Annotated in this window: 52 protein-coding genes (2 of these 52 only partly in view); 29 read left to right on the top strand and 23 right to left on the bottom strand. The window is 62.9% G+C overall.

Features of this window, described 5'->3' with window-relative positions:
• Together SO140_RS02825 and tyrS are read right to left on the bottom strand one after the other, a co-directional pair.
• A protein-coding gene (locus SO140_RS02825; RefSeq protein ID WP_498541809.1) for an MFS transporter crosses the window boundary here: on the bottom strand, positions 1-202 show its 5' portion. Its footprint begins 1,058 nt before the window's first position; the window shows 202 of its 1,260 coding nt (coding positions 1-202); it begins with the start codon at positions 200-202; its stop codon lies off the left edge, out of view.
• Between the two features lie 57 nt (positions 203-259).
• Positions 260-1,513, bottom strand: a complete 1,254-nt coding sequence (gene tyrS / locus SO140_RS02830; RefSeq protein ID WP_449380790.1) for a tyrosine--tRNA ligase — start codon at positions 1,511-1,513, stop codon at positions 260-262.
• 159 nt (positions 1,514-1,672) lie between these two features.
• Here tyrS and SO140_RS02835 point away from each other — a divergent pair, with 159 nt between their 5' ends.
• The gene (locus SO140_RS02835; RefSeq protein ID WP_449380791.1) at positions 1,673-2,776 is read left to right on the top strand and encodes an anhydro-N-acetylmuramic acid kinase; all 1,104 of its coding nucleotides are present in this window, start codon (positions 1,673-1,675) and stop codon (positions 2,774-2,776) included.
• 93 nt (positions 2,777-2,869) lie between these two features.
• Positions 2,870-3,547 (top strand): glutathione S-transferase family protein, encoded by a 678-nt coding sequence (locus SO140_RS02840; RefSeq protein ID WP_449380792.1) that lies wholly within the window; start codon positions 2,870-2,872, stop codon positions 3,545-3,547.
• Between the two features lie 15 nt (positions 3,548-3,562).
• Here SO140_RS02840 and SO140_RS02845 read toward each other — a convergent pair whose 3' ends face one another.
• From SO140_RS02845 to SO140_RS02855, 3 genes are all read right to left on the bottom strand, one after another.
• Positions 3,563-4,075, bottom strand: a complete 513-nt coding sequence (locus tag SO140_RS02845) for a DUF1697 domain-containing protein (RefSeq protein WP_449380793.1) — start codon at positions 4,073-4,075, stop codon at positions 3,563-3,565.
• A 12-nt stretch (positions 4,076-4,087) separates the two neighbouring features.
• Positions 4,088-4,735 (bottom strand): alpha/beta hydrolase, encoded by a 648-nt coding sequence (locus tag SO140_RS02850; protein ID WP_027524593.1) that lies wholly within the window; start codon positions 4,733-4,735, stop codon positions 4,088-4,090.
• A gap of 379 nt (positions 4,736-5,114) precedes the next feature.
• Positions 5,115-6,062, bottom strand: a complete 948-nt coding sequence (locus tag SO140_RS02855) for a LytTR family DNA-binding domain-containing protein (protein ID WP_498542301.1) — start codon at positions 6,060-6,062, stop codon at positions 5,115-5,117.
• Between the two features lie 44 nt (positions 6,063-6,106).
• On the opposite strand from SO140_RS02855, the gene SO140_RS02860 reads away from it, so the two are divergent.
• The 9 genes from SO140_RS02860 to SO140_RS02900 all read left to right on the top strand — a co-directional run bounded on the left by SO140_RS02860 (position 6,107) and on the right by SO140_RS02900 (position 15,019).
• Positions 6,107-7,300, top strand: a complete 1,194-nt coding sequence (locus SO140_RS02860) for an acyltransferase family protein (RefSeq protein WP_498542302.1) — start codon at positions 6,107-6,109, stop codon at positions 7,298-7,300.
• Between the two features lie 50 nt (positions 7,301-7,350).
• Positions 7,351-8,490, top strand: a complete 1,140-nt coding sequence (locus tag SO140_RS02865) for a cysteine desulfurase family protein (RefSeq protein ID WP_498542303.1) — start codon at positions 7,351-7,353, stop codon at positions 8,488-8,490.
• Positions 8,491-8,603: 113 nt separating this feature from the next.
• Positions 8,604-10,100, top strand: a complete 1,497-nt coding sequence (sufB, locus tag SO140_RS02870; RefSeq protein ID WP_449380797.1) for a Fe-S cluster assembly protein SufB — start codon at positions 8,604-8,606, stop codon at positions 10,098-10,100.
• 130 nt (positions 10,101-10,230) lie between these two features.
• Positions 10,231-10,983: a Fe-S cluster assembly ATPase SufC gene (gene sufC, locus SO140_RS02875; protein WP_449380798.1), complete on the top strand. Its 753-nt coding sequence runs from the start codon at positions 10,231-10,233 to the stop codon at positions 10,981-10,983.
• Between the two features lie 11 nt (positions 10,984-10,994).
• Positions 10,995-12,302 (top strand): Fe-S cluster assembly protein SufD, encoded by a 1,308-nt coding sequence (gene sufD / locus SO140_RS02880; RefSeq protein ID WP_449380799.1) that lies wholly within the window; start codon positions 10,995-10,997, stop codon positions 12,300-12,302.
• Complete coding sequence (locus tag SO140_RS02885; protein ID WP_449380800.1) at positions 12,299-13,546, top strand: cysteine desulfurase; 1,248 nt, start codon at positions 12,299-12,301, stop codon at positions 13,544-13,546. Before sufD ends, SO140_RS02885 begins: the two co-directional genes overlap by 4 nt.
• Positions 13,543-13,914 (top strand): SUF system Fe-S cluster assembly protein, encoded by a 372-nt coding sequence (locus SO140_RS02890; RefSeq protein ID WP_449380801.1) that lies wholly within the window; start codon positions 13,543-13,545, stop codon positions 13,912-13,914. The genes SO140_RS02885 and SO140_RS02890 overlap by 4 nt, the downstream gene beginning before the upstream one ends.
• A 62-nt stretch (positions 13,915-13,976) precedes the next feature.
• The gene (locus SO140_RS02895) at positions 13,977-14,375 is read left to right on the top strand and encodes a HesB/IscA family protein (RefSeq protein ID WP_449380802.1); all 399 of its coding nucleotides are present in this window, start codon (positions 13,977-13,979) and stop codon (positions 14,373-14,375) included.
• A 182-nt stretch (positions 14,376-14,557) separates the two neighbouring features.
• Positions 14,558-15,019, top strand: coding sequence for a TfoX/Sxy family protein (locus SO140_RS02900; RefSeq protein ID WP_449380803.1), 462 nt, complete (start codon positions 14,558-14,560; stop codon positions 15,017-15,019).
• Positions 15,020-15,223: 204 nt separating this feature from the next.
• On the opposite strand, the gene SO140_RS02905 is transcribed toward SO140_RS02900, so the two are convergent.
• From SO140_RS02905 to SO140_RS02915, 3 genes are all read right to left on the bottom strand, one after another.
• Complete coding sequence (locus tag SO140_RS02905; protein ID WP_498542304.1) at positions 15,224-16,291, bottom strand: GGDEF domain-containing protein; 1,068 nt, start codon at positions 16,289-16,291, stop codon at positions 15,224-15,226.
• Between the two features lie 233 nt (positions 16,292-16,524).
• Positions 16,525-18,051, bottom strand: coding sequence for a DEAD/DEAH box helicase (locus SO140_RS02910; protein WP_449380805.1), 1,527 nt, complete (start codon positions 18,049-18,051; stop codon positions 16,525-16,527).
• Between the two features lie 319 nt (positions 18,052-18,370).
• Positions 18,371-19,333, bottom strand: a complete 963-nt coding sequence (locus SO140_RS02915; RefSeq protein WP_449380806.1) for an AraC family transcriptional regulator — start codon at positions 19,331-19,333, stop codon at positions 18,371-18,373.
• A 299-nt stretch (positions 19,334-19,632) separates the two neighbouring features.
• On the opposite strand from SO140_RS02915, the gene SO140_RS02920 reads away from it, so the two are divergent.
• On the top strand, positions 19,633-21,150 hold the full coding sequence (locus SO140_RS02920) for a caspase family protein (RefSeq protein ID WP_449380807.1): 1,518 nt from the start codon (positions 19,633-19,635) through the stop codon (positions 21,148-21,150).
• A gap of 75 nt (positions 21,151-21,225) precedes the next feature.
• On the opposite strand, the gene SO140_RS02925 is transcribed toward SO140_RS02920, so the two are convergent.
• The 3 genes from SO140_RS02925 to SO140_RS02935 form a co-directional block, all read right to left on the bottom strand.
• On the bottom strand, positions 21,226-22,113 hold the full coding sequence (locus SO140_RS02925; protein ID WP_474797336.1) for a carbon-nitrogen hydrolase family protein: 888 nt from the start codon (positions 22,111-22,113) through the stop codon (positions 21,226-21,228).
• 70 nt (positions 22,114-22,183) lie between these two features.
• Positions 22,184-23,725, bottom strand: a complete 1,542-nt coding sequence (locus SO140_RS02930; protein WP_498542305.1) for a M81 family metallopeptidase — start codon at positions 23,723-23,725, stop codon at positions 22,184-22,186.
• Positions 23,726-23,734: 9 nt separating this feature from the next.
• Positions 23,735-25,075: an MFS transporter gene (locus SO140_RS02935; protein ID WP_449380810.1), complete on the bottom strand. Its 1,341-nt coding sequence runs from the start codon at positions 25,073-25,075 to the stop codon at positions 23,735-23,737.
• 102 nt (positions 25,076-25,177) lie between these two features.
• Here SO140_RS02935 and SO140_RS02940 point away from each other — a divergent pair, with 102 nt between their 5' ends.
• From SO140_RS02940 to SO140_RS02955, 4 genes are all read left to right on the top strand, one after another.
• Entirely contained in the window at positions 25,178-26,089 is a 912-nt protein-coding gene (locus tag SO140_RS02940; RefSeq protein ID WP_449380811.1) for a LysR family transcriptional regulator, read from the top strand.
• A 38-nt stretch (positions 26,090-26,127) separates the two neighbouring features.
• Positions 26,128-27,387 (top strand): FAD-dependent oxidoreductase, encoded by a 1,260-nt coding sequence (locus SO140_RS02945; RefSeq protein WP_449380812.1) that lies wholly within the window; start codon positions 26,128-26,130, stop codon positions 27,385-27,387.
• Between the two features lie 192 nt (positions 27,388-27,579).
• Positions 27,580-28,356, top strand: a complete 777-nt coding sequence (locus tag SO140_RS02950) for an outer membrane protein (protein ID WP_449380813.1) — start codon at positions 27,580-27,582, stop codon at positions 28,354-28,356.
• A 565-nt stretch (positions 28,357-28,921) separates the two neighbouring features.
• Entirely contained in the window at positions 28,922-29,527 is a 606-nt protein-coding gene (locus SO140_RS02955; protein ID WP_498542371.1) for an outer membrane protein, read from the top strand.
• A 70-nt stretch (positions 29,528-29,597) separates the two neighbouring features.
• Here the strand turns inward: SO140_RS02955 and SO140_RS02960 are convergent, their stop codons facing one another.
• The 5 genes from SO140_RS02960 to parE all read right to left on the bottom strand — a co-directional run bounded on the left by SO140_RS02960 (position 29,598) and on the right by parE (position 35,256).
• A complete protein-coding gene (locus SO140_RS02960) occupies positions 29,598-30,368 on the bottom strand; it encodes an SDR family NAD(P)-dependent oxidoreductase (RefSeq protein ID WP_449380815.1) in 771 nt (256 codons plus the stop codon).
• Between the two features lie 28 nt (positions 30,369-30,396).
• Entirely contained in the window at positions 30,397-30,582 is a 186-nt protein-coding gene (locus SO140_RS02965) for a hypothetical protein (protein WP_449380816.1), read from the bottom strand.
• Positions 30,583-30,911: 329 nt separating this feature from the next.
• Complete coding sequence (locus tag SO140_RS02970; RefSeq protein ID WP_449380817.1) at positions 30,912-31,712, bottom strand: outer membrane protein; 801 nt, start codon at positions 31,710-31,712, stop codon at positions 30,912-30,914.
• A 243-nt stretch (positions 31,713-31,955) separates the two neighbouring features.
• Positions 31,956-32,729, bottom strand: a complete 774-nt coding sequence (locus SO140_RS02975) for an outer membrane protein (RefSeq protein WP_449380818.1) — start codon at positions 32,727-32,729, stop codon at positions 31,956-31,958.
• 481 nt (positions 32,730-33,210) lie between these two features.
• Positions 33,211-35,256 carry a DNA topoisomerase IV subunit B gene (gene parE, locus SO140_RS02980; RefSeq protein WP_498542306.1) on the bottom strand — a complete coding sequence of 682 codons (2,046 nt, stop codon included), beginning with the start codon at positions 35,254-35,256 and terminating at the stop codon, positions 33,211-33,213.
• Positions 35,257-35,531: 275 nt separating this feature from the next.
• Here parE and SO140_RS02985 point away from each other — a divergent pair, with 275 nt between their 5' ends.
• The 4 genes from SO140_RS02985 (at position 35,532) to argC (ending at position 40,829) form a co-directional block, all read left to right on the top strand.
• Entirely contained in the window at positions 35,532-36,062 is a 531-nt protein-coding gene (locus SO140_RS02985) for a DedA family protein (RefSeq protein WP_449380842.1), read from the top strand.
• A gap of 280 nt (positions 36,063-36,342) precedes the next feature.
• A complete protein-coding gene (locus SO140_RS02990) occupies positions 36,343-38,868 on the top strand; it encodes a DUF3857 domain-containing protein (RefSeq protein ID WP_498542307.1) in 2,526 nt (841 codons plus the stop codon).
• Positions 38,869-39,168: 300 nt separating this feature from the next.
• Positions 39,169-39,849 (top strand): FMN-binding negative transcriptional regulator, encoded by a 681-nt coding sequence (locus SO140_RS02995; protein WP_449380821.1) that lies wholly within the window; start codon positions 39,169-39,171, stop codon positions 39,847-39,849.
• Positions 39,846-40,829 carry an N-acetyl-gamma-glutamyl-phosphate reductase gene (gene argC / locus SO140_RS03000; RefSeq protein ID WP_449380822.1) on the top strand — a complete coding sequence of 328 codons (984 nt, stop codon included), beginning with the start codon at positions 39,846-39,848 and terminating at the stop codon, positions 40,827-40,829. The genes SO140_RS02995 and argC overlap by 4 nt, the downstream gene beginning before the upstream one ends.
• 104 nt (positions 40,830-40,933) lie before the next feature.
• Here the strand turns inward: argC and SO140_RS03005 are convergent, their stop codons facing one another.
• Positions 40,934-41,332: an MAPEG family protein gene (locus SO140_RS03005; RefSeq protein WP_449380823.1), complete on the bottom strand. Its 399-nt coding sequence runs from the start codon at positions 41,330-41,332 to the stop codon at positions 40,934-40,936.
• Between the two features lie 65 nt (positions 41,333-41,397).
• Positions 41,398-43,206: a PHA/PHB synthase family protein gene (locus SO140_RS03010; protein ID WP_449380824.1), complete on the bottom strand. Its 1,809-nt coding sequence runs from the start codon at positions 43,204-43,206 to the stop codon at positions 41,398-41,400.
• A gap of 249 nt (positions 43,207-43,455) precedes the next feature.
• On the opposite strand from SO140_RS03010, the gene SO140_RS03015 reads away from it, so the two are divergent.
• The 9 genes from SO140_RS03015 to SO140_RS03055 all read left to right on the top strand — a co-directional run bounded on the left by SO140_RS03015 (position 43,456) and on the right by SO140_RS03055 (position 50,637).
• Positions 43,456-43,740 (top strand): hypothetical protein, encoded by a 285-nt coding sequence (locus SO140_RS03015; protein ID WP_449380825.1) that lies wholly within the window; start codon positions 43,456-43,458, stop codon positions 43,738-43,740.
• A 247-nt stretch (positions 43,741-43,987) separates the two neighbouring features.
• Positions 43,988-45,208: an LL-diaminopimelate aminotransferase gene (locus SO140_RS03020; RefSeq protein WP_449380826.1), complete on the top strand. Its 1,221-nt coding sequence runs from the start codon at positions 43,988-43,990 to the stop codon at positions 45,206-45,208.
• Between the two features lie 27 nt (positions 45,209-45,235).
• The gene (locus SO140_RS03025; protein WP_449380827.1) at positions 45,236-46,552 is read left to right on the top strand and encodes a homoserine dehydrogenase; all 1,317 of its coding nucleotides are present in this window, start codon (positions 45,236-45,238) and stop codon (positions 46,550-46,552) included.
• A gap of 157 nt (positions 46,553-46,709) precedes the next feature.
• Positions 46,710-47,711, top strand: a complete 1,002-nt coding sequence (gene glpX, locus SO140_RS03030) for a class II fructose-bisphosphatase (protein ID WP_449380828.1) — start codon at positions 46,710-46,712, stop codon at positions 47,709-47,711.
• Positions 47,712-47,790: 79 nt separating this feature from the next.
• Positions 47,791-48,510, top strand: a complete 720-nt coding sequence (locus SO140_RS03035; RefSeq protein WP_449380829.1) for a haloacid dehalogenase type II — start codon at positions 47,791-47,793, stop codon at positions 48,508-48,510.
• Positions 48,511-48,804: 294 nt separating this feature from the next.
• Entirely contained in the window at positions 48,805-49,221 is a 417-nt protein-coding gene (locus SO140_RS03040) for an ASCH domain-containing protein (RefSeq protein WP_449380830.1), read from the top strand.
• Positions 49,222-49,388: 167 nt separating this feature from the next.
• Positions 49,389-49,559, top strand: a complete 171-nt coding sequence (locus SO140_RS03045; RefSeq protein WP_449380831.1) for a hypothetical protein — start codon at positions 49,389-49,391, stop codon at positions 49,557-49,559.
• A 198-nt stretch (positions 49,560-49,757) separates the two neighbouring features.
• Positions 49,758-50,135: a response regulator gene (locus SO140_RS03050; protein WP_498542308.1), complete on the top strand. Its 378-nt coding sequence runs from the start codon at positions 49,758-49,760 to the stop codon at positions 50,133-50,135.
• Positions 50,136-50,202: 67 nt separating this feature from the next.
• Positions 50,203-50,637 (top strand): response regulator, encoded by a 435-nt coding sequence (locus SO140_RS03055; protein ID WP_498542309.1) that lies wholly within the window; start codon positions 50,203-50,205, stop codon positions 50,635-50,637.
• Between the two features lie 122 nt (positions 50,638-50,759).
• On the opposite strand, the gene SO140_RS03060 is transcribed toward SO140_RS03055, so the two are convergent.
• The 5 genes from SO140_RS03060 to SO140_RS03080 form a co-directional block, all read right to left on the bottom strand.
• A complete protein-coding gene (locus SO140_RS03060; RefSeq protein WP_449380834.1) occupies positions 50,760-52,010 on the bottom strand; it encodes a hypothetical protein in 1,251 nt (416 codons plus the stop codon).
• Positions 52,011-52,031: 21 nt separating this feature from the next.
• Entirely contained in the window at positions 52,032-53,648 is a 1,617-nt protein-coding gene (locus SO140_RS03065; protein ID WP_449380835.1) for a CHAT domain-containing protein, read from the bottom strand.
• On the bottom strand, positions 53,645-56,557 hold the full coding sequence (locus SO140_RS03070) for a PAS domain S-box protein (RefSeq protein WP_449380836.1): 2,913 nt from the start codon (positions 56,555-56,557) through the stop codon (positions 53,645-53,647). The genes SO140_RS03065 and SO140_RS03070 overlap by 4 nt, the downstream gene beginning before the upstream one ends.
• A gap of 422 nt (positions 56,558-56,979) precedes the next feature.
• Entirely contained in the window at positions 56,980-57,165 is a 186-nt protein-coding gene (locus SO140_RS03075; RefSeq protein WP_449380837.1) for a hypothetical protein, read from the bottom strand.
• A gap of 122 nt (positions 57,166-57,287) precedes the next feature.
• On the bottom strand, positions 57,288-57,466 hold the end of the coding sequence (locus SO140_RS03080; RefSeq protein ID WP_449380838.1) for a hypothetical protein. Its footprint extends 181 nt past the window's final position; the window shows 179 of its 360 coding nt (coding positions 182-360); its start codon lies off the right edge, out of view; its stop codon occupies positions 57,288-57,290.

Here is a 57,466-nt window from a genome sequence, read left to right on the forward strand (position 1 = left end):
AGACCGAGACGATCTGAGCGCGATCCCAGCCAAAGCTCTCCGAGATCGGCTTCAGGAACACCGTGAAGCTGTCGCCGAGCCCGCGTCCGAGCACAGACAGTGTGAAGCATAGCGCGAGCACGACGAGGGCAGTGCGCACATGCGCACCCGACTGTGCTGCGGCATTTCCTCTGCCGTCCGCCTTGGGCGTGTTCTGATCCATTGCCCGTCAGGGAGCGCGTTTCCACGCGCCCTGGCAAGCAGTGAAAAGCTCATACGCCTATGCGGGCTTGACGAGGACGTGCTTCTTCTTGCCGAGCGAGAGCTTGATCACGCCCTCCGGCGTGAAATGGGCCGGCGTCAGCGTCATCTTCTCGTCGGTGACGGATTCGTCGTTCACCCTGAGACCGCCACCCTTGATCTGACGCCGCGCTTCGCCGTTGGAGACGACGAGGCCCGCCTTGACGAAGGCGTTGAGCACGCCGAGTCCGGCCTCCAGCTCGCCACGCGGAATTTCGACAGTGGGGAGCGTCTGCGCCAGCGCGCCTTCCTCGAACGTTCGTCGCGCGGTCTCGGCCGCTTCATTTGCCGCGTCGCGGCCGTGCAGCAGCGCAGTCGCTTCCGTCGCGAGCACCTTCTTCGCCTCGTTGATCTCCGAGCCCTGGAGCGCCTCAAGCTTCCTGACCTCGCTCATCGGCAACGTCGTGAACAGTTTTAAGAACTTGCCGACGTCGGCGTCCTCGGTGTTGCGCCAGTACTGCCAGAAATCGTAAGGGCTGAACTGGTCGGCGTTGAGCCACACTGCGCCTTGCGCGGTCTTGCCCATCTTGGCTCCGGAGGCGGTCGTGAGCAGCGGCGTCGTCAGTGCGAAGAGTTGCGGCGATCCCATGCGGCGGCCGAGATCGACGCCCATGATGATGTTGCCCCACTGGTCGGAGCCGCCCATCTGCAATCGGCAGCCGGCGCGCTGCGAGAGCTGCACGAAGTCGTAGGCCTGGCAGACCATGTAGTTGAACTCGATGAAGCTCATCTCCTGCTCGCGCTCGAGGCGCAGCCGCACGGAGTCCATGGTCAGCATGCGGTTGACCGAAAAATGCTTGCCGACATCGCGCAGCATCTCGATCCAGTTGAGCTTGGTCAGCCACTCCGCATTGTCGAGCATGACGGCGTCGCTGGCGCCGTCACCGTAGCGCAGCACCTTGGCGAACACGCCGCGGATCGAGGCCTTGTTGGCCTCGATCTCGGCAATCGTCCGCATCGCGCGCGTCTCGTCCTTGCCGGAGGGATCGCCGACCATGGTGGTGCCGCCGCCCATCAGCGTGATCGGCTTGTTGCCGGACTGCTGGAGCCAGTGCAGCATCATCATGGTCAGGAAGTTGCCGATATGCAGCGATGGAGCGGTGCAATCGTAGCCGACATAGGCCGTCGCCTCGCCCTTGGCGGCGAGCGCGTCCAGCCCCTCGAAATCGGAGCACTGGTGGACGAAGCCCCGTTCCTGCAAAATATTGAGGAAATCCGATTTAAATGCACTCATCTGTCGACGGCTCTGATCATTCTTATTTTACGGTAATTGCGGCCAGTGGCGGAACCCGGAAGGAACGGACTGCCGCGTCGCAGCGCGCTGTGGCATTATAAGATGTGCTTGTTTGATACAAGCCAGGCGTCGGGGTAGGAAGACGTCGAGGCTTACGGGATGATGTTAACCGCACTCGGTCTGATGAGCGGGACCTCGCTTGACGGGGTGGACGTTGCATTGATCGAAACGGATGGAAAGCAGATCAAGGCGTTCGGGCCGTCCGGCTACCGGCCTTACAGCAATGCCGAGCGCAGCCTCTTGCGCCGGGCGCTCACCGAGGCTGTCCATTTGCCGCGGCGCGATGCCCGGCCGGGGGTTCTGGCCGAGGCTGAGCGTGTGGTGACGCTGGCCCATGCCGAGGCGGTCGCCGCCTTCACTGCTCAGAACCGGATGAAGCCGGAGGAGATCGACATCGTCGGCTTCCATGGCCAGACCGTGCTGCACCGGCCCGAGCGGCGCTTGACGGTGCAGATCGGCGACGCGTTGGCGCTGGCAAAGGCCATCCACATCCCGGTGATGCATGATTTCCGCGCCGCCGACGTCGAGGCCGGTGGGCAGGGCGCACCCTTCGTGCCGGTCTACCACCGGGCGCTGGCGCAATCGTTGGAGCGCGAGGGGCCGATCGTCGTCGTCAATATCGGCGGCGTCTCCAACATCACCTATATCGACGGCAACGATACGCTGATCGCCTGCGATACCGGTCCCGGCAACGCGCTGCTCGACGACTTCATGTACCGGACCATGAACCAGACCTTCGACGCGGAAGGAAAGTTCGCCGCGCTCGGGAAGGCGGATGAAGCCTGGATCGCGCGGGCACTTGAGCTGCCGTTCTTTGCACTACCGCCGCCGAAGTCGCTCGACCGCAACGATTTTGCCGCCCTGAAGCTCGGCGACGCGCAACCGGCCGATGGGGCGGCGACGCTCACCGCATTCACGGCCGCCGCGATCGCCCGCGTCATTCCGCTGCTGCCGCGGCGGCCGAGGAGCTGGATCATCTGCGGCGGCGGCGCGCGCAACCTCACGATGCTGCGCATGCTGCGGGAGCGGGTGGGATCGGCGACGGTGCAGGCCGCCGAGACGCTCGGCTGGGCCTCCGATGCCATCGAGGCGCAGGCTTTCGGCTTCCTGGCCGCGCGTGGCATGAAGGGACTGCCGCTATCCTACCCGGCCACCACGGGCGTGCCGATGCCGATGACGGGCGGGGTGATCGCAAGGCCTTAGGTCACGGGCGGTTGATGCAAATGCATCGATCTTGACTCGTTCATGCAGATGCATATATGTTGATGCAGTTGCATCGAACCCGGGATCTCCGTCATGGCCGCGGCCCTCAAACTGATCAGCCACAAGCTTTGCCCTTATGTGCAGCGCGCCGTGATCGCGCTGACCGAAAAGGGCGTGCCGTTCGAGCGGATCGACATCGATCTCGGCAACAAGCCGGACTGGTTCCTGAAGATCTCGCCGCTCGGCAAGGTACCGGTGCTGGTGGTCACGACCGCGCAAGGCGAGGTCGCGCTGTTCGAGAGCAACGTGATCTGCGAGTACATCGAGGAAACGCAAGGAGGCCGCAAGCTGCATCCGGCCGACGCGCTGAGGCGCGCCGAACATCGCGCCTGGATGGAGTTCGGCTCCGCGATCCTCGGCGATCTCTGGGGCCTGGAGACCACGACTGATCCGGCGGTCTTTGACAGCAAGCGTCAGGCGTTGTCGGTCAAGTTTGTCCGCGTCGAGGCCGCGCTGGGCGCGGGCCCGTTCTTCGCCGGCGCATCATTCAGCCTGGTCGACGCCGTGTTCGCGCCGATCTTCCGCTATTTCGACGTGTTCGATGAGCTCGCCGAGCTCGGCATCTTCAAGGATTTGCCGAAGGTTGGCGCATGGCGAGCGGAGCTTGCCATGCGTCCGAGCGTTCGCAGCGCGGTGGGGGCCGATTATCCGCAATTGCTGCGCGCGTTCCTGGTGCGCCATGACGCGCATCTGTTGAAGCTTGCCGCGTAAAGCGCGCCTGAGCCTTCACAGCTCCGCGGCCATTTTCGCCAGCGTCGCAATCGTGTTCATGTTGCGCGCAGTGCCAGCCTTGGCGGCGGGGATGACGAGCTTCGACGTGCCCATGCCGTCGCCATAATGCACGTAGATCTCGCGGCGACCGAGCCGGACTTCCTCATCCTTCTGGCCGCGGATGCCCGTAAGCGTGTCTGCGGGCGGCGCCTTGTCGAGGAAGATCGCCATGGTGCGGTTCGGCGCAGCTTTCGGAAAGGGATTGTCGGCCGCAACCTGCGCCATCTCTTTTGCGCTGCGCACGAGCACGCCGACCATCGCGCCGGCGTAGCCGTGCAAGCGCTTCTCCAGCGCGGCCTTGATCGCGCTTTCGGACTTGCGGCTGGTGAACACCACATTGCCGCTGGCGATGTAGGTGCGCACGGCTGCAAAGCCGAGCTCCTCGCACATCGCCTTGAGCTCGCTCATCGGCAGCTTGCCGGTGCCGCCGACATTCACGGCACGCAGCAAGGCGACGAAGGAGCCCATTTTGGCAGGCCTCTAGCGCACGTTGGCGAGCCGCATGTCGAGATAGGCGGTGATGGTCTCCATCAACGGCTCGAGCTTGCCGTCGAAGAAATGGTTGGCGCCGGGGATGACCTGCTGGTCGATCACGATGCCCTTCTGCGTCTTCAGCTTCTCCACCAGCGTGTTGACGTCCTTGGGCGGCACCACCGCATCCTTTTCACCGTGGACGATAAGCCCCGAGGACGGGCAGGGCGCGAGGAAGGAGAAGTCGTAGAGATTGGCGGGCGGGGCGATCGAAATAAAGCCCTCAACCTCGGGGCGGCGCATCAAAAGCTGCATGCCGATCCAGGCGCCGAAGGAGAAGCCGGCGACCCAGCAAGCGCGCGCTTCGGGATTGATGGTCTGAGCCCAGTCAAGCGCTGCTGCTGCATCGGACAATTCGCCGGTGCCATGGTCGAACGAGCCCTGGCTGCGGCCGACGCCACGGAAGTTGAAGCGCAGCACGGAGAAGCCGCGATGTGCGAAGGCGTAGTAGCACTGGTACACGATCTGATGGTTCATCGTGCCGTGAAACTGCGGATGCGGATGCAGGATCATCGCGATTGGCGCGTTCTTCTGCTTGGCCGGATGGTAGCGGCCTTCGAGACGGCCTGCAGGGCCGGCGAAAATGACTTCAGGCATGATGGTCTCTTGATTGATTCCCTCGAGATGATCCTCAGCAATCAACCGATTGTGGCGGCTTCACCGGCTGCAAAGCCGACGAAAGTGCGCATGGGAGTGGAAGGGGCGCCCTCGGATGATGCGCGAGTGGCGCGCGGGTGAACTGACGCGCGCGTTCTAACACGAGGCAAGGGTCAAAAAGCAAGCTTCTTCAACATCTCGCAATGCGCTCAAGAGCTTAGCTGGTCATCGCGGTGTCGCGAGCGCCTCGCCGCACGCAGCGGTGTGGCCGCCCGGGATCGCTCAAATCGACGACGAAAATCGGCGTTGAGGCCGGGCGCCCCAGTTAAACGATTGGAATCACGCCGATTTATCGGCCGTTGGATGGTCCTGGGGCGATTCACACAGGAGCCGTGCGGTTTCCGAGCGAGGCAACCGCTGGCCGGTAGCGCCGGCTGCCCTGGAGGGTTTGCCCGTTGTCGAAGGTGAGTTCGAAATCCCCAGACGGTTTCAGGTCCACGCCTCTCACCCGATCGAGATTGGCAAGTTTCGTCCGATGGACGCGAACGATGGCGAAGCGCGAAAGCTCGCTTTCGGCCGTGGCGAGCGTGCCCCGGATCAGGTGTTGGCGGCCGTCGATCAGGCTGTATTCAATGTAGTTGCCGGCGGAGGCGACCCAGAGAATGTCGCGCGGCGCGAGGCGAATGCGACTTGCACCGTCCCGCAGCCAGATCAGATCGGCGACAGGCGGCTGTCGCGCGTCGGCGGCCCTGGCAGCCAATGCGGCCCGTTTCAGCTCGCGCCGACTCTCGAATAGCCAGATCGTTCCCCCGATCAGGAGGGCGGCCACGGCATCCTTGCGAAACTCGTATGAGATCGTCGCAAACGAGAAATGGAAATCGTAGGTGCTCCCCGCGAGCCAGAGCACGAGCTTCCTGATCCAGACCATGCCGGTGATGTGGAGGGTCGAGAAGCCGACCACGGCAAGCGCTCCGATAGCCACCCGGACGACGAGCCCCAGGCTACGGTGCATGCGCCGGATGGCCAGCACCAGGAGCGGGACGGTCAGCAGGACGACGGCGATGCTCGACATCTCCCAGAACAGCCGCCGGCCGACATCATAGCTGTCGCCGCGCCAGGCGGCATCCTGCGCGCCGGAGAGTGCATTCACGATTCCGACTGCGAGCGCGACGGCTGTGATCGCGCCGAACATCGTCCAGTCGCTGCCGCTGATCCCAAAAAGCCCACCGCTCGTCCCAGGGCGCGACGCCTCATCCCGCGTGTTGCGGTCCTGATCCCAAACCGGCTCGACGCGCTCGGCTTGTGGGGCATTTTCGGTGTCAGCCATGGCCCCAAAACCGCGTTTGGCGTCCCCTCAAGGAGCAGAAAACCATGTCAACACCACAGCAAATCTCGACCTCGGAGCGGCGCATCGATCTGGACTGGGTGCGGATTGGCGCCTTCGGGCTCCTGATCTTCTACCACGTCGGCATGCTCTACGTGTCCTGGGGATTTCACATCAAGAGCACGCACAGGCTGACCTGGCTCGAGCCGTTGATGCTGGTCCTCAATCCCTGGCGGCTCTCGCTTCTGTTCCTGGTTTCCGGGGTTGCGACGAGGTTCATGCTCGACAAGTTCCGCCTTGGCTCGTTCGTTGGCGCGCGGTCGGCTCGGCTCCTGATCCCCCTGATCTTCGGCATGCTGGTGATCGTGCCGCCGCAATCCTACCTCCAGATAGTCGAAAGCCTCGGCTATCCCGCGGGCTTCGTCGATTTCTATGCCCATCATTATCTCGCTTTCGGGGCGCAGTTCTGTCCGAACCCTTGCATCGTCCAGCCGACCTGGAACCATCTCTGGTTCGTGGTTTACCTGTGGGTCTACACGATGGCGCTGGCCGGCGTGCTCTGGCTATGGCCGGCCCTGACGGACCGGCTCAGTGCGAGGCTTGCTATTCTGCTCACAGGGCCCGGGCTCCTGATCCTGCCGTGTCTGCTCTTCGCGGCTTGGCGCCTGTTTCTGTTCCCGGCTTTTCCCTCCACGCATGCACTGTTTGGCGACTGGTACAACCACGCGGACTATGCAGCGGCATTCCTGATCGGCTTCCTGCTGGCGAAGCAGATTAGCGTCTGGTGCGAGATCGAACGCCTGCGCTGGGCGGCGCTGCCACTCGCAGCCGCTTGCTTCCTCATCTTGATCCTGCTGTTCGCCGGCCTGCTCGCGCCGTCGCCGCTGCTGAAGAAGTGCGCCAGCATCGCCTATGGCTGCTATCAGTGGTTCGCAATGGCTGCGGTGCTCGGTTTCGCACGTCGGCACTTCACGGCCGACGGACCTGTGCGCCGCTATCTCACGGACGCGATCTTCCCGTACTACATCGTGCATCAGACCGCGATCATCATGATCGCGCACGCACTGCGCGGGAGCGGCTTCTCGGCCGGGATCGAGGCCTCCGTCGTCGTCGCCGGTACCGCGCTCACATGTGTGGTCACCTATGAGATAGTGCGGCGCATTGCGTGGTTGCGGCCGCTGTTCGGAATGCGGACGGGGTTCCGCCGCCTGCCCGGGATCGCGCAGCAACAACCGGCCTGATGCGGGCGGGTCCCGATTGGCGCAATGGCAAAAGGTGCTAAGAGGGCGGCATGCCAACCCGCGTCTATCTCGACTGGAATGCGACCACGCCGCTGCGCCCTGAGGCGCGGACGGCGATGGTTGCGGCCTATGATCTCGTCGGCAATCCGTCCTCGGTCCACGCCGAGGGGCGGGAGGCGCGGCGGCTGGTCGAGGCGGCTCGTGCGGCGCTCGCGGGTGCGGTTGGCGGCCTGCCGCGAAACGTCATCTTCACCTCGGCGGGAACCGAGGCCAATGCGCTGGCGCTGTCGCCGGGTCTAAAGGGGCCCTCTGGCCGCCCGGCGGAACGGCTTCTCGTGTCGGCCGTCGAGCACGCCTCCGTGCTGGCAGGCGGCAGGTTTCCGGCCGATGCCATCAGCCAGATTCGGGTGACGTGGTCAGGCGTCGTCGATCTCGACCACCTCAAAGCGCTGCTGGGTTCCGGTCCGCCGGCGCTGGTCTCGATCATGGCCGCCAACAACGAGACCGGCACATTGCAGCCCGTGGCGGAAGCCGCGCGGATCGTCCATGAGGCGGGCGGGCTTCTGCATGTCGATGCAATCCAGGTGCTTGGCAAGATGCCATTTGATATCAAGGAGGTAGGCGCCGATCTTGCCACCTTCTCTGCCCACAAGATCGGCGGTCCCAAGGGGATCGGCGCATTGGTGGTGGCCGAGGGCGTGACAGGGCTCGAACCGGTGCTGCGTGGTGGCGGGCAGGAACTCGGCCGTCGGGCGGGAACCGAGAACGTAGCGGGCATTGCCGGCTTCGGCGCGGCCGTGAGGGCGGCCGTTCAGGCTCTGGCGGAGGATGCGGAACGGCTGCGAAACCTCCGGAATCGCTTGGAAAATGGCTTGCGCTCGGTTCCCGGTGTGGTGATCTTCTCGGAGGAGGTCGGGCGGTTACCCAATACCACTCTGTTTACCGCGCCGGGGCTGAAGGCCGAGACCGCCGTGATTGGCTTCGACCTTGAAGGTATCGCTGTATCTTCGGGCTCAGCCTGTTCATCGGGAAAAGTGCAGCCGTCGCACGTGCTTTCCGCGATGGGATTCGACCCGAAAACGGCGCAGGGAGCGGTGCGCCTAAGTCTGGGCTGGTCCACGCAGGGGGCGGACATCAATCGGGCCCTTGAGGCTTGGCGAAAGCTCGGTAATAACCTACTTAGAGAGTAAGCGACGAAACACGGCTTGAACGGTTCTAAGCGCGTGCTTTCCGCATAGAAACATCGTAATAGTCGTTCGAGTTTGATCCACCGCGGTCCTTGAAACCGCGAGCGGAGGATGGAATGCCAGCCGTACAAGAGACGGTCGAGCGCGTGAAGCGCATCGACGTCGACCAGTATCGTTATGGGTTTGAAACCCTGATCGACTCCGAGAAGGCCCCGAAGGGTCTGTCGGAAGACATCGTAAAATTCATTTCCGGGAAGAAGAACGAGCCCGCCTGGATGCTCCAGTGGCGGCTCGAGGCCTATCGGCGCTGGCTGACCATGACCGAGCCGACCTGGGCGCGCGTCGACTATCCCAAGATCGACTTCCAGGACATCTACTACTACGCGGCGCCCAAGCCGAAGAAGACGGTCTCATCGCTCGATGAGATCGATCCGGAGATTCTGAAGACCTACGAGAAGCTCGGCATCCCCTTGCGGGAAGTGGCGATGCTCGAAGGCATCGAGCCGAAGCCTGGCGAGGAAGATCCTGCCCGACGCAAGATCGCCGTCGATGCGGTATTCGACTCCGTCTCGGTTGCGACCACCTTCAAGGCCGAGCTGAAGAAGGCCGGCGTCATCTTCATGCCGATCTCGGAGGCAATCCGCGAGCATCCCGAGCTGGTGCAGAAGTATCTCGGCTCAGTGGTGCCGACTTCTGACAATTTCTACGCGACGCTGAACTCGGCGGTGTTCTCGGACGGCTCGTTCGTCTACGTGCCGCCGGGCGTACGCTGCCCGATGGAGCTGTCGACCTATTTCCGCATCAACGAGCGCAACACCGGCCAGTTCGAGCGCACGCTGATCATCGCGGATAAGGGCTCTTACGTCTCCTATCTCGAAGGCTGCACCGCGCCGCAGCGCGACGAGAACCAGTTGCACGCCGCCGTGGTCGAGCTCGTCGCGCTCGACGACGCCGAGATCAAATATTCGACGGTGCAGAACTGGTACCCCGGCAACTCGGAAGGCAAGGGCGGCATCTACAACTTCGTCACCAAGCGTGGCGACTGCCGCGGCAACAATTCCAAGATATCCTGGACCCAGGTCGAGACCGGCTCGGCCATTACCTGGAAGTACCCGAGCTGCATCCTGCGCGGCGACAATTCGAGCGGCGAGTTCTACTCGATCGCGATCTCGAACGGCTTCCAGCAGGTCGACTCGGGCACCAAGATGATCCACCTCGGCAAGAACACCTCGAGCCGGATCATCTCCAAGGGCATCGCGGCCGGCAAGTCCCAGAACACCTATCGCGGTCTCGTCACCGCGCACCGCAAGGCGACCGGCGCGCGCAACTTCACCGCCTGCGACTCGCTGCTCATCGGCGACAAATGCGGCGCGCACACCGTGCCGTACATCGAGGCGAAGAACTCCTCGGCCACCTTCGAGCACGAGGCGACGACCTCAAAAATCTCCGAGGACGTGCTGTTCTACTGTATCCAGCGCGGCCTGAGCCAGGAAGAAGCCGTCGGCCTCGTCGTCAACGGCTTTGTGAAGGATGTGCTGCAGCAGCTCCCGATGGAGTTCGCCGTGGAAGCGCAGAAGCTGATCTCGATTAGCCTCGAAGGCAGCGTGGGCTAGTTCTGGCCTCATCCTGAGGAGGCCGCGCAAGCGGCTGTCTCGACGGATGGTAATCGGAAAGATTGTTGGCCTCATCCTTCGAGACGCGCCTTCGGCGCTCCTCAGGACGAGGGGATAGATGGAAAAAACAATGGCTTTGCTTGAAGTGAAAGACCTGAAAGTTCGTGTCGAGGAGCGTGAGATCCTTCACGGGCTGACGCTGACCGTGAACGAGGGTGAGGTGCACGCGATCATGGGGCCGAACGGCTCCGGCAAGTCGACGCTCTCCCATGTCATCGCTGGCAAGCCCGGCTATGAGGTCACCGACGGCCAGATCCTTTTCAAGGGCGAGAACCTCCTGGAGATGGACCCGGAAGAGCGCGCCGCCAAGGGCGTGTTCCTGGCGTTCCAGTATCCGGTCGAGATCCCCGGCGTTGCCACCATGAACTTCCTGCGCACCGCGCTGAATGCACAGCGCAAGGCGCGCGGCGAGGACGAATATTCGACGCCGGACTTCCTGAAGAAGGTCCGCGAGGTCTCGAAGTCGCTGAACATCCCGCAGGACATGCTCAAGCGCGGCGTCAATGTCGGCTTCTCCGGCGGCGAGAAGAAGCGCAACGAGGTGCTTCAGATGGCGCTGTTCGAGCCGAGCCTGTGCATCCTCGACGAGATGGACTCCGGCCTCGACATCGACGCGCTGCGCATTGCGGCTGATGGCGTCAACGCGCTGCGCTCGCCCAAGCGCGCGATGGTGGTGATCACCCACTATCAGCGCCTCCTGAACTACATCGTGCCTGACTTCGTGCACGTGATGTCGAAGGGCCGCGTCGTGAAGAGCGGCGACAAGCAACTGGCGCTGGAGCTGGAGGAGTCCGGCTACGCCCAGTTCGAGGACGCTGCGTAAGGGATTTTGCGATGAACGTTGCTTTGGTCAAGACCGGGAACGGCCGCGCGGTGAGCGATCTCTTCACCAGCGCCGAAGGCCGGCTGCCTGGTTCCCCTGCGGTCGCAGCAGTGCGCCGCCAGGCCTTCGAGACCTATGAGCGTCTCGGCCTGCCGCACCGTCGGCTCGAGGAATGGAAATACACCGATCTGCGTGCACTCGTCGGCGAGGTGCTGCCACTTGCGGCCGTCCCGGATGCGGCGGCGCTGTCGCGCGCGGCCGAAGCCGTAAAGACGCATGCGTTTGCCGGTGCCCGCAAGCTGGTGCTGGTCGACGGCGTGTTCGCGGCCGATCTTTCCGACGTTAAGGCGCTCGCATCCGAGGTCAGCGTCAAGACGCTGCGCGAAACGCTGGAGAAGGAGTCAGGCGATCTGCTCGCGACGGCCTCGACGGACGCGATGATCTCGCTGAACGCGGCGATGGCGACCGATGGCGTTGTGGTGTCGATCGCGGACGGCGTGCAGCTTTCCGCGCCGGTCCAGATCATCCACGTCGCGACCGCCGCGTCTGCGTCCGCATTCACCCGATCGCAACTGCGAATCGGCAATCGCGTCCGAGCCACCATTATCGAGAGCTTTGTCGCGGCCGGCGCTGCGGCCTACCAGGTCAACGATGCCGTGCTGGTGACGATCGGCGACAACGCCGATGTCGCGCATATCCGCCTGATGGACGACGCGCCGGACGCGGTGAACATCACCTCCGAGATCGTCACGGTCGGCGCGAACACAAAACTCAACTTCTTCAACATGACGACCGGCGGCGCCGTCAGCCGTCTGCAAGGCTTCATTACGCTCGCAGGCGAGGGCAGTGAGCTCGCGGTCAATGGCGTGAACCTGCTGAAGAAGACCGAGCATGGCGATACGACGCTGGTCGTCGACCACGCCGTTCCCCATTGCACCAGCCGCGAGATCTTCCGCGCCGTGATCGATGATCGCGCCCATTCGGTGTTCCAGGGCCGCATCATCGTCCGTCCCGACGCGCAGAAGACCGACGGCAAGATGATGACGCGGGCGCTGCTGCTCTCGGACGAAGCCGAGGCCGACAACAAGCCCGAGCTCGAGATCTTTGCCGATGACGTCTCTTGCGGCCATGGCGCCACCGCCGGTGCGCTCGACGACAGCCTTCTGTTCTACCTGCGTGCCCGCGGGCTGCCTGAGAAAGACGCCCAGGCGCTGCTGATCCAGGCTTTCGTCGGCGAGGCGATCGAGCAGATCGCCGATGATGACCTGCGCGAGCACGTGATCGGCATTGCCGAGCGCTGGCTAGAGGGCCGGTCATGAGCACGCATCCGGCAGTCCTGAACGGTTCTTATGACGTAGCAAAGGTGCGCCAGGATTTCCCGGCGTTGGCGATGCAGGTCTACGGCAAGCCGCTGGTCTATCTCGACAACGCGGCCTCGGCGCAGAAGCCGCAATCCGTGCTCGACCGCATGACGCAGGCTTACACAAGCGAATACGCCAATGTACACCGCGGCCTGCATTACCTCGCCAATGCGGCGACGGAAGCCTATGAGGGCGGCCGCGCCAAGGTCGCACAGTTCATCAACGCGCCCCGTACCGAGGAAGTCATCTTCACCCGCAACGCGACGGAGGCGATCAACCTTGTCGCGTCGTCCTGGGGCGAGCCCAACATCAAAGAGGGCGACGAGATCGTCCTCTCGATCATGGAGCACCACTCCAATATCGTGCCCTGGCATTTCCTGAGGGAACGCCATGGCGCGGTGATCAAGTGGGCGCCGGTCGACGATGAGGGCAATTTCCTGATCGACGAGTTCGAGAAGCTGCTGACGGCGAAGACCAAGCTGGTCGCAATCACGCAGATGTCGAACGCGCTTGGCACCATCGTGCCGGTCAAGGACGTCGTGAAAATCGCGCACGCTCGCGGCATTCCCGTGCTGGTCGACGGCAGCCAGGGCGCCGTGCATCTGCCGGTCGACGTCCAGGACATCGGCTGCGACTTCTACGTCTTCACCGGCCACAAGGTCTACGGGCCGACCGGCATCGGCGTGCTCTGGGCCAAGTACGACCACCTCGTCGCGATGCGCCCCTACAACGGCGGCGGCGAGATGATCCGCGAGGTCTCCCGCGACATCGTCACCTATGGCGATCCCCCGCACAAGTTCGAGGCCGGCACGCCCGCGATCGTCGAGGCGGTCGGGATTGGCGCGGCCATCGACTACGTCAATTCGATCGGCAAGGAGCGTATCGCTGCGCACGAGCACGATCTCCTGACCTATGCCCAGGACCGCCTGCGCGAGATCAACTCGCTGCGGCTGATCGGCACGGCGCGCGGCAAGGGCCCGGTGATATCCTTCGAGCTGAAGGGTGCGCATGCCCATGACGTCGCCACCGTGATCGACCGCCAGGGCATCGCGGTGCGCGCCGGCACCCACTGCGTCATGCCGCTTTTAGAGCGGTTCAACGTGACCGCGACGTGCCGGGCATCGTTCGGCATGTATAATACGAGGGACGAAGTCGACCATCTGGCACAGGCGCTTTTGAAGGCGCGGGATTTGTTCGCATGAGTGACACGGCCGAAATCAAAGCCAATCCGATGGAAACGCATTCGGCGCTGCCGCCGGAGGAGACCGAGCGTCTGACGCGCGAGATCATCGCCGGGCTCAAGACCGTATTCGATCCGGAAATTCCCGCCGACATTTACGAACTCGGCCTGATCTACAAGGTCGAGATCAGGGACGACCGCTCCGTCGACGTCCTGATGACGCTGACGACGCCGAATTGTCCGGCCGCCGGCGAGTTGCCGACGATGGTCGAGAACGCGGTCGCTAGTGTCCCCGGCGTCGGCGTTGTCGACGTCAAGGTCGTCTGGGAACCGGCTTGGTCACCGGAACGCATGAGCGACGAGGCGCGCCTCGTGCTCAACATGTGGTGACACCAATCTGGCTCTTGCATATACGGCATTGAACTTGCTCCGCAACGGACCACATGAGTGACATGACCCAGGCATCACCAGCTACTCCCTCCAAGCCGCGGCGTCCGCGCCCGCAGGTGATGCGGCTGACGGATGCCGCCGCGCAGCGCATCACCGAGCTCACGCAGCGCGCGGACTCCGAAATCGTCGGACTGCGCGTCGGCGTGAAGAACGGCGGCTGCGCGGGGCAGTCCTACACCGTCGAGTACGCCCATGAGATCCGGCCGACCGACGAGGTCGTCGAGGACAAGGGCGTCAAGATCCTGGTCGATCCCAAGGCCGTGCTGTTCCTGCTCGGCACCGAGATGGACTACAGGGCCGACAAGATGCAGGCCCAGTTCGTCTTCAACAATCCCAACCAGATCTCAGCCTGCGGCTGCGGCGAGTCGGTGGAGTTGCGACCGGCCAAGGTCGAGGGGTAACTCCGCTCTCGCCAATCACTCCGCTGTCGTCCTGGCGAAAGCCAGGACCCATACCGCGTGATCTCTCGTGGGTGATAGGTCTCAGTACCGGCGCTGGTACGACTAACGGTCTTCGCTAAACTGCTCCCTGGGGTAATGGGTCCTGGCTTTCGCCAGGACGACCATTCGGAGAGAGCGTGCACATGGACCGCGAATTCCTGATCGACCTGTTCGCTGATTTCGGCCCCGTTACCATCCGGAAGATGTTTTCCGGCTACGGCATCTCCGCCGACGGCACCAATTTCGCGCTGGCCTTGCGCGCCGGGCTGTTTTTCCGCGCCGATGAAGTGACGATCCCGAGCTTTGAGCTCGAAGGCTCAGGGCCCTTTCAGTACCAGACCCGCGCCAAGACAGTGACGGTGAATTCCTACTGGCAGTTGCCCGCGCGCCTGTTCGACGATTCCGAGGAGCTTGCCGAGTGGGCGAGAGCCGCGCTCGCCGCCGCCCAGCGCGCCAAGGTGAAGAAGCGGCCGAAGGCGGCAAAGAAGGCGGCAGCCAAGCCTGCGAAGAAGGCCGCCGTGAAGAAGCCGCTGAAGAAGAAACAAGCAGCCAAGAAGGCGGTTCGTAGGGTGGGCAAAGCGAAGCGTGCCCACCACTCAAGATAACGATTGGAGAGATGGTGGGCACGGCGCTGCGCGCCTTTACCCACCCGCGGCAGCTAGCGATGCCTGACGACCTCATCCTGAGGAGACCGCAGAGCGGTCGTCTCGAAGGATGGCCACGGGTGAAAGCATGGCCTACATGGTTCGAGACGCCGCTTCGCGCCTCCTCACCATGAGAGTCATACACTCCGCGCGCAGCAAGCGGCTTCAAGCCACCTGGCCGCGCCTCTCGATGCGATACTCCGGATCGGCCTCGCAGATCACGCGGTTGCGGCCGTTGCGCTTGGCGGCGTAGAGGCAGGCATCGGCGCGCTCGATGAGGGAGTCCGTGTCGTCGGTCGGCTTCAGCATGGAGACGCCGACCGAGATCGTGACGCGGCCGAGGATCTCGCCGGTCGATTTCTTCTTCAATTCCTTCGCCATGACGGCGCGGCGGATGTGGTCGGCGACGGTGAGCGCCTGGCGCAGCGCGGTGCTGGGCAGTACGACCGCGAACTCCTCGCCACCATAGCGCGCTGTGATGTCCTGGCCCTTGATGGTCTGCTTCAGCGACAGGCCGACGAGCCGCAGCACCTGGTCGCCGGTGAGGTGTCCGTAGGAATCGTTGAACGACTTGAAGTGGTCGATGTCGAACAACAGCAGCGACAGCGGCTCGCCGCTCGCGAGCGCGTTCTGCACGGCCATGCCTATCATGCGATCGAAATATTTGCGGTTGCCGAGGCCGGTGAGGGGATCGGTGAGGCTCTCGGCGCGGATCGCCTCGAGGCTTTGCTGGAGATTGCTGATCTCGTTCGCGGACAAGGTCAGCCGGTCCTCCAGTGCCTTGTTGGTCTCGCGCATGTCGCGCGTCGCATGGAGCAGCGTGTCAACGATCGCCTTGATCTGATCGCTGTCCTTGGCCGTGGACAGCTTTGCGGCGGCGCCCGACAGGCTCGCGTCGTAGGAGGCAGACATGCCGAGCGCTTCGCTGAGCACCTTCATGACGTCGTCGATCTCGCCGATGACGCGCGCGCCAACCTTGTCGATGCGGTCGGTGGTCTTGATGTGGGAGAGATAGGTCTCGTAGATCTGCTCGAGATCGGCTTCCGTCAGCTTGCCGTTGCGCTCCAGCGTCTCGTTGATGATCTTGTTCAGCGGGGCGTTGTAGCCGGTGGCGTAGACGTACCAGATCTCGTAGTTGCGGGGAATTGCGGTCTGCTTGAGCGATCGGATCTGGCCGAGCGCCACCTCGGCGAACGCCATGGTGCGTTCGTGTTCGTCGAGCAACTTGACCACAGAAACATCCCCACAGCAGCCGATGCGCCTCCGACTGCAGCAATGCTTAAATTATGGGGCTGAGGCTAAAGGACGATTCTGAACGGCCGGTAAACGGCTGTTTTCTGAAGCCTGATCCGGGACCCGAAGGGCCGCGCTAGCGCGAAGTGTGCCGCGGCTTTTTCTCGCGACAAACGCGAAACGCGTTTGCGCGGAAATCATGCTCAGACAAACAACCTAAAGCGCAGCGCGCTTTAGGCGCCGGCGGGGGAGCGGACTGGTCGCAGCAGGAACGCCGGAAGATGCGAATGATCGCCGGGCTCGCTGTCGGCCTCGCGTTGCGGACGGCGCGGCTCGGGCCGGCCGATCGAGGGCACATGCGACGTATTGGCCTGCTGGCGCGAGCTGTGCCGCGACTCGCCGGTGTGCCTTGCTTCGCGCGCTGGCTTTGGCTCGCGTGAAGGCTTTGGTTCGCGTGAAGGCTTTGGCTCGCGTGCAGGCCTCGCTTCCGCTGCTGGCCTTGCGTCCGCGGCGTGACGCGCGTCACCGGGCTGCTCATGGCCGCGACGCGACTTGCCGCGACCGCCGCGCGAACGCTCTCGGCCACGCGGCTCGCGCGAACGCTCGGTTGGCTCGGCGGATTCGCTGTGGACCTCGAACTCGCCTTCGGCGCGCGGAATGTTCTGGCCGATCAGCTTTTCGATCGCGGCCATCGACTTCTGGTCGAGCGGGGTCACGATCGATATCGCGGTGCCGGTGCGGCCGGCGCGCCCCGTACGACCGATGCGGTGAACGTAATCGTCTGGATGATGGGGGACGTCGAAATTGAAGACGTGGCTGACCTCGGGGATATCGAGGCCGCGGGCGGCGACGTCGGAGGCGACCAGCAGCGGCAGCTCGCCTTTGCGGAACTGATCCAGCGCTGCCATGCGGGCCGGCTGGTCCATGTCGCCGTGCAGAGCGCCGACGCTGAAGCCGTGCTTCTGGAGCGATTTGTGAACGATCGCGACCTCGCGCTTGCGATTGCAGAAGATGATCGCGTTCTTGAGATCCTTGGCCTCGCGCAGCAGGCGGCGAAGCAGTTCGCGCTTCTCGTGCGCCTCGCGTCCGGCGGGAACCTGGGATTGCGTGACGGTGACGGCCGTGGTGGCGGGCTTGGAAACCTCGACCTTCTGCGGATTGTGCAGGAAGGCCTCGGTGATGCGCCGGATCTCCGGCGGCATGGTCGCGGTGAAGAACAACGTCTGCCGCGTGAAGGGGACGAGCTTGCAGATGCGCTCGATGTCGGGAATGAAGCCCATGTCCAGCATGCGGTCGGCTTCGTCGATGACGAGCAGCTCGACGCCGGTGAGCAGGAGACCGCCGCGCTCGGTATGGTCGAGCAAGCGACCGGGGGTCGCGATCAGCACGTCGACGCCGCGCATCAGCTTGGCATCCTGGTCGCCGAAGGAGACGCCGCCGATGAGGAGGGCGACGTTGAGCTTCTGGCCGGCGCCGTAGCGGTCGAAGTTTTCCTTGACCTGGGCGGCCAGCTCGCGGGTCGGCTCGAGGATCAGGGTGCGCGGCATGCGCGCCCGGGCACGACCCTTTTCGAGGATGGTGAGCATCGGCAGCACGAAGGCAGCGGTCTTGCCGGTGCCAGTCTGGGCGATGCCGAGCACGTCCTTGCGTGCGAGGACGTGGGGGATCGCCTGTTCCTGAATGGGGGTGGGGTTGGTGTAACCGGTGGCCGCCACTGCGGCGAGGACTTTTTCGGATAGTCCGAGATTTGAAAAGGACATTGAGCCTCTAGTCGAAACCGCCGTTCGGAATCGAGGGTAATAAGGCTGTCGCGCTCCACCCCAAAACGGCGCGCTCTCAAAGAAGCTGGGGGTGCTGACTTACGCGAGCAAGGATTTGCGCGAACAACGCGCCAAACTCAGGAATCGCGTTTCGATACCGAGCCGCGTTGCCCGGAACATAGGGGGGAATCGGCCAAAGTCAATGGAGCAGGCGCGGGAAGGCTCTAAAAAGCCTAGCGTTTTTATTCAAATTGCAGGCGAAGTTGGGTTTTTCGCCCGGTCACCGGCCGGGCGACCGGGGTGAGGCCAAGGAGCGTGGTTAACCCTTCTCGGCCGCCTGGGCCCGGAAATCGCCCGGTGCCAGCCCATAGGCCGCGTTGAACACCCGGTAATAGGTGGCAAGGCTTTCGAACCCGCAGGCGGAGGCGACGTCGGCAATCAGCCGCTCCGGCGTTTCGCGCAGGAGGCGGCGGCTTTGCGCCAGACGTTGCTCGGTCACGGTCTGGGAGAAGCTCTTCTCCGCCATTTCAAAGAGCATGTGGAGGTGGCGCAGGGACACGCCGAGCCAGTCGGCGACCATCGCCGGAGACAATCGGGGATCGTTCAGGTGTCTGTCGATCAGGCGGCGCGCCAGTGACAGGCGCCCGACACGCAGCGCGTATTGTCCGCGGCGGCCCGCCGACCTGACGATGCCGCGCTCGATCAGGGCGAGGGTGGCCAGTGCCTCCACCAGCGGCTTGGTGCGCGAAGCTTCTTCCTCATCGGCGAGTTCACCGAGCTCGGCAAAGGCGGCATCGAGCAGGGAGGCCAGCGCAGGGTCGCCGAACGGCTTCGGCGTGAGGTCGCGAACGCGCCTGTCCTGCGCGGGGATGCCGACCACCGGGATCTTCAGGATCCTCAGGTGAAAGCCGGCAGTGCCGAGCGGCAGGGTGCGATAGGGCAGGTCGGTATGGCTGGTGGCAAACCTGCCGCTTTCGATGGCAAAATCGCTGCTGCGCATGCCGCCGAACCAGCCGCCGCTGCCGAGCTGCTGGTAAACGCAGATGCTGTCGCTGGCCGCGTCCGCAATGTCGGCCTTGCTACGCTCCACCCGGTAGGGCGAGGCCTTGAGCTCGACGAGGCCCGCCCCGCCGACCTGCCGCAGCGTGAACTCGCCGGAGAAATCCGCGCGCTGCTCCCGCGCAAGTTCCGCGGTGACGCCGAACAGGCCCTTGGCGCGCACCTCCCGCCAATAGTCGAAACGGTCCTGCGGCTCGACTTCGTCGGTGCACCAGCGATACACGAAAGACCCTCGGGTAGACAGGCAATACCATTCAAGCAAAAGCAGATTCCGCTCGAACCGGCCATAGGACAGATCGCGCAGGGGTATCCACTGTACGCTTGCCTCGCCCTCTTGAACCCCTGCCAGGGCTTGGCCGACTATGACATCAGCGGCCGCAGGAACGCATAGAGCATGATCCGGAAAAGTGTGAAGCGGTTTTCCGAAAAGATCATGCTCAAACAACGACCTAAAGCGCGATGACGATGCATCCCAATCTCATCGCGCTTTAGGGCAATCTTCCTGCAAACGGGGATCTTTCGATGACGCGCAGGCTTCTTTCGATTTTGGCGGCCCTTGGCATCACCGCCAGTCTGACGGCGTTCGCCGGCCCCGTGCACGCCGAAAAACGCGTTGCGCTCGTCGTCGGCAACAACGACTACAAGAACGTTCCAAAGCTGCTCAAGGCCGTCAACGACGCCCGCACCATGGGCGATACGCTGAAGCAGCTCGGCTTCTCCGTGATGGTGGCCGAGAATCAGAGCCGCCAGCAGTTCACCGAGACGCTGCTTGCTTTCGACCGGGCGATCGACCCCGGCGACACCGCGTTCTTCTTCTATGCGGGCCACGGTTTCGAGATCGCGGGCCAGAACTATCTCTTGCCGACCGACGTGCCGGCGGCGACCGAAGGCCAGGAAGAGCTGGTGCGCGACTCCTCAATCCTCGCCGACCGCATCGTCGAGCGCCTCCAGAACAAGAAGGTGCGCACCTCGATCCTGGTGTTCGACGCTTGCCGCAACAACCCGTTCGAGCGGACCGGCACGCGCGCAGTCGCCGGCGGCGGCGGGCTTGCGCCGATGACGCAGTTGCCTGAAGGCGTGTTCTCGGTGTTCTCCGCCGGTCCGCGCCAGACCGCGCTCGATCGTCTGTCGAACGATGATGCCAATCCCAATTCGGTGTTCACGCGCACCTTCGCCAAGGAGCTGTTGCAGCCCGGCGAGAACCTCGTGCAGGTGGCACAGCACACGCGACGGCTGGTCAGCGAGATGGCCGACACCGTCAAGCACAAGCAGGTGCCGGTCTATTTCGACCAGATGGTCGACGACGTCTTCCTGAGCGGCACCGCCAAGGCCGATGCCGCGCCACGGCCGGCCGATCCGGCGCCGCAGAAGGTCGCGGCGTTGCCGCCGGTCTCGGTGCCGCGCGTGCCGAAAGAGGAAGCTACCAACGCACCGATCGCGAGCTTCTCGCGCCACAATGGTGGCTGGTCGGTGGTCTTCTCCTTCGCCGATCCCACGCTCGGCATTTCCTGGCGGATGGCAGGCCAGGGCGATTTCCGCGAGACCGGCTTCATCGATACGCTCGATCCGCGCACCCGCAAGCGGCTGCCCAATCCGTCGATCGAGCTGCCGCCGGACGCGCAGGCCGGCACCATCGAGGTCCGCTATGTCGACGCGTCCGGCGACATGCAGGGCCCGTTCCCGATCAAGTTCGATCCCGAGGCCGCGCTGCTCCGCGACCAGCGCAAAATCCTCGACATGACCGCGACGAGCTGGCTGTCGTTCCGCGAGTTCAACGGGCTGCTCGTCTACTACACGCACCTCGTGTCCTACCGCTGCGCAATCCGCGAGGTCCGCATTGGCATCGACACCGCGGTTCCCAATCAGGTGCTGAAGATGCCTCCTTGTGACATGCGCGACCCCACCGCGATCTCCGCCGGCATGCCGCTCTACATGAAGCTCGCGCCCTCAACGCAGGTCGTGTCGGTGGAACTGACTTATCGCGACGGCAGCGTGTCGGAGATCAAGAGCTTTCGCACCGCGAACCGCAGTAACAATTGAGGGGCTCGATTGAGCGATCATGCCGGCTTCTGGCAACCCATGCTCTGCCCCACCGTTGAGCCAAGGGGTGAGTTTTCAGATGGGCGCCGTCAAGTATCGCGAGTAGATATCCGCGCGCCTGTCTGTCGCGAGCCCGACATAGCTTCGATAGCGGGCAACGTCATCAATGTCGATTTCCGCGCGTACGACGTCCTCGTCCTCCGTGGTGGATTGCGCGAGAATCTTGCCATCCGGCGCAACGATGATGCTTCGGCCCATGAATGCGCAATTGCCTTGCCTGCCGGCGCGATTGCAGCTCAGGAAGAAGACGCCATTCTCGGTTGCGCGCGTGTAGGCGCGGTGCGCGAAGATCTGCTCGTCTTCCAGGGGCTTGTCTCTCGGGCGGAACGACGCCCAGATATTCGTGACGATCTGAGCGCCTTGCATCATGAGTGCCCGCGTCAACTCCGGAAACCGAATGTCATAGCAAATCTGCATGCCAATCGGCCCCAACTTCGTCTGCTGCACCGAGATGCTCTCGCCGGCGACGAAATATAGCTTTTCCAGATGCCAGCGATGAATCTTGTAGTAGGTGCCGAGCACGCCGTGAGGGCCAATCAGCATTGACGCATTGTGCATCACGCCCTGCTGCATCGGGTGACGAAGAGCCAGCCCGACGACAACATGGAGGCTGTGCTCACGGGCGAGATCGCACAGCGACGTGATGAATGGCCCATTCTCGGGTTCGGCGGCCTGGAATAATCGGAAGGCATATTGGTCGGCTCCGCCGGATTCCGGGCTGAAAGGGGCGCCGGGCGTCAGCGGCTCCACATATCCCGTGTTCGACAACTCCGGGAATACGATCAACTGCGCGCCTGTCTTTGCCTCCGATCGCATGGCTGCCTGCATTCGCTCGAGATTTGACGCCGGCTCCAGCACTTGGACGTCAAACTGGATCAAGCTCACGTTTACCTTGCTGGTCATCGCTTGTCCGTTCTCCTGTCGCGGCCCCGACGATCCGCGCGTAGCGCCCACTGCTCGTGTTCGGTCGACATCAATGGGCGCTTTCAGGAGCCAGCGGAAATACGCGATGCGTATCCAGCCGCTCATAGGGCAGGAGCCGCAGGTCGGCGACGCCGTGGTCCGGCGTATCCACGATCATGATTTCCTCCGCCAGTCCCTCGTAGAAGGCACGGAAATGGGTCTTTGAACGAAGCACGATGATGTCGAAGTCTTCCGGACGCAAGCCGAACACCCCGAACGCATCACCGTCGACCGCGAATGCAAAAGCGCTGACGACACTCACCGACACGCCATCGACGTCGAGCAACGCCGCCATTCCCAGGTCGACAGGCATGCCATGCATGTAGGAGCCCGTCACGCGGTACGATTTCGGGCCTGCCCACTGCACGCGCGCGGTGATGTCCAGCGTCGGCCCCGCCTTCTCGGAGCTGTGGCCGCCGAGCTTCAGCTTCACCAAAGCACCAACGCCGGCTTCGAACGCTTTCCGCGCTGCGGCCGCATCCCAGAGAAATGGCACGGCAGCCCGCGTGACACCGCGCCTCAGCAGCTCCGCCAACAGGTACGTGGAGTCGTTCATTCGGTCTGCGTGCTCGACCAGGACGTAGGGGCGCCGCCGCGTCTTGCGCGTCGTCAGGCCTGAGCACGCCCGGGAAACCGCTGCCTCGGCGGTGTAGACCTCGAAGGGCCTGGAGAGTGCATGCCGCTCGCTCCAGATCCGTTCCGAAAGATGGTCTGCGATCGTCTGGGCGCGCGCGCGGTCGCCGTCGGTGACGCACAGCACCGAAAAGCCCGCATTGTGTGCGTCTGCATAGGAAAAGCCGGCCATCAGCGAAATGTCGGTGTAGCCCTCGCCGTCACGCTCGATGCGCCGGCCTTCCTCGATGAGATCCGCCAAGGGGCGCAGCGCAGTCGCGCTGAAGATCGACGGGACGAGCACGCCCGGCTTGGCGATCGCCCATGTTGGCGAAATCTCTCCACGCAGCGTGCGGAGCATGCAGATGGCGGCACGCCGTCCCGTGTCTCCCGTATCCGTATGCGGCGATTTTCGATAGGCGAACGCCGCGGTCGCGTTTTGCAGCGTATTTGCATCGATGTTGCCATGATAGTCCAGCGCGACGATCAAGGGCTTGTCTTGCCCCAGGGCAGCGCGCACAGCGTCGATGATGAAGCGCTCGGGGTCCGGATAGGAAGCTGTCCAGCACGCCCCGTGGAGGAAGAGCAGCACGCCATCGAGGTCCGACAAGGCGCGGACGCCTTCTGCCATCTCGTCCGCATAGCGTCTGACGGCTTCATCGGTGGCCGGCCCCACCGCGCCGAGCGCCGTGTGGACGAGCGGAGCCAACGCCACGCCTGCCTGTTCGCAGATCTCGATGAAGCCGCCCATCACGGTGTTTGTGCCTCGGAGCTCCTCGACGATGCGATCGCCGCGCAGGGCCACATGCTCGAAATCGTTCCAGGTCGAGACCGCTGGCAGAAAACTCACGGACTCAATATGAAAGCCGGCGATAGCGATCCGAAATGGCCTGTGCATGTCGTGTCTGGGCCCGGAAGGGATTAAAGGCTCATGGACCATGACGTTTCCCTAGACCGAGACGACATGCCGGGCCATCAGGTGCCGCGGAATCGCAAAGATCAGGGCGGCCGCGGCGAACAGCGCGATCGCCAGCAGCGAGACGCCGGCCGTCATGCTGCCCGTCAGTTGGCTCAGGACGCCCAGGACGGCTGGACCAGCAAAGCCCGCGCTGGCCGCGCCGATATTGACCAGTCCGGCCCCACTGGCCGCTGCCGTTCCAGCAAGCACGCGTGAAGGCAAGCTCCAGAACATGGCCAGCGTGCACTGGATGCCGGAGATGCCGATGGTCAGGCACAAGAGAGAGAGCGCCGGCGCGTCTCGCGTCGTCACACTCGCCACCAAGGCGGCGCCGCCAGCGATCAGGGGCGCTGCGGTATGCCAGAGCCTCTCGCCGGTTTTCACCGAGTGGATCGAATTGATCTGCATGGCGCAGGCGGCGATCAGGTAGGGCAGTGCGGTCACGACGCCGATCTGGAAGTTCGTCAACCCGCCGATCGACTTGATCATGCTCGGCATCCAGAAAACGAGGCCGTAATTGCCGAGGTTGTAGAGAAACGACGTCGCGAACAAAATCCACAGAGTGGGCTCACGCAACGCCGGCCACAAGCTCGTTTGCTTGTCCCTTGATTCCTGAGCGAGTTCTCGCTGCACCAGGGCCTTCTCGTCCGGGGTCAACCATGCTGCGTCATCCGGCCGCTCGACGATCGTCCTGATCGAGATCAGCCCAAGCAGGATCGCCGGGAGTCCTTCGAGCAGGAACATCCATTGCCAGCCCTTCAGACCGTAGCCGCCGTGGGTGACGTCCATAATCCATCCGGACAAGGGACCGCCCAGGATCACGCCGAGGGGCAGGGCGAGGAAGAGCAAGGACATCACCCTGCTGAGCCTGAATGAGGGAAACCAGACACTGAAGAAGGCGATCACGGCGGGGAAGAAGGCTGCCTCCGTGATCCCGAGCAAGAACCGAAGTACGTAAAAGCTGGTTTCGTCCCGCGTCAGCAAGGTAGCCATGGAGACGAGCCCCCATGAGATCATTGACGCTGCGATGCACTTCCTCGGGCCATAGAGTTGAACCAGGTAGCCGGCGGGCACCTGCAGCAGGAGATAGCCGATAAAGAACAGGCCTGCACCGAGGCCATAGGCGGCCTCGCTCAGACGCAAATCGTTGACCATGCCGAGCTTGGCGAAGCCGACGTTCACCCGATCCAGGTAGCCAAAGAAGTAGCAGACGAGGATGAGCGGCATGATGCGAAGCACGATCTTCCGGTACGTCGCGTCCGCCTCGGCGACGTGGGGTGATGCAGTGGTGGCGATCGTAACGGGCGACACGAGTTGCTGCTGGATGGGCATCGATGCTACCTGTTCCCTTCGGTCTGGCTAAACCCCAGGATCGTAGAAACCGCCGACTTCGAGGTCCAATGCGGGTTCGCTTGCGACTGATGAGACTTGCGCATGAAAGTCGAGAACGCTGAACTCGAAGCCTTCGTGATCGCGGCAGAGCTGCTGAATTTCCAACGTGCAGCCGAGAAGCTCCATCTGACCCAGCCCGGCTTGTCGCGCCGAATTCAGAAGCTGGAGCAGACGCTGGGCGTCGAACTGTTCAGCCGCACCACCAGGTCGGTGGTCCTCACCGGAGCCGGACGCCACTTCCTTCCGATGGCTCGCCAGCAAATCAACAACCTGAACGGGATGCTTGATTCGATCCGCGAGGTCGCCGAAAGGCGTTACGGCAAGATTCGGGTGGCCAGCATTCCGACCGTGGTCTGCCAGGCCTTTCCGCTCCTGCTGAAGACGTTCACCGAGCGGCATCCGAACGTCGGCGTGCAGGTCTTCGACGGTAACCAGGACTTTGTCGTTCGCCAGGTCCTATCCGGGTTGGCCGAATTCGGGGTCGGCGTGGACCCCGGGCCTGACCCGGATCTGACATTCGTACCGTTGCTGGCGGACCGCTTCGTCCTGGCCGTGCATAAGGACGACGCGCTGGTCGCTCGCCAGGAGATCGCGTTGCAGGAGCTACAGGCGATGCCAAAGGTTCGGCTCATGATTGGGGGGCGCGACAGCGGCAACAGGCTCCTGCTCGAGGTTCTGCTCGGAAATGCGGGCCTGAAGCTGCGGTGGTTCTACGAAGTCGAACACGTCTCCTGCATTCTCGAGCTCCTAGAAGCGGGCGTCGGCTGCGCCATCTTGCCGGCAATGGCCCTGCCGACAAATCTCGGCTCCAATATCCGGGCAGTCCCTATCTCTGCTCCCGAGATCAAGCGGACTGTCGGCGTCATTCGCCACCGGTCCTTGAACATCTCGCCGCTGGCCAGTGAATTTCTCGATCTCGTGACTCGGCAACTTGGTGCCGAGCACGCGCTATAATCATTGTTGCGGACCGAACCACCGCCGAGGACCGGATCATGAACGCTAACGCGCCGGAACCGCCCGTCGCATCTCGTTCCCTGAAAGCCCGCTGCTGCATCGTCGGGGGTGGGCCGGCCGGGATGATGCTCGGCTATCTCCTGGGGCGTGCCGGCATCGATGTCGTGGTGCTGGAGAAGCACGCGGATTTCTTCCGCGATTTTCGTGGCGACACCGTGCATCCCTCGACGCTCCAGGTGATGGACGAGCTCGGCCTGATCGACGGCTTCTTGAAACTGCCGCATCAGCGCCTGCAGACGCTCGACGGCATGTTCGGCGGCACGTCGGTGCGCATCGCCGATCTCCGCCGGCTCGACACCAAATACCCATTCATCGCCTTCATGCCGCAATGGGACTTCTTGAATTTCTTGCGCGAGAGCGGTCAGCGCTTTCCCTCGCTCAAGGTGATGATGAGCACGGAGGCAACCGAATTGATCCGGCGCGGTGAAACGATCGCCGGCGTGCGCGCGACGACGCCGGAGGGCCCGATCGACATCGAGGCAGATTTGACCATTGCCTGCGACGGCCGACATTCGACGGTGCGCCAGCGTGCGGGCCTCGCGGTCGAGGAGATTGGCGCGCCGATGGACGTACTGTGGTTTCGCGCCGGACGGCGGCAGAACGAGACCGAGAACGTGTTCGCACGGGTCGAACCGGGCAAGATGATGGTCACCTTCGATCGCGGCGAGTACTGGCAATGCGCCTATGTCATCGCCAAGGGGCAGTACGAGGCGGTGAAGGCGAGGGGGCTGCAAGCCCTGCTGGATGACGTCGTCCGCATGGCGCCGATCCTTTCATCCGGGATCTCAGACGTGAAGAGCTGGGACGACGTCAAGCTCCTCACCGTTGCGATCAACCGTCTGACGCACTGGACGCGTCCGGGTCTGCTCTGCATCGGTGATGCCGCGCATGCGATGTCGCCGGTCGGCGGTGTCGGCGTCAATCTCGCTGTGCAGGACGCGGTTGCGACCGCAAATCTGCTTGCAGAGAAACTGCGGGCCGGGTGCCCGTCCGAGGATGAGCTCGATGCCGTGCGCCGCCGCCGCACGTTCCCAGTGAAAATGACGCAGGCGATGCAGGTGATCGTACAGAACAACATCATCAGCGGTGCGCTCAGGCCCGGCAATCAGCCGTTCAAGATTCCGCTGGTCGTCCGTCTCGTCACGGCATGGCCATGGCTACAGCAATTTCCTGCGCGCTTCGTCGCGCTCGGTGTACGGCCGGAGCATGTGCATTCGCCGGTCATGCGCGCGTCGTGATCGAGCATCGCGCCCAATGATTCAGTAGGGATAACATCGCGTTAAATCGGGTTTTGTGAGTTGCGTAGCTGCAACAGCGCAACGAGATTCGAGGTGCGCGCGGTTGAATCTCGCGCGCCCATTCCGTTGATTCCAATTTTAGTAAGAACTGTCTGTGAGCGTGCGCCCCATCCGAGGACAAGGGGTTGTACCATGCGTTCCAAGTTGATTGCCGTCTTCACCTGCACCAGCGCGCTCGTCGCAGCCGGTAGCGTTTCAGCCGCCGATCTCGCTGCGCGGCCCTACACGAAGGCGCCGGCCTATATCGAGCCGCTCTTCAACTGGACGGGGTTCTATGTCGGCGGCCACATCGGTGGCGCCTGGACCAACGAGCAGTTCATCAACAGCGCGAACACCACGGCATTCGGCGATCTTTCGCCGGGCGAGGGTTTTCGCCAGCGTGGCTCCGGCCTCATCGGCGGTGCGCAGATTGGCTATAACTGGCAGGCCAGCAATTACGTGTTCGGCCTCGAGGGCACGATCTCCGGGCTCGACAACCACGGCACTGTCAATAACACGGTGTTCGGCGTCGGTCTGGACGATCAGTTCAGCTGGCGCACCAACGTGCTGGCGACGATCGTCGGTCGTGCTGGCTTCGCCGTGCAGAACAACCTGTTCTACATCAAGGGCGGCTACGCCGGCGCAAACAACCGTCTCTCTGTCTCCGACACTGTTGGCGTGGCGACCGGCGCGGGTGGCCAGACTCACTGGGCCAGCGGCTGGACCGTCGGCGCCGGCTGGGAATACGGTATCACCCGCAACTGGATCGTCGGTGTCGAATACAACTACGCCGCCTTCACGAGCCAGACCTATCAGCTCGCCGGCACGGCCGCGGGAACTTACACCTTCGACGCCAAGCCGCGCGACATCCAGTGGGCGGTGGTGCGTGCGAGCTACAAGTTCGACGCGCCCGTCATCGCGCGCTACTGAGACTCAGTCGCTTCGGCAATGGAGCGGAAAGCCCCGGCATCGGCCGGGGCTTTTTGTTTTTTGCACAACAGTTAGGTACGAGCTATTGACCTATCGCAGCTTATTTTACCGCTGAAGTGTTGCTGAATGTTGCCAGCGCGCCACGTCAGCTGAAAAAGCGAAGCGAGGCGGAGCGGCGCCCAGGGTTCCAACTCGTTTGATCGGGTCAAGAAAGCTATCCTTTCTCCTGGAATTAAATTCGCTTTTTCATGAATTTTTTGCAGGGGGAATAAATGAAGTATCGCTTGGGCTGGGCGCTCGCAGCGTCACTCTTCTCCGCAGGAATTGTCGGAACCGCATCGGCGGCAGATATGGCCGTCAAGGCAACACCCGTTCCGCTTCCGGAAGTCTGGACATGGACCGGCTTCTATATCGGAGGCAATTTCGGTGGGGCGTGGTCGGACAACAGACTCGGCTATGACATGCCGTTCACGACGCCGGGCAACATCTTCACGTTCTGTGGTTCACCCGCAGGTGTAGCGGCCCCTGTCCTCGTGGGCGCCAATCCCTTCGACCTCTCGACCAACTGCTCGCGTCCGAGCAGTTTTATTGGGGTGCGCAGATTGGCTACAACTGGCAGATCGGAACTTGGGTCGTCGGTATCGAGGGTGACGGTGCCTGGCAACAACTCATCCAGCACAGCTTCGTCCAGTTTGGGAACAACCCTGCGGCCGGAGCACCCATGGGCACTGTCGCAACGGACACCGCCTATTTCCGCTCTGAGCAGGGTGCTCTCGGCACAGTTCGTGGCCGTATCGGCTATACCGGCGGCAACTGGTTGGTCTACGCAACCGGCGGTCTCGCCGTTGGCGCTGTGAAGCACTCGATGACGGAAGTCCTTGCCCCGGGCGTCGCCTGTCCGGTTGCTCCCTCGGGAACGTGTCGTACGGTCAGCGACGACACGACGCGCGTCGGTTGGACTGTGGGCGCAGGCGCCGAATGGCTGTTCGCGAGGAATTGGTCGGTCGGGGCCGAATACCTCTATGTCGACCTTGGCAGGACGACGCTCACGCTGGCGCCGGCAGGTGGCTTTTTCTTCAATACGAGTACCGCGCGATTTGACGACCGCGAGCACGTGGCACGGGTCAAGATCAACTATCATTTTGGCGGACCGGTGGTCGCCAGATACTGATGTCGGCTTGACGATCGTCTGATGCAAAGCCCCGGCCTTGGCCGGGGCTTTTTTCATGCGTGTCTGGATCTCAAGCCATCACCGAGAAGCCGCCATCGACGGGGATCGCCGCGCCGGTGACGAAGTCGGACGCGGATGATGCCAGGAACACCGCGATGCCGGCGAAGTCGTCGATATGGCCCCAGCGTCCTGCGGGCGTGCGCGCAAGCACGCGCTCGTGCAGCCCGTTGACCTGCTCACGTGCGCCGCGCGTGAGATCGGTGTCGATCCAGCCTGGCAGGATCGCGTTGACCTGGATGTTGTCGCCCGCCCAGGCGTTGGCGCAGGCGCGCGTGAACTGCACGATGCCGCCTTTGCTCGCCGCATAGGCCGGCGCAAAGCTCGCACCGAAGATCGACATCATCGAGCCGATATTGATCACCTTGCCGCGGCCGGACGCCTTCAGCGCCGGATAGGCCGCCTTCGAGCACACGAAGGCGCTGGTGAGATTCGTGTCGATCACCTTGCTCCATTCCTCGAGCTCGAGGTCTTGCGGCGGCTTGCGTATGCTCATGCCGGCATTGTTGACGAGGATGTCGATGCGGCCGAACTCCTTTGCGACATGCGCGACCATCGCCTCGACCGCGGCCTTGTCGGTGACGTCGGTCGCGACTACGATTGCCTTGATGCCGCGCTGGCGGAGATCCTCGACCGCCGCTTTCGACTTCGCTTCGTTGCGTCCAACGACGGCGATGTCGGCGCCGGCATCGGCAAGCCCGCGGGCCATGCCGAGCCCGATGCCGCCATTGCCTCCCGTGACGATCGCGACCTTGCCGTGAAGATCGAACCGGCTGGCTGTCATGCTGTGTCCTTTTCTTGTTTGGTTTCTTCTACTGGCTGCTTTCCCAGATCAGGACCAGTCCGAAACCGGCCATGGCCGCGCCATAGCCGGCCCATTGCAGCTGGTTGACCATGAAGCTCGATCGCGGCCAGGGAAACGTCCCCGTGCCCTGTCCGATCCAGATCAGACCCAGGGCGGTCGCAAACAGGCCTGCGGTCAGCAGAAATCTGCGCATACGGTCCCCTCCGGTTGGTCTGCTTCTGTCGCGCCGCGGCATCGACGATGTCGGCGGTCGCGAGACCGTTGGACCAGACTAGCCGTAGCTTTGGTGTGGAGACAATGGCCGCCGGGCTGACGGAGCAGCGAGGAAGAGGGAGGACACCGTCGCGACGCGCGCAGCGAGGCGATCACGGAGGCTGATTGGGCAGAGATCGAGAAGCCGCTTCGAGATACCCCCAATCGCTGAAAGCAAGCCTGCGGAATTGAGGGCCGCAAAGAAAAAGCCCCGGACGATGCCGGGGCTCTTGAGATCTCGCATCGAGCTCGGATCAGTACTTGATCGGCTCAGTACTTGGCGACCACCGGGCCGGCCCAGTTGAAGCGATAGACCAGCTCGCTGCGCACGCTGTGCTCGCGGAACTTCTGGGACTCGCCGAAGCCGGTGGCGGGGCCGCCGAACCCGGTATAGTCGATGGTGACATTGGCGCGATCGAACTCGGAGTAGCGGTATTCGGTCTTCCAGAACAGTCCGGGCAGGAAGCTCGTCAGAGCATATTCGTCGCCCGTACCGATGAACCAGCCCCCCTTCGTCGCTCCGCCCAGGCTTGCCGTTCCACCCGGGAAGAAGGCGGACGTTAGGGCCGTGCTTTTCCAGTGCGCCTGCGTGTAGCCGCCTGACACGTAGGTCAGCAATTGCGGGAGGACCAGATAACCCACGCGGAGGCCGACAGCCCACTGCTGATCCTGCTTCTGGCTTCCAGTGGAGGGAGGCACGAAGAAACCATCGATCCCGACGTCGCCCTTCACATCCATGAAGTCGTAGTCCGCGAAGCCACCGACCAGCCAGTTGGTTCCCGCGAACTGGTAGTCGCAGCCACCTTGGACGGTACCGAACCAGCCGCGCGCACCGTTCGTGACATTAGGAGTGCTGGTGACCGGCACGAAGGTCGTCGCGTCGTAGGTATTGCTGCGATCGTTGTTGGTCATCGCGCCGCCACCGCCGGCACCGACGTAGCACCCGGTCCAGTTGACAGCCGGAGCAACAGCCACCGGAGCCTTAGTGTAGGGCCGCGCCGCGAGGTCAGCCGCCGAGGCTGCGCCCGTCATTGCCGCGATCGCCGCGAAAGCAAACACAAACTTCTTCATTTCGAATTCCACCCCAGCAAGGGAGCGCGAGTGCCCCGGAAACGATTCAACCGATAGGTCGCTTATAGCCAGTTCCCCGAAGAATGCTGTTGCTGTTCCGACACAACAGCAACGCGTTTCCACGGACTGACATGACGGTTTAGGCTTCGGGCGTCAGGGCGGGGGTGTCCTGACGAGGGTGTGTCACAACGAAAAAGCCCCGGACGATGCCGGGGCTTTTGAAACTCTCGTATCGAGATCAGATCAGTACTTGGCGACCACCGGGCCACCCCAGTTGAAGCGGTAGACCAGCTCGCTGCGCACGCTGTGCTCGCGGAGCTTCTGGGTCGTGTTGACGCCAGTGAAGGTACCGGTCGTGAAATCGTTGATGGGGCTGTTCTGCCTGTCAAACTCGGAGTAGCGATACTCGGTCTTCCAGAACAGGCCGGGCAGGAAGGTGGTCAGCGCGTATTCGTCGCCAGTGCCGATGAACCAGCCGCCCTTGGTGAAGCCGGGCGAGGTGAATGACGGCGTGCCAAACCCGAACGCGGTCAGGTCGGTCGACTTCCAATGCGCCTGAGTGTAACCGCCCGAAACGTAGGTGAGCAATTGCGGCAGAACCAGATAGCCGACGCGAGCGCCCACGGCCCATTGCCAATCCTGCTTCTGTCGGCCGGTGAAGAAGCCCGTGCCCAGAGTGGTGTCACCGTGGATGTCCATGAAATCGTAGTCAGCGAAACCACCAACCACCCAGTTCTGGAACTGGTAGTCGCAACCACCCTGAACCGTGCCAAACCAACCACGCGCACCGTTCGTCTGGTTCGCATTCAAGGCAGCGCCGGTCACGGGATCGACGAGGTTGTTGTCGTTGTTGGTCATCGCGCCGCCGCCGCCGCCGCCGAGATAGCAGCCGGTCCAGCTGGTGACCGGAGCCGCAACCACCGGGGCCTTGGTGTAGGGCCGCGCAGCCAGGTCAGCCGCGGAAGCCGCACCTGTCATCGCAACGACCGCCGTCAGAGCGAGTACAATCTTATTCATATCCAAATCCCCAACTTTGGTCTGCGTGCCAAGGCGCGAGCGCCGTTCCAAGTCAAATCTGATGTCCGGACTATAGCCGGTTCATGTCGAAAAGCTGTTGCGGCGCAGACACAACCGCCGGAAAACCCTCCGCAGTTGTACGGAGGACACACTTCGTTCGGGGTCTCCGGTCGCAGCGGATTTTGTCGCTGGATCAGTAGCTTAGGAAGGGAGGCGGCCTCGCGCTTCCGGCATCTCCTTCCCGGCGACGTCGGCTTCGTTCGAAAGCAGCGCAAACCGTGCCTCCGCCTTGGCGTCCAATGAGTCGCTCGACCGAATCGGGCCGCCGATCCCGTCGTTTCGCGAGGGCTAATACCTTGCCGCGACCGGCGGCCCATGCTCTGAGCGTGGAACCAAGGTTGCATCATCCAGAGAAGTTGTGATATTTCATAGACATAGCCGGAATTAAGTCCGGCTATGGACGTCGACGGGCCGCTCTAGACTAGACGTCGAGCAGGTCCTCGCTGGCGAATTCGGCTTTGTCCGAAATGAAGGCAAACCGCGCCTCCGCCTTGGTGCCCATGAGTCGCTCAACCGAATCGGCTGTGGTGTCGCGATCGTCGGCAAGCAGGACCACCTTGAGGAGCGTCCGCCGGGCCGGGTCCATTGTGGTTTCCTTGAGCTGCGCCGGCATCATCTCGCCGAGACCTTTGAAGCGGTTCACCTCGACCTTGGCGTTGGCATTGAACTCGCTCTTGAGCAGCACTTCCTTGTGGGCATCGTCGCGGGCGTAGACCGACTTGGAACCGTGCGTCAGCTTGTAGAGCGGCGGCACTGCAAGGAAGAGGTGGCCCTCGTCGATCAGTCGCGGCATCTGCCGGTAGAAAAAGGTGATCAGCAGCGAGGCGATATGGGCGCCGTCGACGTCGGCGTCGGTCATGATGATGATGCGCTGATAGCGCAGATCCTCTTCGCGATATTGCGCGAGCGTACCGGAGCCGATCGCCTGTACGAGGTCGGCGAGCTGGGCATTTGCCGTCAGCTTGTCCTTGCCGGCAGAGGCGACGTTGAGGATCTTGCCGCGCAGCGGCAGCACGGCCTGGGTCTTGCGGTCGCGCGCCTGCTTGGCGCTGCCGCCGGCCGAGTCGCCCTCGACGATGAAGAGCTCGGAGCCTTCCGTGCCCGCATCGGTGCAGTCGGCGAGCTTGCCGGGCAGGCGCAGCTTCTTGCCGGCGGTTTTGCGCGCGGTTTCCTTTTCCTGGCGACGGCGCAGTCTCTCCTCGGCGCGATCGATCACGAAGTCGAGCAGCCTGTTGGCCTGGTTCGGATTGCCGGAGAGCCAGTGGTCGAACGGATCCTTCATCGCCTGCTCGACGATGCGCTGCGCTTCGGCGGTGGCGAGACGATCCTTGGTCTGGCCCTGGAATTCCGGCTCGCGCACGAACACCGAGAGCATCACGGCCGCGCCTACCATCACGTCTTCCGAGGTGACGGAGGCCGCGCGCTTGCCTTGGCCGACGCGCTCAGCGTGGTCCTTCAGGCCACGCAGCAGCGCGCTGCGCAAGCCGGATTCGTGCGTGCCGCCATCGGGCGTTGGCACGGTGTTGGTGTAGGAGGACAGGAAGCCGTCGGCGTCAGCAGTCCATGCCACAGCCCATTCGCAGGCGCCGTGCGCGCCGTTGCGGCCCGACTTGCCGGAGAAGATGTCGGGATGCACCAGCGTGTCGGCATGGATCGCGGCGGCGAGATAGTCCTTCAACCCACCGGGGAAGTGGAACGTCGCTTCCGCCGGCACGTCCTCGACACCCTTCAGGAGCTCGGGCGCGCAATTCCAGCGGATCTCGACGCCGCCGAACAGATAGGCTTTCGAACGCGTCATCTTGAACAGGCGCTGCGGCTTGAACGCCGCCTTGGCGCCAAAGATGTCGGTGTCGGGCTTGAAACGCACGCGCGTGCCGCGGCGGTTGCTGACCTTTCCGAGATCCTCGAGCTTGCCCTTCGGGTGCCCACGCTCGAACGTCATGCGATGGAGTTTTTGGCTGCGCGCCACCTCGACCTCGAGGCGCGAGGAGAGGGCATTGACGACGGAGATACCGACGCCATGCAGACCGCCCGAGGTCTCGTAGACCTTGGAGTCGAACTTGCCGCCCGAATGCAGCGTGCACATGATGACTTCGAGCGCCGACTTCTTCGGGAATTTTGGATGCGGATCGACCGGGATGCCGCGGCCGTTATCGGTGACCGTGAGAAAACCGTCCGCGCTCAGGTCGACCTCGATGAAGGTCGCGTGCCCGGCAAGCGCCTCGTCCATCGAGTTGTCGATGACCTCGGCAAAGAGGTGGTGCAACGCCTTCTCGTCGGTGCCGCCGATATACATGCCGGGCCGGCGCCGGACCGGTTCCAGGCCTTCGAGGACCTCGATGTCGGCTGCGGTGTAACCGGCTTCCCCGCCGCTCGCGCGCGAGGCCGCCTTGGCGGGGGCGCGGGGCTTTGGCTCAGAGCCGCCGAACAGGTCATCTTTTGCTTTGGTTTTCAATTGCTTGGACATATGTCTTGATGCGTTTTGAGGGCCGCGGAGGCGGCGAATCGGTTAGGCCGACTATGCCACGGCTGGCCTGAAAAAGTGACCGTTGCACCGGTCGCAGGTGTCGTTGCGGGCCAATCCCGGCGATTTTACGCCACCCGGGCCCTTTGTTCCCGGCAATTTGACATCGTGGCTCCTCCCGAGCCGGTCTTTGTGACTTGATGTCACGCAAGGCGTTGGCTTACCAGTCCTTTTCACGATCCAGGACGCGCGGTGGGGCGGGGAAGGCATTTTTGGCAATGGAGCAGTATGCGCACGCACTGGCCGACTTCGTGCGTGTTCACCAGGTCTGGGCGGCACCGATCGTGTTCCTTCTGGCATTCGGTGAATCGCTCGCCTTCATCTCGCTACTGATCCCGGCCTGGGGCGCGCTGGTTGCGATCGGCGCCCTGATCGGAGTGAGCGGCATCAGCTTCTATCCGGTGTGGATTGCGGGTGCGATCGGGGCAGCCCTCGGCGACTGGGTCTCATACTGGTTCGGCTTCCGCTACAAGGAGCAGGTCGCGCAGATGTGGCCGTTGTCGCGCTATCCGGAAATCCTGCCGCGCGGGGAGGCCTTCGTGCGGAGCTGGGGCGTGCCGAGCATCTTCATCGGCCGCTTCTTCGGCCCCTTGCGCGCCTCCGTGCCGCTCGCCGCCGGCATTTTCGAAATGCCGTATTGGAGCTTTCAGGCTGCCAACTTTGTCTCGGCCCTGATCTGGGCGGCGGCGCTGCTGTTGTTCGGTGATGTGATGGCCAAGATCATGGAGTGGATCTTGCGGCTGGTGTGAACGAGGCGGCTGGTGTGAACGAGCTGGCTCGTGAGCAAATCGGACCATCGGGACCGGAGAAACTTAAAAAACGTTCTTTCTGGGAGTGCCGCCGGTAATCTTCGCTTGCTAGTTGAGCTGCGGAATTGATCGGCCGAGCGCTCAACAGATGATCGTACGAATTTATTCAGCATTCCTGGCGGTATTGCTCCTCCTGTCGCCAAACATGAAATCGTATGCCGCGGAAGCATCAAGCTCGGACGCGAGGCCCGGCTGGATCGATCCGGGTTGGCGGCGAACGTTGGCCCGTCATACCATTACATTCGACGAGACCGGGCTGAGCAACGAGGTCTTCGAATTCGAGATCAAGGCGCTGGACGAGAAGGGCGCCGAGGCGATCGCGCAGCAGAGCTTTCAGTACAACAGCTATTTTGACGAATTGTCGTCAACGGAGCTTGCCACCCACAAGGCAGATGGCAGCGTGGCCGCGGTCGACGAGCGGGCCATTCGCGATCAACCGGCCTCGACAGATTCCTCTTCGCCCTATTTCGACGAGGTCCGCAACAGGATCATCGCCTTTCCGCACGTTGCGCCCGGCGACAGCATCCGCGGGCGTCTGGTTTACAAGACAAAGCAGGCGAGATTTCCAGGCGAGTTCGCGCGCGTCTGGAGCGAGCCGGCAGGCCAACCGCCGGAAGTGCTCGAAGTGATCGTGGACGGTCCGTCATCCAGGCCGCTGCGGATCGCGCTGCGCAATGTCGAGCACTCGGAAGAGAGGATCAACGATCGCATCGTTCATCGCGGGCGCTTTCGGCAAGACACGCCGAGGCCCGGCCAGATCGACGATGAGACTCTCTCATACGCCGCGCGTTTCGAGGTGAGCACATTTGCCGACTATTCCGCTTTCGCGGCGGCGCTGAACGCCCGCAACGCGCCCATGGCAAGACCGGACGAGAAGATCACGAGACTTTCGCGGGAGATCGCAGGCGATGCCATGGACTCGCGCGCGAAAATCGAGCGCATCTATAATTGGGTCGCGCGCAACATCCGCTATGTCGGAATTGGGCTTGAGGACGGCGGCTGGACGTCGCAGCCGGCCGTGGCCGTGCTTGCGTCGCGCTACGGCGATTGCAAGGCGCACGCGACGCTGTTCAAGGCGTTGCTCGCTGCCCAAGGCATAGAGGCCAATCTCGTCGCGGTGAACTCTGACGCAAGGTATACGCTCACCGAAATTGCTACGCCGAATTTCGATCACGCGATCGCCTATGTCCCGGAGATCGATCAATATCTCGACCCGACCGCCTCACTCTTCGCCTTCGGCTCACTGCCGCCGGATCTCGCGGGCAAGCCGGTCCTCAACATCGACAAGGGCACCTTGGGACGCATCCCGATGAGCGACCCGGCACGCTTCCGGCTCTCTGCGGAGACGGACTACGTCCTCGATCGCGACGGCAAACGCGAAGCACGGTCGATCCTGTCCGGCACGGGCGTCGGCGCGCAACTCGGACGTGTGGTCGCACAGGGATTGGATGATGCAGACCGGCGGATGACCGCCAAGCGCCTGATCGAGCAGGCCGGCCTGACCGGCAGCGGCGACTACACCTATCCAAATCCCCGCGACCTCTCGGACAACTACGCGATCACATCGACGTTTCAGATCAGCAAGGCCGTCGATCTCGATCGGCCCGCGCGCGTCAGGATGTTGCCGTTGACTGATCCAAGGCGGCCGCTGCTGCGGTTGGCTGCCCGCCAGACGAACGGCCGGCCGTTTGTTTGCCGGCCGATGGAATATCGCGAGACCGCTTCGCTGGCGGTCCCCGAGAACATCTTCTTCTACGAGAAACCGGCACCCGTCGACTATTCGGCCACGTTCGAGGGGCGGACGGGTTATGGAGCCGTCCATGGCCGGATCGACGTCAGCGGCACGATTGACGTCGATGGCCGAACCATTCGCTCCAACGCCGTTTTTCGCCTGACGTTCGATGCGCCGGTCTGCCCGGCGAAGTTTGCCCAGGCGATCGAGAAGGGGTTTGATAAGCTCGACGAGTTCAAATACGGGCTGATCGGGCTGACCCCGAAAGAGGGAGCCTCCGTCGTCGATGTCGGCGCCGACTTCAGGGACGGCGTGAGCGCATATCTCGCTCATGATTTTGTGGGCGCGATGGAGCGATTGAAGCCGCTGGCCGAAATGGGCAGCGCACGTGCGCAGTCCTATCTGGGGGTGATGTACCGGGACGGGAGCGGAACAAAGCGCGACGGCGCGGAGGCGATCAAATGGTTTCGCCTGTCGGCCGAACGGGGCGACGCGTACGGACAGGCGAATCTGGCTTACGTCTACGAGATCGGCCTCGGGACGGCTCGGGACGAGAAGCAGGCAGCCGACTGGTACGCCAAGGCCGCAGATCAGGGCAACGCCTATAGCCAGTCCCGCCTTGCAGCCATGTACCGGGACGGACGCGGTGTTCCCCAGGACTATGCTTTGGCCGTCGATCTGTTTTCGAGGGCCGCTGAACAGGGATTGACGTTCGCGCAGACGAACCTCGGCCTCCTGCACATCAAGGGCGAAGGCGTGCCGCAAGATTTCACCAAGGGCATATCGCTGCTGCGCAAGGCCGCCGAGCAGAACGACGGGTTGGCTCAATACAATTTGGGTTGGGCATATGAGAGCGGCACGGGCGTGGCCAAGGATACTCGGCAGGCGATCAAATGGTACAGCAAGGCATCCGATCTCGGGAACGAGCAGGCAAGCGCTCACTTGTACGAGTTGACCCGGGGAGGCTCCTTTTGGGAGGCGCTCTTCGGCCGTCTCGGCATGGCCAGATGGTAACGACGGCGATGTGACGCTAGCCGTTTGCGATCGCCGGTCACGCCGGATCCACGCTCCGGCGGCCCCGAACGACAGTTCCAAACCTTGACGTCCAGCCGATATGGCCTTATAGCGGCGCGCCATGATCAACGCTGCGACCATTCTGTTCGCCCGTCGCCGCCGCCGCACTTTAGCGGTTTGGGCGGTCGATCGCGTTTGAGATCATCGCCTTTGCCGCTGGATCCGATCCGCGGCATTCTCTCTCCTGTCAGCGCGATCTGATCCGGCGGCCCCTACAAGGAGCCCCAGCAGGAGACCACGATGTATACACCGCCCTTTTTCAAGCAGGACCGCGCCGCGAGCCTCAAGCTTGCGGACGAGCGCGGCTTCGGCACCATCTGCGCGTGGGACGGCACCAGGCCGATCGCGTCACAATTGCCGTTCTATGTGAGCTACGCCGCCGACGGCACGCCGCACGCCGCCTTTCATGTTGCCCGTCACAATCCGCTGGTAAAACTTGCGGACGGGGCGACGTCCTGGCTGCTCGCGGTCAATGGTCCGGATGCCTATGTATCGCCGGACTGGTACGTCTCGCCGGACCAGGTGCCGACCTGGCTCTACCAGTCGGTGCATCTGACCGGGCCCGTGCGGGTCTTGTCGGACGTGGAGCTCAGCGTGCAGATCGACACGCTCAGTGCCAAGTTCGAGGAGTGGCTGCTGCCGAAGAAGCCATGGACCTCGGCGAAGATGGCAGCGGGGCGACTCGAGGCGATGAAGAAGGCGATCGTGGGTCTGGTCATGACGGTTGAAGAGGTCGAAGGCAGCTTCAAGCTCAACCAGCACAAGTCCGAAGCCGACTTCGCCGCGATCGCAAATGCGCTCGGCGATGGCGATGCCGACGCGAAAGCGATTTCACGATTGATGCGGCAGACGCGGCCGCAAATCTTCACTGATCAAGTCATTGCAGATGACACGAACAAGCTCGAAAGGAGCGCGACATGAGCCTCGCTGAGACCAAACAAGCCCCGACGGTCGGTGCTGCCACCAAGAAGCCGGTCGTCTTCGTCGACGGCGGCTCCGGCACGACCGGCCTTGGCATCAACGAGCGGCTCAAGCTGCAGGGCGACGTCGCAGTGAAGACGATTGCCGACGACAAGCGCAAGGATCCCGCGGCCAAGAAGGCGCTGATGGAGGAGGTCGATCTCGTCATTCTCTGCCTGCCCGACGACGCCGCGAAGGAGACGGTCGCGCTGGTCGACGGCATGGGCGCCGCGGCTCCGAAAGTGCTGGACGCCTCGACCGCGTATCGTGTCGCGCCCGACTGGGCCTACGGATTTGCCGAGCTCACGCCCGATCAGGCTGGCAAGATCAAGGCCGCCAAAAAGGTCTCGAATCCCGGCTGCTATCCGACCGGCGCGATCGCGCTGCTGCGGCCGATCGTCGATGCCGGCCTCTTGCCACAGGACTATCCCGTCACCGTCAACGCGGTGAGCGGCTATTCCGGCGGGGGCAAGTCGATGATCGCGAGCTTCGAGGACGGCAGCGCACCATCCTTCGAGCTCTACGGCCTCGGCTTCGAGCACAAGCATCTGCCGGAGATGCAGCTCTATTCGAACCTGACGCGGCGGCCGATCTTCATTCCCTCGGTCGGCAACTACCGGCAGGGCATGCTGGTCTCGGTGCCGCTCCAGCTCGACACGCTGCCGGGCAAGCCTGGCGGAGCCGATCTGCAGGCCGCGCTCGCCAAGCGCTACGCCGGCTCGAAATACGTCTCGGTGATGCCGCTTCAAAACGAAGCAACCAAGGCGGGGCGGATCGAGCCGGAGGCGCTCAACGAGACCAACCAGCTCGAGCTCTACGTCTTCGCCAGCGACAAGTACCACCAGGCGGTGCTGGTCGCGCGCCTCGACAATCTCGGCAAGGGCGCCTCGGGTGCGGCCGTGCAGAACATGCGGCTGATGCTGGGATTGCCGGAGGAGTAGGGATTGTCGTCATTCCGGGGCGCGCACAGCGCGAACCCGGAATCTCGAGATTCCGGGTTCGGTGCTGCGCACCGCCCCGGAATGACGTCGCAACGGTCGTTCGATCAGAGCAACTGGAAGATCGCCAGCGCCAGCACGGCCTGGGCGATGAAACCGACGGTGAACGCGAGGGTGCGGAACACCGGAAGTCCCAGCGCGTAGACGATCAGATGCGCGACGCGGGCCCAGAAGTAGACGGCGCAGGCCAGCACCGTCCATTTGCTCGAGTAGTCGATCGCGTTCAGGATCAGCACCAGCGGTGCAAAGATCACGAGGTTCTCGACCGCGTTGTCATGCGCGAACATCAGCCGGTTCGCCCATTCGGCATGCGGCTTGTCGCCCCGCGAGGGATTGGCCATCGCGCCCGAGAGGCCGCGGACCTGGCAGCGGTTGATGATGTAGGGGATCCAGAGGATGCCGGTCAGGATCACCGTCAAGGTCAGCCAGAACAATTCGCGCGTCATAGTCCGATCCCCACTTTATTCGCCGTGTCGAAGAGGGAGCTTATACAAAAGCGCGAAAGATTCCGCTACGCGCGAACGCGGACGTAGCTGCCGGGTGCGTCCTCGATCGGCGGCACCGCCGCACTGCCGACGGGACGCGCCGGCACCTCCTCGGGGTCGAGCCCACCCAGCCATTCGCGCCAGTCCGGCCACCACGAGCCCTTGTGCTCCTCTGCGCCCTTCATCCACTGCGCGACGTTGACGTCCTTGATGTTGTCATTGGTCCAGTACTGGTACTTGTTCGAAGCAGGCGGGTTGACGACGCCAGCGATGTGGCCCGAGCCCGACAGCACATATTTCACCGGACCGCCAAAGAACTGCGAGCCGTAGAGCACCGATTCGGCCGGCGCAATGTGGTCCTCGCGGGTGGCGAGATTGTAGACGGGCACCTTGACCTTGGAGAGGTCGAGCAGCGTGTTGTCGAGCACCATGCTGCCCGTCGACAGCCGGTTCTCCAGGTAGCAGTTGCGCAAGTAATAGGAATGGTTCGCCGCCGTCATGCGGGTTGCGTCCGAATTCCAGTGCAGGAGGTCGAAGGCGCTCGGCTGCTGGCCCTTCAGATAGTTGCTGACGACATAGGACCAGATCAGGTCGTTGGAGCGGAGCATGTTGAAGGCCATCGCCATCTTGGAGCCTTCGAGCACACCGGCGGTCTTCATGTCGTGTTCGAGCGCCGAGATCTGGTTCTCGTCGACGAAAACGAGCAAATCGCCGGCATGGGTGAAGTCGACCTGCGCCGCGAAGAACGTCGCCGAAGCAACGCGCTGGCGGCGCTTCTCGGCAAGCCAGGCCAGCGTGGTCGCGAGCATCGTGCCGCCGACGCAATAGCCCGCGGTGTGCACCTTCATCTCGCCGGTCGCCCGCTCGATCACGTCCATCGCCTTGAGCGGGCCTTCCTTCATGTAGTCTTCCCAGCTCTTGTCGCCGAGCCGCTTGTCCGGATTGACCCAGGAGATCACGAACACCGTGATGCCCTGATCGACGCACCATTTGATGTAGGATTTTTCCGGCTTGAGATCGAGAATGTAGAACTTGTTGATCCAGGGCGGCACGATCAGGAGCGGTGTGCGCAGCACCTTCTCGGTGGTGGGCTCATACTGGATGAGCTGCATCATCTCGTTCTGGTAGATCACCTTGCCGGGCGTCGTCGCCATGTTGACGCCAAGCTCGAGATTGTCCGGATTGGACTGGCGGATCTTCAGCATGCCCTTGCCGGCCGCGATGTCCTCGGAAAGCATTTGCAGGCCACGCGCCAGATTGTCGCCGGAGCTTGCGACCGTCTCGCGCAGCACCTCCGGATTGGTCAGCACGAAATTCGACGGCGACAGCGCGTTGGTGAGCTGCTGCATGTAGAACTCCGCCTTGCGGCGGGTGTGCGGATCGAGGCCGTCGGCGTCGTCAACCAGTTCATGCGCGCGCTTGGTGGTGAGCAGATAGAGCTGCATCATGAAATCGAAGAACTGGTTCGATTTCCATTCCGGATCGGCGAAGCGCTTGTCGCGGGGCGAGGGCACGATCGCGGGCGGCGCGTCCTCGCCGGCCATGCGCCGGGCCGCCGAGCCCCAGAGGTCGAGATAGTCCTTGGCAAGCCGCGTCTGGAGCTCCGAGGACCGTGCGTTATCTGACAGCCAGTATTGAGCGACCGCAGTGAACGTCTTGACCATCTCGGTCAGTTCGGGCGGCGGCCGGTCTTGGACCTCGCCGGTTTCGCGCGGCTTGAGATAGGCGGCAAGCGCCTTGCCTCCGCTTTCCATCGCCCGCGCGACGTTCATCGCGAAGGCTTCCGCATCGAACGTCTTCTCGGGTGTGGGCGTTTCGGTCGTGACGGTACTCATGACGAGAACAGTAACGATTCAAACCGCGTTCGTCACCGCGAAGCTCGCACCATCTAGGGTTAATCGTGCGCGAACATGTGCTGCACTGCGATATAGTTCTTGGTTCTGTCACAATCAGGGTTCACCACGGCGTCAGGGGCCTTGGATGTGGTCGGCTCACGCCATTGAGGGCAGCAATGGTTTGAGCTGAGGCTGGCTGTTGGAGTAAGCTCCACCGGCCGTGCTGTTGGGACGAGTAGGGGATTCCCAGTGTTGGCGTTGAGGGACCGACAGACGAGGCGGCTTGCGCCGTGCGCGCTGCTCATCATTGCGTTTACGCTCGGCGGATGTTCAAGCCAGATTGCTGACTTGACGCCCGCTGACACGCAGCCGCATCCGAAAGAGGCGGGTGGCTATCTGCCGGTGCATGATCTGCCGCCGGCGCGCGACGAGGCGGTGATCCCGCCGGATCAGCGCGCCAAGATCGAAGCCGAGCTGGCCGCCGCGCGCGACCGCCAGGCCGCGGCGGCGGCCAAGGATGCGAACGGCAAGTAATTCCGATCCAAGTAGCCCCGAGCTTAAGCAACCCCCGCGCCAACGTAATCGCTGGCGCGTCCGCGTCTCCGTGCTAAAAGACCTCATTCAGCCGAAAGTCAGGGTGAGGGAGTTCAGTCCCTGCCTTAAGGATCTTGTTCTAAGCATTTGATTTGGAGCGATTTTCAGGCAGGGTCCGGTATCCTCTCGATTGTAGTGTCGAGGCCGCCCGATTCTGCCCTGGCCGGTTGCTCGGAGCCTGGAACCCATGGAAGAATTTTACCGTATCCGCCGTCTGCCGCCTTACGTATTCGAACAGGTCAACCGGGCCAAGGCGGCCGCGCGGAACGCCGGCGCCGACATCATCGACCTCGGCATGGGCAACCCGGACCTGCCGGCCCCGCCGCATGTGCTGGAGAAGCTCAAGGAGACCCTCGGCAAGCCGCGCACCGATCGCTACTCCGCCTCGCGCGGCATCCCCGGCTTGCGCAAGGCGCAGGCGGGCTATTACGCCCGCCGCTTCGGTGTGAAGCTCAATCCGGACACCCAGATCGTCGCGACGCTGGGTTCGAAGGAGGGCTTCGCCAACGTCGCGCAGGCGATCACCGCGCCGGGCGACGTCATCCTCTGTCCCAATCCGAGCTATCCGATTCACGCCTTCGGCTTTTTGATGGCGGGCGGTGTCATCCGCTCGGTGCCGTCGGAGCCGACCCCGCAGTTCTTCGAAGCGGTCGAGCGGGCCATCGTCCACTCGATCCCGAAGCCGCTCGCACTCGTCGTCTGCTATCCTTCGAACCCGACGGCCTATGTCGCGAGCCTCGACTTCTACAAGGACCTCGTCGCCTTCGCGAAGAAGCATGAGATCCTGATTCTGTCCGATCTCGCTTACGCCGAGGTCTATTTCGACGAGAACAACCCGCCGCCCTCCGTGCTCCAGGTGCCCGGCGCGATGGACGTCACCGTCGAGTTCACCTCGATGTCGAAGACCTATTCGATGGCCGGCTGGCGCATGGGCTTTGCGGTCGGCAACGAGCGCGTCATCGCAGCGCTTGCCCGCGTGAAGTCCTATCTCGATTACGGCGCGTTCACGCCGGTTCAGGTTGCCGCGACCGCGGCGCTGAACGGCCCCGATGATTGCATCAAGGAGATGCGCGACACCTATCGCAAGCGCCGCGACGCGCTGGTGGAGTCGTTCGGCCGCGCGGGCTGGGAGATCCCGCCGCCGGACGCGTCGATGTTCGCATGGGCGCCGCTGCCGGAAGCCTTCCGCAGCGTCGGCAGCATGGAGTTCGCGACCCTGATGGTCGAGAAATCCGGCGTGGTGGTATCGCCCGGCGTCGGCTTCGGCGAGCATGGTGAAGGATATGTCCGCATCGCCATGGTGGAAAACGAGCAACGGATCAGGCAGGCCGCGCGCGGCCTGCGCCGCTTCCTTGAAAGCGGCATCGAAACGTTGCACAACGTGGTTCCGCTCGCCAATCGGCGTTAATTCCTTCCGGCAGGTTTTCGAAGCATTATGGTCGCACCCCTGAAAGTGGGTATCGCGGGGCTCGGCACTGTGGGCGCCGAAGTTGTCCGCTTGATTGAAACCCAGGCCCGCGTGCTCGCGGGCCGCAGCGGCCGTGGCATTCGCGTCGTCGCCGTCACCGCGCGCTCCAAGGCGAAGAAGCGCGGCATCGATCTGCGCGGCGTCGAATGGGCCAAGGATCCGCTCGCGCTCGCTACCCATCCTGGTATCGACTGCTTCGTCGAGCTGATGGGCGGTGCAAGCGACCCCGCGCTCTCTGCGGTCGAGGCGGCGCTGAGCGCCGGGAAGTCCGTCGTCACCGCCAACAAGGCGCTCCTTGCCAAGCACGGCATCAAGCTGGCGAAAGCCGCCGAAAAGCACGGCGGTGCGCTGAATTTCGAGGCAGCCGTCGGCGCCGCGATTCCCGTCATCAAAACGTTGCGTGAAGGTCTCGCCGGAACCGGTATCAACCGCGTCTACGGCATCCTCAACGGCACCTGCAACTACATCCTGACACGGATGGAGCAGGAGGGCCTGTCGTTCGCCGAATGCCTGAAGGATGCGCAGCGGCTCGGCTATGCTGAGGCCAATCCATCCTTCGACGTCGACGGCCACGATACCGCGCAGAAGCTCGCGATCCTGGCGAGCCTCGCCTTCGGCACGAAAGTTGCTCAAAGCGCGGTGTATGTCGAAGGCATCTCCTCGATCGCTCCGGAAGATCTTCGCGCGGCCGCCGATCTCGGTTACCGCGTCAAGCTGCTCGGCGTTGCCGTTCGCACTGCCAAGGGCATCGAGCAGCGCGTGCATCCGACCATGGTTCCAAAGTCGTCCTCGATTGCGCAGGTGATGGGCGTCACCAATGCGGTCACGATAGATGGCGAGGGCATTCCGCCGATCACGTTGGTCGGCCCCGGTGCGGGCGGTGCCGCGACGGCCTCTGCCGTGGTCGCCGACATCGCCGACGTAGCGCGCGGCATTCGCGCCAATCCGTTCGGCCGGCCGGTCGCGCAATTGCAGGATACCAGCAAGGCGCCGATGGAGCGGCACGAGGGCGGCTATTACATCCGCCTGCTGGCGCGTGATTTCCCGGGCACTGCGGCTGCGATCGCCACGAGGCTCGCCGAGCAGAAGATCTCGATCGAATCCATCGTGCAGCGCCATCCCAATGGCGGCCCCGCGCAGACCGGCGGCAAGGCTGTGCCCGTGCCCGTCATCCTGATCACCTATGCGACCCATGAGGACGCCGTCCGCCGCGCGCTTGCCGCTGTTCAGCACGACAAGGTGATTAGCGGACGGCCGCAGGTGATCCGGATCGAGAAGAACTAGAGCATGATCCGGACCCGGATGGCCGCATTAGCGCAAAGCGTGCAGCGGTTTTCCGATAAGATCATGCTCAAACAAAGAGCGGTTCGAACCGAACCGACGCGTCACGAATTGATGCGGACAGATGTCCGCTTGGGCTAGGTTTTGAAGGAGTGAGCCAATGTCGACCCATATTGAAGTCCCCCCGCATGCCTTGCTCGAGCGCATTCTCACGCTGGAGATCGTGCGGGTGACGGAACGGGCGGCGGTGTCCTCGGCGCGATTGCGCGGCCACGGCAACGAGAAGCAGGCCGACCAGGCCGCGGTCGACGCGATGCGGCGCGAGCTCAACAAGCTGCCGATCCAGGGCACCATCGTGATCGGCGAGGGCGAGCGCGACGAGGCTCCGATGCTCTATATCGGCGAGCAGGTCGGCCTCAAGGCTGGCCCCCAGGTCGACATCGCGGTCGACCCGCTCGAGGGCACCACACTGTGCGCCAAGAACATGCCGGGTTCGATCGCCACCATGGCGATGGCCGATGGCGGCACGCTCCTGCACGCGCCCGACGTCTACATGCAGAAGCTCGCGATCGGTCCCGGCTACGACAAGGGCGTCGTCGAGCTCGATGCCTCGCCGGCCGATAACGTCCGTCGTCTCGCCAAGGCCAAGGGCGTCAAGCCGGAAGGCATCACCGTCCTCGTGCTCGATCGTCCGCGCCACGCCGACATCATCCAGGGTGTGCGCTCGACCGGCGCTGCCGTGCGCCTCATCACGGACGGCGACGTCGCCGGCGTGATCCACTGCGCCGACCCCGATAATACCGGCGTCGACATGTATCTCGGCACTGGCGGCGCGCCGGAAGGCGTGCTCGCCGCCGTGGCGCTGCGCTGCATCGGCGGCCAGATGCAGTGCCGCCTGATCCTTGACTCCGACGAGAAGCGCGAGCGCGCCGCCAAGATGGGCGTCAACGATCCCAAGATGATCTACGGCATCGAGGACATGGCGCGCGGCGACTGCCTGTTCGCCGCCACCGGCGTCACCACCGGCTCGCTGCTCTCGGGCGTCAAGTTCCGCAAGGACGGCGTGATCGAGACCGAGACCGTCGTGATGCGCTCGGTCACCGGCACCGTGCGCTACATCAAGGCCGAGCACCGGCAGCTCGAGAAGTTCCATCTGGACTGAGCAAGGCAACAACAACTGCCGTCATTCCGGGGCGCGACGCAGTCGCGAGCCCGGAATGAGAGCGAGGAGGGAAGCGCACATGTCCGATCTCTCCGCCGTCAAAGCCCTCGTCTTCGACGTGTTCGGCACGGTCGTCGACTGGCGCACCAGCCTGATCACCGACTTCATGTGGTGGGCCAAGGGCCGCGGCGTCACTGCCGACTGGACCGCGCTGGTCGATGGATGGCGGGGGATGTACGTCGCCTCGATGGACGACGTGCGCAAGCACCCCGAGCGCGGCTATGTCATCCTCGACGACTTGCATCGCCGCTCGCTGGAGAAGCTGGTCGAGAAGTTCGCGATCAAGGGCCTTAACGAAGCCGATCTCGATTACCTCACCAAGGGCTGGCATCGCCTCCACCCCTGGCCCGACAGCGTCGCCGGCCTGACGCGGCTCAAGACAAAATTCGTGATCTCGCCGCTTTCGAACGGCAACGTCGCGCTGCTCACCAACATGGCGAAGTTCGCTGGCCTGCCCTGGGACCTCGTGATGTCCGCCGAGCTGTTCGAGCACTACAAGCCCGATCCCGAAACCTATCTCGGCGCCGCGCGCCTCCTCGGCCTCAAGCCGGAGGAGGTGATGATGGTCGCCGCCCACAACGGCGATCTTGCGGCTGCGCAGGAGAATGGCCTCAAGACCGCGTTCGTGGCACGGCCGACCGAATACGGCCCCCATCAAAAGGTCGACTTTGAAGCCACCGGCAAGTGGGACATCGTCGCCAAGGACTTTGGCGGGATCGCCGATCGGTTGGGGTGCTAAAGCGGGATGGCCAACGGCGCACCTTGGTTGGCGCGATCAGGGAGCCACACCTCATTCGCTCCGGCGGTTCCGTATCGCCCGATAGACCGAGGCGCCCTCCAGCGCGTCAAGCTGGACGGCCATGGTCCGCCATTGGTCAGCCAACTCCCGGAGAGTGTACGCCGTCAGGCGATCGGAGGCCCTGCTGGCCATCTCCTCGCATTGGTCGGCTTTCATCTTCATTTCATCGGCGCGCAACATGAGTGGCAATGAACGGGCGCAAACAGCGTTCCAAAATTGCCAGTTGAGATGACCATGAGCAAGACAGTCCCAGAACGGTATCGGCACCTTCGGACGTTTGCGTTCGGCGACAGTCCTGCGCTCGCCGATGCATTGCTCGAACTGGTCATCAAGGGCATCAAGACCGCAACTTGCAGCACCGAAGACGAGCCGAACACCTCGACGCCCGGTGAGCGTTGGGTCGTGCTCGACGGACGCGGAGAACCGCGCTGTGTCATCGAAACCACCGAGGTCACGTATCGGCGCTTCCATGAAGTCGACGCCGCTTTTGCCTACGATGAAGGGGAAGGCGATCGGAGCCTGGCCTATTGGGCTTGTGCCCATCGTACTTATTTCGGCCGGCTCGGACGATTCCAAGAGGACATGATGCTGATGTGCGAGCGCTTTCGTCTGATCGAGGTGTTCGACGATCTCCCACAGTCCGAACAGTAGCTGACGTTGCTTGCACGTGGCCGACCGAACGCGCTCGCTTGAAGGGCGCCAATTTCAGAGCCACCGGCATCTTGGATCTTGTCGTCACAGATGGGCGGCAGCACCGATCGGCTCGGGTGCTGTCACGCGGGCGTAGGAACGTCGGAGGTCGGCCCTGGTTGCCGATCATGTCAGCCGTGACAAATCTGCTTGCTCGAAGGCAACAGTTGCTCAAGCAGCTCGAGAGTGGCGCGTCGGAAGTGTCACGCCAGCAAGCCGAGCGTCAGCTCGAGCAAATCGATACAGCGCTGGAGTTGCTGGAGTGGTTGGCCAAAGGCAGAGATCACAAGAAGCCATGACCCTCAATCCGACAGAGGGCGGCCTGCGGTTGGTCCACTGGCGTGGCGGACGCTGCCCTTAACCCAGTTAAAGGCGACTCGACCATTCTATGGCTATTGCACGAGGGAGTTACCGATGCGCCTCGGAACCTTCGTCGTCGGGATCGACTTGGTTCATGCGAGCTTACTGAGGCAGATGCGAAAGTGAACACAGGCGGGATGCTGGAACCGGTCGCAGACAGCTCCATGAAGCGTCCGGTACTTGTGGTGGACGACGATGTCCTGGTCCGCTCAATGATCGCGGATGTTCTGCGAGGCGCGGAGTTGGTCGTCATCGAGTGCGGCGATGCGGACGAAGCCCTAGAAATCCTGGGGTCGGGAATAGCCGTGGCGCTCTTGCTGAGCGATGTTCGCATGCCGGGTTCGATGGACGGCGTTGGTTTGGCGAAAGCTGTTAGAACCACGCATCCCGATCTCAAGATCGCCCTTACGTCTTCGGAGCGACCTCCGGAAGATGCTCTCTGCGATGAATTCTTCGCCAAGCCGTGGGATGTCGGCCACGTGATCAGAGGCGTCAAATCCCTGCTGAACGGCTAGGAACACTCCAGCGCTGCGCCGGTTAGCCGGCATGGACGTAGGACCAGACACGAAGACGCGGACCGTCTTGCTCGCCGAAGATGACGTGCTGATGCGCATGTCGCTCGCCGAGTTCCTGCGCGGATGTGGTTATCGCGTGCTGGAAGCCAGATCGGCGGAAGAAGCCATTGCGCTCATCGAGGCTGACACGTTCACTCCCGAAGTCGTTGTGAGCAATGTAGAGCTCGCCGGCGATGGCTTCGGTATCGCGAACTGGATCCGAAACAACGCGCCGCATCTTACGCTGATCCTGATCGGTACGCCCAAACGCGCAGCCAATGTGGCAACGTCGCTTTGCGAGAATGGACCGCTGCCCCCGCCATATGATCCGCAGCTATTGCACCGCCGACTGTTGCGCTTGATTGCAAGCCGGAAGTCTCTTGGAGGGGACCGAAAGCGCAACGCGCTTCAAGCGGGAATGAAGCCTGATGCGCCAGCGACGGGCGCGATGTTTAGAGGATGATATCGGAAAAGTGTGGAGCGGTGTTCCCTCGCGATAAACGCGGAACGCGTTTGCGCGGAGATCACGCTCAAACAACACCTAAAGTGCGATGACGAGTCATCCTAATCTCATCGCGCTTTAGATTAGTTGGGGCCACGCTGTGTCGCCGCTCGGTCGAACGCACGAGCGAGCGTGGTGGCTGCGTTCGCGTCAATCGTCGGCACCTGGTCGAGCGTCTTCTTGAGCTCGGAGGCTTCCAGTGCGAAGAGCTTGTCCGGGTCCTCGGGCGCATTCTTCACCCCCGCGAGCAAGCGCTGCCGAACGCCTCCCAAGACTTCTGTCACGGCCGGCGCTCCGTTCGCCGTCTCCTTGAGTCCGAGCAGCAGGGGGACCCGCGCCCCACGATGTGTGTCCTTTGGCGTCATCCGCTCCTTGAGCTTGTCGAAGCTGGTTTCGTAGGCACCAATAGCGACGATGCGATCGTTCTCGGCCAATTCGGGTGAGGTGATCACATCGGCTCGCAGGTTCAGCATTTGCTCTTCGGCCTTCTCAAAATCCCGTTTCATGGTGTTGAGTGCGACATCTCGCCAACGCTGATGAAAGCCGAGCTGCGTCAGCGGATTGATCGAGTCAGGCCCGTCGGGCAGGAGGGTGGCCGTGTGCTCGATGGCGAGGAGGCAGTAGTCAAGTCCGGAGATGCGCCGGCCGTCCAGAAGAAGTCTGTTGTCCGTCACCGTCAGGCGGCTTGCCGTGGCGTCGTCCAGAGTGGATCCTGCGACCAGCAGATAACCGCTTTGACCGAGCGTGTTCCCATCGGCATAAGAAAACAGCGGTGTGACGATGTTCAGCCCGAACAGGCCGGCGATACGGTCATAGACCTTTTCCGCCACTTTCAAGCCTTCGGTTGCGCCCGGAACGAGCCCGGTCTGCGAAGTCAAGTCCGCGGCGAGTTGCAAGACCTGTTGGGCGATGTCGTGGAAGGGCAGGCGAAACAGTCCCACGAAGAGGGAAAGGTTATCCTGCTTCATCGGAGCCCGCCTGACGGCATAAATGTTCTTGAATTCGATATAGCCCGGGGTGGCACCTGCGGCCTTGAGCTGGGCAGCGATCTCGTCGTTACTCAGGATCGTGGGTCGGCGCTGGCGTTCACTGCCGAAGCTGAACTCTGTGAGCACGACCCCGAGCGGAAGAAACGAATTGAAGAATTTTCCGCCCTCCCGCAAGTTCATCTCGACCATGCGGACGCCGAAATAGCTCGCCTCTGGGACGAATGCCTTGCCCGTCGCAATTGCGCTGCTGCCACTGGCGGATCCGACATAGCCGACGAATGGACGCTCGAGCCCCCGGCTGGACCAGTGATCGACGGTGTCCCTCAGCGTGGTCCAGAGCGTCATGGCTAACTCCCCATCCGCGAATTAGGACCTCATTGCCCAGTCCGTCGACTGGGCGAGCAAAATGGGCGAGATCCAGATCGGACTCTCCTCGTCATGGCTCAGCCCTTCCCAAGAGGTGCGGCAGGCCCTGCGGAAGGCAAGGCAGACGGATTGGGTCATGCACAGCTCGTTGTAAAAGGCCCTCGCGAAGTCCGGCGCGCGGTCATCCTCGACATTCCAGCGGAAACCCAGGGCATAGGGAATCCCATTCATGACCAATTGTTGCACGCTGCCCTTGGAGATGCCGCGGCACGCCGAAAGATAGACGAGCCTGGTGGCCGAAAGGCCGTGATGTGCAGCCAACTTGTCGAGCTTCAGCCCCATCGCTTCCTCTGGTTTCTCGCCGGGCAGGATGAGGGTCGCGCTCTTTTGGCCGTCGCTCCAGGCGTGGCCGGCGTAATGCAGGATTGTCGGCTGCACCTCGTGGATCCGGGCAAGTAGATGCGTTGCTGCCTTGCCCGGCGGTGCCTGGGACAAGTCGACCTCCTTGACGTCGAAATGGTCGGCTTCTCGCAGCGCGCGCAGGTATTGCAGCTCAATGTCAATGTTGCCGAGCTTATCGAACTGCTTTCCATCGTACGTGACACGCTCGTATTGCTTCGCAGGGTGTTCTCCGACCTGCGAGCGAACGAACAGCAGCGTCGCTCCTCGTGGGATACGTGTCTGGGCGGCTGGCGCCCTGAGCCGAGCTGCGGGTGGTATGCGTCGGACGATCGGGGCGTGGAGAAGCACGAATGGCCCGTTCTCCTCGGTCCGGAGATAACGAACGCTTGCTTCAAACGGTGCGGGATAGAAGTCCGCATCATTGATCACGAACCGAAATGACAGCCCCTCCAGCCCGCCGGCCGCATTCTCGATCTGCGAGAACAGTTGCTCACCAACAGCCTTGACCACGAAGCTCTTGAACAGCCGCGTCCCGACCACGCGCGTTTTGTCGAGCCAGCTCCTGGGCAAGCTCGTGCCGATCCGGTACGCGGGGTCGGCGCAGTCTTGCGGCATCTCGTCCCGGGCATAATCCTGGGCGACGGACTTGAGATCTTCCAGGTCGCTGACCGTATTCCAGCGCAGCATGGTGGCGCCATCGCCGACGCCCAGACGGCATTCGACCTTGCTGCTTTGGATCTCCGTCTCGATCACGCGAAAGCCCCCTGGGATCGCATTCGTGTTATCGGGGCGTCCGGTGAGCATTGCGATGAACGGACGCAGAATCCTATGCTGATGCAGCTGGAGCGTGTCCATCGGCAACATCAGGGCGTTGCCTGTCGCCGTGCATTCGGCCTCCAGCTCTGCGCCGGCGGCGAAATTCGGAACGATGACCAGGACGGGCGTACGGGGCTCGCGGGCTCGCACGACCTCGAAGACGCTCCGCGCGCCGCGGGTCGAGCGCGTATCCCGCCGCGCGCGCGGATCTATCGGCAACTCGGCGTCAAGGACGAGCAGCCCGGGTTCGCCGGCGGTGATCCATTCGCTTGTCTGGTCCGCGGTCTTCAGGGGTTTGGCATGCACGTCATCCCGCGCGATGTCTGCCGCGTGCAGGAGCCTGGACAGCGTGTCGAACATATCCTGTTCAGCAGTTGCTATCGCAATCTTGGCGGTCATGGCGCGGCCTCCTCGGTGCACAGCGGCAACCTGATCTCAAATCCCATGCCGTGTTGTTCGGTCAACGTGCCGCCGTGCTGCCCGACGGACATCTCAATTGCCTCAATCGCGACACTGGCCATTTCCCGGGCCCGGATTTGACTGCGCTCGATGGGGTCTGCAACCTGGCTTTCAAGAGCCTGAGTAGCAAGTTCAGGCAGGTGCATGCGTATCAAGACGTGACGCGGCGAACTCTCCGCGATTTCGACCGTCAGCTTGTCGGTCAGGGTCACGCGCAGCATGAGCAGGGAGCCCAATGCCGAGCGGAACGCAAAGCTTAGCCGCTCGGGCCAACCCTTCACGAGCACACGCGCGGCAAGGTCGATCTTGTCGATGATGGTGACTGCCTCCCGATCTTCCTGCGGCAGATTGTCGATGTCCCGGTAGAGGGCTTGCAGTACGTCGAACTCGATTGGCGCATCCCGTGGTGTCTGCTGGACGGTCAGACGGTCGGACAACCGTTCGAAAGTGAGATCGGCCTTCAAGAGGTGATTCGCAGCCTGGTCGAGCAGCCTGGCGCAGTCCTGCATCTGTTCAGGCTCGCGCAAGCGGTTCTTGGCGCTTCGTAACAGGCCGTCGGCCATCAGCAGGGGAGCGCGAGTCTGACGGGCGACGGCGGTGACCGTCTCCTCCAGATAGTGCAAGTCGCTCTCCCGGCTTTGGTCGGCGAGGTTGGTAAAGAGCCAGAGATGATGGCCGTAATCGTCATGGAGCGGATCGCAGTTTGCCAGCGTCGCCACCTCGACACGAGGCTCGGCGCCTATGAGCAGACGGATGCGGATGCGATGCTCGATGCCCGACTGGGCCAATGCCGTGCAATCCTCGTCGCGGGCGCCGAATGAAGCGAGCCGTGCGCCTCGGACCTGCCCGAACATGACTTCGGCGGCACGGTTCAGATCACGAATCTCGCCGACCGCATCTACGATTATGGCGACCTGCTCAATTCTATCCATGAGCCGCTTTTCGATCGTTTGGTGCCAACGGGCGGCGAAAATCTGCTCGCAATCGGCGGCCAGTCCGCGGGCGGCTTCCCGATCGGGTCCAAGGAACGCATTGAACTCGGAGGATTCAAGATCCAGAACCATCTCGATCTTGCCGTTCACGAACAGCGGCACCGTCATCGCCGACCTTTGATCCGGCGCAGTGCGAATGAAGCCGTAGTTTCGCTCGCAATCGGTGACGTCAGGGGCGACCAGGATCGACTGTTCGGCCAGGCAATGGCCAAGCATGCCTGCGGATAGACCCTGCGTGTATTCTTCCCGACTGCCGGCCTCCCTGACCAGGAGATCCCGGTCATTTTCGCAATGCTCAGCGAACAACACAAAGCACGAACGAGCGCGGTCGACCCGGAATACGCCGACATATTCCCAGCCAAAGCAATGCATGGTTCCCTTGGCCAGGAGTTCCGCGATCGCGTGGGTGCTGAGGGCCTTGTTCAGGTCGTCCCGGAGTCGTCGCTGAGCGAGGGCGCGGGAGCGTTCGATGGCTGCGTCCGCGGCCTGCAAGACTTCCTCGACGCCGAGATTGTGCAAGGTTCGCAGATCGGCTGCAGTGAATTTGTGGGTGCGGCTCAGCAGGCACAACGCGCTCCGGAAGCGGCCGCCGGCCTCCCGGATCGGCAGCACGATCATCCTGTCGAGCCCGTCGCGAAGGATGGCCTTGCTGACGGGATTCTCCCTCTCGTCCGGGTTAAGGCGCTCGACGAACAAGCGCAGATCGTTGTCCCAGGTCTGTCCTTGCTTGAGCCAGTCGATCACGCCGGGCGAGACTTTGAACCAGCGCGTACTCCACTCCCATTGGGGCTGCGGCACGATCGCGTGTGCCCGCCAATGATCGCATGCCTCGTTATAGATTCCGAACGTGGCCATCTCGAACGGTATGACTTTGCGGATTGCGGCAAGCGTCGCCTCGATGATTTCCTGCGGATCCTCGTGGTCAACCAGGATGGTCTTCAATTGCTGGCGGGCGAGATCTTCATCGAGCGGGGCAAAGAGCAGCCGGAGTCCGGCGCGGCCATTCGGCCCCTCCTGATAGGGCGCTCCACTGATCCTGGCGGGTTTGGATTGCCCGTCACTTGTGCGGAGTTTGACGAAATCAGAGAAACCCGTCAGCGCATCGAGCCATTCCGCTTGTTTTTCGCCAGCATCTTCCCCTTCGAGCTCGAGTGCCTCGGACAGTAGCATCTTCTTGAGGTCGGCTTCGGAGAAGCCAAGAATCTGGGTGGCGCGCTCGTTGGCAAACCGAATCCTGCCGCTCAGGTCTGTGCGGAGGACACCGTCCTGTAGAGCGTCAAGCCGGCTTCGCTCGGCGCTCTGATCGAGCAAAAGAGCGTAGTTGCCCTGCTGACCGCTTTCATCGCGTAATGGTCCGATCTCCACCCTGACCTGAAGAACGGTACCGCGGGATTGAATGTCCACGCGCAGGCTCGTGTTTGTTTCGGCCTTGAGAGCCGCACAGATGTCAGCAGCGCGGCTTCCAAAGAGGACGGGGAAGGGGGTGCCATACGTGTCCGGAGCAAGCCTGTCGAAGGCGGCGTTCGCGTAGATGATGCGACCGTCGTTGCCTAATTCGACAAAGGGGATTTGGCTTTTGTGCACAGCTTCGTCGAGCGCATCGTAGCGATCGGACAGCACATTGAGGACAGCGCACTGCGATTGAAGGATCTTGTCTATGGTTGAAGTATCCAGCCCGTGCTTCAGGGCCAGCATTTGGGTCTGTTCGTCGATCAGTGGCTGCAGTGCACTTTTCAGGCTCGTTCGCCGACCGCGAAGCGCTCCGATCACATGTCGCCGTATGCTTTGCTCCGTACTCAGGAGGTCGCGGGCCCGAACATCCAGGACGGGCGATAGTGTCGAGCTGAACTCAGGCATGGCAGCCTCACACACTCAACGTTACGCGAACGCTTACATCGATTTGACCTTAAACGGACTTCAATTGCATTTGCGTCGATTGCGTCGATGCGATTGTGGCCAGGACGAAGGAGGAGGCCGGTTGTCACCGGCCGGGACTCACAGGCCAAGGCTCCAAAGGTCAAGGCTCCAAAGGTCAAGGCTCCAAAGGTCAAGGCTCCAAAGGTCAAGGCTCCAAAGGCCAAGGCTCAAGGGCCAACACTCGCCACGACGTCGTCCGGCTGTAGTCTAGGCGAAATACGACCTTCGAATGTGTTAGCTAATTCACAGATCAGGCTCCCAAAACAGAGAATTTCGGGTCCGAGCGGCACCTCGGCGTTCCTCGATCTTTTTCGAGGCGTAGCCGTCGCAGGGCTTTCTGGTGGCCGCGTGTAGCAAGCAACTCAGCGACGATGGCCAATCGGGAGGCCGAGCTTCAATGCCTTTTGGCGTACCGAGCCTTCCGTTCGCTTCATCTGTTTTGCTATCTTAACAACAGGCGTCTTTGCCTTTGAGTGGGCGCGAAGTTGCTTGACGTCGGCTGCGGAGTATTCGCGGCGAATAATTCTTTTCTTGGCTTTCTTGGCCATCACGACTTCCTGTTTTTGGGGAGGGCGCTTCCTAGCACGAAGGGCCAAATTGGCAATGCATTTTGGGCCATGTCACGCCGATGCGCGCGGATTGACCATGCGATCTCGGAGTGATCAGCCAATCAGCCGCAATTCCAGATCGGTCCGATTGGTGTCCGCGTCCAGCACGGGCCAAAGGTGCCGTTGTTGTAACGGCCATCATAGAAGCCGGGCCGGCCAAAATAGTGCCAGTTGCCGTCAAACCCGTAATAGCTGGGGACCGGGTCGATGTACCAGGGGCGCCGGCTGCTGCGCGCCATGC

The organism is Bradyrhizobium sp. UFLA05-108 (assembly GCF_059803455.1).

Excerpts from the sequence above, each read along its gene's own strand:
- argC (WP_449380822.1), top strand. The coding sequence starts at position 39,846 with ATGAGCCTCGCTGAGACCAAACAAGCCCCGACGGTCGGTGCTGCCACC.
- SO140_RS03075 (WP_449380837.1), bottom strand. The coding sequence starts at position 57,165 with ATGGCCAAGAAAGCCAAGAAAAGAATTATTCGCCGCGAATACTCCGCA.
- SO140_RS03035 (WP_449380829.1), top strand. The coding sequence starts at position 47,791 with ATGTCCGATCTCTCCGCCGTCAAAGCCCTCGTCTTCGACGTGTTCGGC.
- parE (WP_498542306.1), bottom strand. The coding sequence starts at position 35,256 with ATGTCCAAGCAATTGAAAACCAAAGCAAAAGATGACCTGTTCGGCGGC.
- SO140_RS02935 (WP_449380810.1), bottom strand. The coding sequence starts at position 25,075 with ATGCCCATCCAGCAGCAACTCGTGTCGCCCGTTACGATCGCCACCACT.
- SO140_RS03065 (WP_449380835.1), bottom strand. The coding sequence starts at position 53,648 with ATGACCGCCAAGATTGCGATAGCAACTGCTGAACAGGATATGTTCGAC.
- SO140_RS02910 (WP_449380805.1), bottom strand. The coding sequence starts at position 18,051 with ATGTCCTTTTCAAATCTCGGACTATCCGAAAAAGTCCTCGCCGCAGTG.
- SO140_RS02885 (WP_449380800.1), top strand. The coding sequence starts at position 12,299 with ATGAGCACGCATCCGGCAGTCCTGAACGGTTCTTATGACGTAGCAAAG.
- SO140_RS03010 (WP_449380824.1), bottom strand. The coding sequence starts at position 43,206 with ATGAGTACCGTCACGACCGAAACGCCCACACCCGAGAAGACGTTCGAT.
- SO140_RS02840 (WP_449380792.1), top strand. The coding sequence starts at position 2,870 with ATGGCCGCGGCCCTCAAACTGATCAGCCACAAGCTTTGCCCTTATGTG.
- sufD (WP_449380799.1), top strand. The coding sequence starts at position 10,995 with ATGAACGTTGCTTTGGTCAAGACCGGGAACGGCCGCGCGGTGAGCGAT.
- SO140_RS02835 (WP_449380791.1), top strand. The coding sequence starts at position 1,673 with ATGATGTTAACCGCACTCGGTCTGATGAGCGGGACCTCGCTTGACGGG.
- SO140_RS03050 (WP_498542308.1), top strand. The coding sequence starts at position 49,758 with ATGCTGGAACCGGTCGCAGACAGCTCCATGAAGCGTCCGGTACTTGTG.
- SO140_RS02960 (WP_449380815.1), bottom strand. The coding sequence starts at position 30,368 with ATGACAGCCAGCCGGTTCGATCTTCACGGCAAGGTCGCGATCGTCACG.
- SO140_RS02845 (WP_449380793.1), bottom strand. The coding sequence starts at position 4,075 with ATGGGCTCCTTCGTCGCCTTGCTGCGTGCCGTGAATGTCGGCGGCACC.
- tyrS (WP_449380790.1), bottom strand. The coding sequence starts at position 1,513 with ATGAGTGCATTTAAATCGGATTTCCTCAATATTTTGCAGGAACGGGGC.
- SO140_RS03025 (WP_449380827.1), top strand. The coding sequence starts at position 45,236 with ATGGTCGCACCCCTGAAAGTGGGTATCGCGGGGCTCGGCACTGTGGGC.
- SO140_RS02975 (WP_449380818.1), bottom strand. The coding sequence starts at position 32,729 with ATGAATAAGATTGTACTCGCTCTGACGGCGGTCGTTGCGATGACAGGT.
- SO140_RS02920 (WP_449380807.1), top strand. The coding sequence starts at position 19,633 with ATGACGCGCAGGCTTCTTTCGATTTTGGCGGCCCTTGGCATCACCGCC.
- SO140_RS03020 (WP_449380826.1), top strand. The coding sequence starts at position 43,988 with ATGGAAGAATTTTACCGTATCCGCCGTCTGCCGCCTTACGTATTCGAA.
- SO140_RS02940 (WP_449380811.1), top strand. The coding sequence starts at position 25,178 with ATGAAAGTCGAGAACGCTGAACTCGAAGCCTTCGTGATCGCGGCAGAG.
- SO140_RS02895 (WP_449380802.1), top strand. The coding sequence starts at position 13,977 with ATGACCCAGGCATCACCAGCTACTCCCTCCAAGCCGCGGCGTCCGCGC.
- SO140_RS02965 (WP_449380816.1), bottom strand. The coding sequence starts at position 30,582 with ATGCGCAGATTTCTGCTGACCGCAGGCCTGTTTGCGACCGCCCTGGGT.
- SO140_RS02900 (WP_449380803.1), top strand. The coding sequence starts at position 14,558 with ATGGACCGCGAATTCCTGATCGACCTGTTCGCTGATTTCGGCCCCGTT.
- sufC (WP_449380798.1), top strand. The coding sequence starts at position 10,231 with ATGGCTTTGCTTGAAGTGAAAGACCTGAAAGTTCGTGTCGAGGAGCGT.
- SO140_RS02850 (WP_027524593.1), bottom strand. The coding sequence starts at position 4,735 with ATGCCTGAAGTCATTTTCGCCGGCCCTGCAGGCCGTCTCGAAGGCCGC.
- SO140_RS02930 (WP_498542305.1), bottom strand. The coding sequence starts at position 23,725 with ATGGTCCATGAGCCTTTAATCCCTTCCGGGCCCAGACACGACATGCAC.
- sufB (WP_449380797.1), top strand. The coding sequence starts at position 8,604 with ATGCCAGCCGTACAAGAGACGGTCGAGCGCGTGAAGCGCATCGACGTC.
- SO140_RS02970 (WP_449380817.1), bottom strand. The coding sequence starts at position 31,712 with ATGAAGAAGTTTGTGTTTGCTTTCGCGGCGATCGCGGCAATGACGGGC.
- SO140_RS03070 (WP_449380836.1), bottom strand. The coding sequence starts at position 56,557 with ATGCCTGAGTTCAGCTCGACACTATCGCCCGTCCTGGATGTTCGGGCC.
- SO140_RS02855 (WP_498542301.1), bottom strand. The coding sequence starts at position 6,062 with ATGGCTGACACCGAAAATGCCCCACAAGCCGAGCGCGTCGAGCCGGTT.
- SO140_RS03045 (WP_449380831.1), top strand. The coding sequence starts at position 49,389 with ATGTCAGCCGTGACAAATCTGCTTGCTCGAAGGCAACAGTTGCTCAAG.
- SO140_RS02925 (WP_474797336.1), bottom strand. The coding sequence starts at position 22,113 with ATGACCAGCAAGGTAAACGTGAGCTTGATCCAGTTTGACGTCCAAGTG.
- SO140_RS02985 (WP_449380842.1), top strand. The coding sequence starts at position 35,532 with ATGGAGCAGTATGCGCACGCACTGGCCGACTTCGTGCGTGTTCACCAG.
- SO140_RS02995 (WP_449380821.1), top strand. The coding sequence starts at position 39,169 with ATGTATACACCGCCCTTTTTCAAGCAGGACCGCGCCGCGAGCCTCAAG.
- SO140_RS03040 (WP_449380830.1), top strand. The coding sequence starts at position 48,805 with ATGAGCAAGACAGTCCCAGAACGGTATCGGCACCTTCGGACGTTTGCG.
- SO140_RS02950 (WP_449380813.1), top strand. The coding sequence starts at position 27,580 with ATGCGTTCCAAGTTGATTGCCGTCTTCACCTGCACCAGCGCGCTCGTC.
- glpX (WP_449380828.1), top strand. The coding sequence starts at position 46,710 with ATGTCGACCCATATTGAAGTCCCCCCGCATGCCTTGCTCGAGCGCATT.
- SO140_RS03060 (WP_449380834.1), bottom strand. The coding sequence starts at position 52,010 with ATGACGCTCTGGACCACGCTGAGGGACACCGTCGATCACTGGTCCAGC.
- SO140_RS03005 (WP_449380823.1), bottom strand. The coding sequence starts at position 41,332 with ATGACGCGCGAATTGTTCTGGCTGACCTTGACGGTGATCCTGACCGGC.
- SO140_RS02945 (WP_449380812.1), top strand. The coding sequence starts at position 26,128 with ATGAACGCTAACGCGCCGGAACCGCCCGTCGCATCTCGTTCCCTGAAA.
- SO140_RS02865 (WP_498542303.1), top strand. The coding sequence starts at position 7,351 with ATGCCAACCCGCGTCTATCTCGACTGGAATGCGACCACGCCGCTGCGC.
- SO140_RS02890 (WP_449380801.1), top strand. The coding sequence starts at position 13,543 with ATGAGTGACACGGCCGAAATCAAAGCCAATCCGATGGAAACGCATTCG.
- SO140_RS02860 (WP_498542302.1), top strand. The coding sequence starts at position 6,107 with ATGTCAACACCACAGCAAATCTCGACCTCGGAGCGGCGCATCGATCTG.